The following is a 57,671-nucleotide window of genomic DNA, read 5'->3' as shown; positions in this document are numbered from 1 at the left end:
GCCGGTAGCGGTATGCACGTGCATATCAGCATGCTGGATGGCAACGGTAACAACGTGTTCGCACAAGCGGACGGCGAAGACTCTGCATTACTGCACCGTGCGCTGGCCGGCATGATTACCTTAATGCCGGCGTCAATGGCACTATTGGCGCCCAATGTTAATGCTTTCCGTCGTTTCCAGCCGGGTATGTATGTACCCACTCAAGCCTCTTGGGGACACAATAATCGCACCGTCGCGTTGCGTATTCCCTGTGGTGAACCAGAGAATCATCGCGTGGAATACCGTGTCGCGGGCGCGGATGCAAACCCCTATCTGGTGGTTGCCGCGATCCTCGCCGGGATCTTGTACGGGTTGGACAATGAACTGCCGTTGCCTGAACCGGTGACCGGTAACGGGCTCGAACAAGAAGGGCTGCCGTTCCCGATCCGCCAAAGCGATGCGCTATACGAGTTTGAGCACCAGCATGAGCTGACGCAGTATCTGGGAGAACGTTTTGCCCATGTTTATCATGCCTGCAAGATGGACGAATTGATGCAGTTTGAACGCTTAGTGACGGAAACAGAGATCGACTGGATGTTGAAAAATGCCTGAGGGAGCGTAAACTAAGCAGTATTAGCTGAGTAAGCGATGCTGAGGATAGCGGATTAATTCACCCGTAAGGGCGGTTTTCCGAACGATCGCGAAAAGAATTTGTTTAAGAGGCCTTCCTGATCTTGTCATCAGGAGGGTTTTTGGTGCAAAATATCCCTAATGCAGATAGCCGACGTTTTAACGCGTCGGTTATTTTTTTTGCATTTATGTACTACAAACTGTGCGTTTCATACACCAAGCGAGGCCGGACACCGATCCGGATAGATAAATAGTTTCGTGCGCGATCAAACAAAACTTTATGGTCGTGACTCATGAGGATAAGAAAGATGGGGCAATTTTTCACTTTAGCACCGGTGCCCGCCGGTTTCCGCTGCGGTCGCAGCGATTATGGAGCAGCCAAGGCCGCCTTGACTCGTTATCCAGCTTCCAATCCCCTTCTTTTTGAATTCAGTCGCTCGTTGCGAAGTTTCCCCGCAACCTTAAGTCTTGGCGTGTCTACGCTCCGCAAGGCAGAAGGTAAGGGGGGGCTGCGTCATGTCCGATAACATCATCAGTGCCGCTCCGGCTCAACGCGCACAACTACGTAAAACCCTGACTTTAGTTCCGGTAGTGATGATGGGGCTGGCTTACCTGCAGCCAATGACCATCTTCGATACCTTTGGCATCGTATCCGGCCTGACCGATGGTCACGTCGCCACTGCGTACGCCTTTGCTCTGCTGGCGGTGCTGTTTACCGCATTGAGCTACGGCAAACTGGTACGGAAATTCCCGTCCGCCGGTTCTGCCTATACTTACGCCCAGAAGGCCATTAGCCCGCACGTTGGCTTTATGGTGGGCTGGTCATCGCTGCTGGACTATCTGTTCATGCCGATGATCAACATCCTGTTGGCCAAAATTTACCTGGAAGCTATCTTCCCGGGCGTGCCTTCGTGGATCTTCGTGGCAGCGCTGGTCGCGTTGATGACGATTTTCAACTTGCGCGGCATTAAGCTGGTGGCGAACCTGAACTCCATTATCGTGGTGGTGCAGGTGGCGATCATGGTCGTGTTCCTGTTCCTGGTAGTGAACGGCATTTCGCATGGTGAAGGTGCCGGCACGCTGATCAGCAGCCGTCCGTTCTGGTCTGAGGGTGCGCATGTGGTGCCGATGATTACCGGTGCGACCATTCTGTGCTTCTCGTTCCTCGGTTTTGACGGTATCAGCTCACTGTCTGAAGAAACCAAAGACGCGGAAAACGTGATCCCAAAAGCCATCTTCCTGACGGCGTTGATTGGTGGTGTCATCTTTATTGTGGTGTCCTACTTTGTACAGTTGTACTTCCCGGACATCTCGCGCTTCAAAGATCCTGACGCGTCCCAACCGGAAATCATGCTGTACGTAGCCGGCAAGTTCTTCCAGTCGGTGATCCTGGTGTTCTCTTGCGTAACCGTACTGGCTTCAGGCATGGCGTCGCACGCCGGTGTTTCACGCCTGATGTACGTGATGGGCCGTGACGGCGTATTCCCGGAGCGTTTCTTCGGTTACGTACACCCGAAATGGCGTACCCCGGCATTGAACGTGTTGCTGGTCGGCGTGATTGCACTGTCTGCAGTATCGTTTGATCTGGTGACTGCGACGGCACTGATTAACTTCGGTGCGCTGGTGGCGTTCACCTTTGTGAACCTGTCGGTCATTTCGCAGTTCTATATCCGCGACAAGCTGAACCGTACCGTTAAAGACACCTTTAATTACCTGATTCTGCCTGTTCTGGGTGCACTGACCGTAGGCGCGCTGTGGCTGAACCTGGAAGCCAGCTCAATGACATTGGGTCTGGTGTGGGCAGCGATTGGTCTGATTTATCTGGCCTTCGTCACCCGCAGCTTCCGCCTGCCAGTTCCACAGGCTAGCGAAGACGTTGCATAAGTCTTAACGGCGTTGTGCATTAAAAAAGGGCGCTTCGGCGCCCTTTTTTGTTTTTGTCAGCCGACCAATTCTTTACCGTACTCAAACAGCGCTTTCAACAGCGCGGTCTTTTCTTGATCACCTTCGTACAAGTTATATAGCGACTCCAGTTGCAGTACGTAGCTCTGTACCCGTTCGGCGCTCAGTACTTCCTGACGATGCTGCAACCAACGACGTTGCTCACTGTCATCCAACGTGTTGGGGTAGTTGCGGGCCCGGAAGCGGAACAGCAGTTCCTTCATGCGGCCATCACTGAAGGTCAGATCCAGCGCCGGCAAGTTTTGCGGTTTAGTTTGCTGGATAATCTTCATTGCCGCTTTGTCAGCATCACTGAAGAAGCCGTCGTAAAGCCGGGAGTCGACGTCATCAGAGCCCTTAAACGGTTCGGCTTCAGCGAATAACGCCACCACTTTTTCGCGTACTTGTGGGTGTTGGCGCAGCAATTGCAGATTTTGCAGACAAGCTTGGCGATCGATCCCCAAGCGTTCCGCGTTTTCTGGTAATAGGGTCTTGGCGGGTGCCAGTACCGGGCATTTGTTGATATGCACCAGTTTGATCGGTACCGGGGATTGGCCTGGTGCCAGGTCGTCTCTGCGGGTATACAGCCGTTCGCGCAATTCATCAGCGCTTAACGTCAACAATGGCGTCATATCACCGGCTAAATCACACATGATGACCGCATTTTTGTTATCCGGATGCCAGGCCAACGGCGAGACCCAACTGGTATTGCCACGCGCTGCGCCGAACATGCCGGAAACGTGTACCAACGGAGCCATTTCTGCGATATCTATCAAGGCATTCAGCTTATGCTTGTTACGATGTTGCAGCAGGAAGTCAAATAGCCGCGGTTGCGCTTGTTTGACCAGCTTGGCCATGGCGATGGTGGCGTAAACATCCGACATGGCGTCATGGGCATGCTCATGTTCAACGCCGTTAGCACGGGTCAGGTGTTCCAGACGGAAGCTGGGGAAGCCATCTTCGTTTTCCGGCCAGACGATACCGTCCGGACGCAATGCATAGCAAGCACGCATCACATCGAGCAGATCCCAGCGGGAATTACCGTTTTGCCAACTGTAAGCATAGGGGTCATAGAAGCTGCGGTAGAAGATATTGCGGCTGACTTCGTCATCGAAACGAATATTGTTGTAACCCAGAATACAGGTGCCAGGCACACTGAATGCCTGATGAATTTGGCGCGCAAACTCGGCTTCGTTGACACCTTTTGCCAGTGCCAATTGCGGCGTAATACCGGTGATCATCACCGCTTCAGGATCAGGCAAGTAGTCGTCGGCCGGGGTGCAATAGATGACCAGTGGTTCTTCGATGATATTGAAATCCATATCGGTACGCACACCGGCAAACTGCGCCGGGCGGTCCATTGATGGGCTTTTACCGAAGGTTTCGTAGTCGTGAATGTAGAATGTGGCCGGTGCCTTGCTGCTCAAAATCGCATCTCTCACGTGGCGTTGGGAATATTTTCCTATTGTAACGGCGAGATGTACGAGTCGTTAGCGTTAATCACCGAAATGCGCGGTATTACGCATTGCGATAGTAGCTTAGGCGCAGATGAAAGTAGGAACGCAAATAATCGGGCACCTGTTTTTCGGCATGGGCAGTATTGGCGGCAATGCCATAGCGTTCGTTATAAATGACGCTGAGAGCGAGTAAGTCGGTTTCAATTTTCTCACGCTCGGCTTGCGGTAAGCGATCCAGCTTTCGATCCATATTATTCTCCCTATGAACTAAAGGGCATCATAAGATCGTTAGACATGCTTGTCCCTACCCATTCAGGGGGGCATATCAGGATGTTGGCGTTCGCGCCTGGAGGCCGTGGTTCGGTGTTGCAGTGCCATGATAATGCTGAGAGTATCGCGTTGTGAAATCCTGCTGACTTTGCAGGCTTGTGCGCTCGTAGGCTTCATGGATCGAGAAAATACCGCCGATCACCGCCAGCCAGAAGACACTGCACAGGACCAGGATGCCCAACCAAACTTTTTGGTTATAGCTCATAAATACTCCTGATGAAAAAAGGGAATAACATTTACCAGGAAATTAAATCAGAGTTTGTATCAATGGTCCGTAAACGGCCGCATTTATTATGGGTGTTTTTTTATTAATGTGTTACCAAATACCTCAGTGATGTTTCAGGATATTCCTTAAGATAATATTAAGAAAAGATAAATAGGTGCCACTGAGTTCCATTTAATATTTGTTTAAATATCCCCGCATACAATCAGCAGCATTCAATGCCAATGTGGGTGCATATTATGAAAACTCTGCTGTTGACCGGCGCTACTGGCTTTCTCGGTGGTGCAGTGCTCGAAAAATTACTGAATGAAAATCAGGAAATTAACTATCTTCTGTTAGTGCGAGCTGAAAATGCGCAGCAGGGGCTGGAGCGTATTCGGATTAATATGGAGAAGTTTAATATTGAATCCGATTTATTCTCTAAAATCACGATAGAAAATATATTGTTGGGTGATTTAAGTGAGCCTGCTAATTTTTTAGCGGACACACGTATTAACAATGTAACGCACGTTATCAATTGTGCCGCTGTCGCTTCATTTGGCAATAACCCGCTTATTTGGAAGGTTAACGTTGAAGGTACATTGGCCTTTGCCGAAAGAATGGCGCAGGTACCGGGATTAAAACGTTTTCTGCATGTTGGTACCGCAATGTCTTGTGCACCGGAACCGGGTTCATTGGTTGCGGAAAGTGGTGAGTTTGAAGAAACGGCTGAGCATCTGGTGGAATACACCCGCTCTAAATCCACGATTGAACAGTTAATGCGTCAACACTGCCCGCAACTGCCGCTGGTGATTGCTCGTCCTTCTATCGTTGTTGGGCACACCCGTTTAGGGTGCCAGCCATCCAGCAGTATTTTCTGGGTGTTCAGCATGGCACTGATGCTGCGTAAATTCATGTGCTCGCTGCAGGACAACATCGACGTGATCCCGGTCGATTACTGTGCTGATGCGATGGTGATGTTGCTGAACAGCGAAACGCTGGATAATGACGTTTACCATATTTCCGCTGGCGAAGAGAGCAGTGTCAGCTTCGCAGATATTGATCGCGCTATTGCTGCCGCGTTGGAAAAACCACCGCTTGGCGACCATTACGCACAGGTCAGTTACGAAGCACTGCTGAACATGCGCAAGCAACTGAAAGATATTTTCGGGCCGTGCAACGAAAGACTGATGCTGAAAGCGATGCGTTTGTATGGATCTTTCGCCATGCTTAACGTGCGTTTCAGCAACGACAAAATTCTTAAGCTGGGCATGCCGAAACCGCCGCGTTTTACCGACTACATCGCCCGTTGCGTGCAGTCTACCCGCGGTTTGTCTATCCAGCAGCAGATGGTCGTGGATTTCAAATAACAGGATGGCGCCGCTAAGCGGCGCCTGATTGTATCCCGCCCATTACCAGGATGAAGACGACCAGAAAACGCGGCCCAGCACCACCAGTTGGTCTTTACGCTGCGGATAACTCAGGTGTTCGTCCTGGTATTCTTCCCGGTTCAGGGAGCGAATAGTGACACCGCCGTCAGGCTGTTCGATCAGCACTTTGACCCGCAGTAAATTACCATGACGAATCGCGTAGGTTTTGCCTTCGCGGATGCGTGTGTCATCGGTATTGATGCCCACCACGTCGCCATCTTGTAGCCGTGGCTCCATGCTGGAGCCGGAAATACGGATGATACGCGCCGCATTGACCGCCACCCCCATCTTGTGCAGATAGTAGCGACGAAAGATCAGTGAAAACTCTTCACGATCAACGATTTCATAACAGCCATCGCCGGCAGAAAAATTGATATCCAGTAGGGGGATTTCCACAAACTCTTCCTTGTCCTGTTCGGTATCTTCCCACACTACCGGTTTCAGGCGGGCAGGTTGAAAATCCGACTCTGCCGCCACGTTATCGAACGGGTGCACCAACTGTTTTTCATGGAAAACGTCGAACCAGCCTTTGGGCAGATCCAGTTTGGCCTCGATCCGCCTGGCAAGGTTATCGCCAAGGTTGCGGGAGGATTTTTCACCGGTAATTTGGCTCAGCGTTGGCGAAGAGGATTCAACCAGCACCGCGAAATCGTTCTGGTTGATGCCCTGCCGGGCATAGCTGGCCATCAGCTCGCGCAAATTATTGCGTCTTATTTCTTTGGTTTCCATCATCGGATGATCGCATTCTTTAGCAAAAAGGTAAATATCGTTTTTGCTAAATTTATCTTGCTTTAAATTTAGCAATTAGCTAAATATTAATGAGTGGACAGGGTCCACGAAGGCATTGTAGGGTCGTAGCATGTTGGGACTGGTTGACCCGGGATGAATATATTCGTCTCCTACAGTGACTGAGGCACGCGAGTTTAACTAACAAGGAATCTACGATGTTCAGTATTGATTACAATAGCTACCGTTCGGTAGCCGGCTTTGGCCACCGGGTGCGCTTTTTGGTGCTGCATTACACGGCGCAGAATTTTGCCGATTCCGTGCAGTCACTGACCGGCAAATCGGTCAGCGCCCATTACCTGGTGCCGGATCCGGAAGATCAAACCTATCAGGCAGCCGGTTTCAGTGGTGTACGCATCTTTAATTTGGTGGATGAAGATGAACGGGCCTGGCATGCCGGTGCAAGCCAATGGGGCAATCGCTCTAATCTCAACGATACGGCGATTGGCATTGAGATCGTCAATCTGGCGAGTGGCGATGGTGAAGACATTACTTTCCCACCGTTTAACCCGCAGCAAATTGCGGCGGTAACTCAACTGGCGCAAAATATCCTGCAACGTTATCCGGATATCACCCCCATTAACGTGGTGGCGCATTCTGATATCGCGCCGGGCCGCAAGAGCGATCCGGGTCCGCAGTTCCCGTGGCATCAGCTGTATCAAGCCGGGGTTGGCGCCTGGTATGAGGATGCGGTGAAACAACGACACCAGCATGAATATCAATGCCATGGCGTGCCCGCACAAGCTGATTTATTGGCGCTGTTCGCCAAATATGGCTATGACACCTCGGCAGCGGTTGACGCTGAAGGTTATCGCCAACTGGTGCGTGCCTTCCAACTGCATTTCCGTCAACGCCAGTATGATGGGGTGATGGATGTGGAAACCGCCGCCATTTTACAGGCGCTGGTGGATAAATATGCTGCTTAAGGACTGACTGCGGGTGAGGGACGCCTTATCCGCCTTTTCTCTACCCCTCTTCCTCCGCTAAACTAATGTACTTTCTCGCCCCTCATAACGGGATGCATTGTGCGCCTCGACAGAAAAATATCGTCGTTTGAACGTCTGACTTATCGCCATTACCGCATTGTGCATGGTGTGCGCATTGGGCTGGCGTTTATCCTGACCTTCCTGCTGATTCGTTTGCTCGCGGTGCCGGAAGGGACCTGGCCATTGATTACTTTAGTGGTGGTGATGGGGCCGATTTCGTTCTGGGGGAATGTGTTGCAACGTGCACTGCAACGTATCGCCGGTACGGTGTTTGGTGCAGCCTCGGGCCTGATTGCTCTGTATCTCGAACTCTACTCGCTACCGCTGATGCTGGCGTGGTGCGGGGTGGTGATGTTTTTCTGCGGCTATCTGACACTCGGTAAGCGGCCCTATATGGCACTGTTGGTGGGGATTACACTGGCGGTGGTTTGTGGCGCGGGGGCAGGTGACATGCATACCGCGTTGTGGCGCAGTGGTGACGTAATTTTTGGTTCGTTGCTGGCGTTGTTGTTCACCAGCATTTACCCTCAGCGCGCCTACATTCTGTGGCGTATGCAGATGGCGGATTGCTTGCAAAGCGCGAGTAAAATCTACGGTGCTTATTTGTCACCGAACATGATAGAGCGGCCGCGGTTGGAACCGCAGTTGAAAGATCTCTTGAATCAGGTGGTCAAATTGCGCGGCCTGATTGTTCCCAGCAGTAAAGAAACCCATATTCCTCCGGCTGTATTTGAAGCGGTACAAACGTTGAGCCGCAATCTGGTCTGTACTCTGGAGCTGTTGGCGGACGCTTATTGGGCCTCGCGTGAAACCCATTTCATTATGCTGAATGCGAAAACCCTGCGCAGTGCGCAATTGCTGACGCTGCGGTCGCTTGAATCATTGGCGGACACGATGCGTAATGGCCCACAAGCGCAACAATCTGTCGTGGCAGGCGAGCTAAGCGAAATCGCCGCTGAACTGAAAACGCTGATGCAGGAAGCCAGTGTCAGTCAGCACGGCGAAGCGCCAATTTACGGTTATGTCTGGCTGAGCATGGAGCTGACACAACAACTGGAAGAACTGGGCGACCTGCTCAAGGTCTGTACTGCTACCGGGCGCGAATAGGGGGTCAGATCATGAAGCAGGCGCTTCGGGTTTTTGTCCGGACAGCAAAGTGAGTAAGATAGGGCGATGAGTGTTGTGCCTGACCGCCACAAACCTGTATCTTGGTATCATTGTGGCCGTAAGCAAATGAATCTGTGTATTACTAAAGCAAGGGTATGAAGATGGATAATGCAAATAAGCCGAGTTTCCAGGACGTTCTGGAGTTTGTGCGTATGTTCCGCCGTAAAAATAAGCTGCAACGCGAAATTATCGACAACGAAAAGAAAGTTCGTGATAACCAAAAGCGTGTGCTGCTACTCGACAACCTGAGTGAGTACATCAAGCCAGGCATGAGCATTGAAGACGTTCAGGGCATCATTGGCAACATGCGCAGCGACTATGAAGATCGCGTTGATGACTACATCATCAAAAATGCCGATCTGTCTAAAGAACGTCGCGAACTGTCCAAAAAGCTGAAAGCTATGGGCGAAGTGAAGTAACCGTTTTTATCGGGCCGGGCATTTGCCTGGCCCTTTTATTTTTTGTTTCCCGCCAATCCGCCGTTATTGCCCTGAACCATACACGTCAAAATCAAAGTATTTATCGTTCACTTTCTTATAAGTGCCGTTGGCGATGATCGCTTTCAGCGCGGCATTAAATGCATTGAGCAATGCCGTATCCTCTTTACGCAACCCAATACCGTCGCCGATACCGAAATATTTGCTGTCATTGAGCTCAGCACCGGTAAAGGCAAAATCCTTCCCGGCAGGCGTATGGAAAAACTCACTGGCGCTGACACTGGCCAACAGTGACGCATCCAACCGTCCATTGACCAAATCTTCATTGGCTTCCTGCTGGCTTTGGTAGGACACCACATTGACCCCAGCTGGTCGCCATAGCGCGTTGGCGTAAGCTTCCTGGCTGGATCCCTGTTGTACGCCAACGGATTTGCCTTTCAGCGAAGCCGCGGTAGGTTGCAGATCGCTGCCTTTACGGGCTACCAACCGTGCCGGGGCATTGGACACTTTATCCGAGAAGGCTATTTGCGCCTGACGCTGCGGCGTAATGGTCATGGACGAGGCAATGGCGTCAAACTTTTTTGCCTGCAACCCCGGGATCATCCCATCCCAACTGCTTTCGACCCAAATGCATTTGGCCTGCATTTGATCGCACATTGCCTGCGCAATATCGACACCGAATCCGGTCAGCGCACCCTGTGGAGTCTTGTATTCCAACGGCGGATAGGTGGGGTCGACGCCCAGCTTAATGACTTTGCCGCTGAACTCTCCACCAAAGGCCGCGAAACTTAACGCCAGTGGCAGCAATAAAACCAGGCTACTTTTTGTTTTCATTTCATTTTCCTCAGTGTTGTGGTGTTCAAAAGGCCATTAAGCCAAAAAGCGTTCAACCAACTTGACCCAGTACGTTGCGCCAATCGGCAGGCATGCGTCGTTGAAATCGTAACCGGCGTTATGCAGTGAATTGCCGGGCGTGCTTTCACCATTGCCAATTGAGATATAGCTGCCGGGGCATTTCTCCAGCATAAAGGCGAAATCCTCACTGGCGGTAAATGGCCGTAGTGATGGAATTAGCTGTTGTTCGCCCGCCCAGTCCAGCGCCACTTCACGCGCCAGTTCGGTTTCCGCTGCGTGGTTCACCAGCACCGGATAACCATGCTGGTAATCAATTTCTGCCCGGGCACCAAAACTGACGGCTTGCGCTTCAACCAGTGCGGTAATGCGGTTTTCCAGCCGTTGACGTACATCGGCATTCAGTGCGCGCACGCTCAGTGTCATGGTGGCAGTCGCAGGGATCACATTGCTGGCAAGACCGGCCTGGATCGCCCCCACGGTGATGATCGCCGTTTCCTGTGGATCAATATTTCTGGACACGATAGTTTGCAGGCTCATCACGATGGCTGCGCAGACCACCACCGGATCGACCGTGTGTTGCGGGACCGCACCGTGGCCGCCGTGGCCGTGCAGGGTGATGTTGACCGTATCGGCTGAACACATGAAGGGGCCGCTGGCAAAGCCCAGTTGGCCAATAGGGAAGCCGGGCACGTTATGCATGGCGAACACCGCGTCACAAGGGAAGCGTTCAAACAGCCCATCTTCGATCATCACTCTGGCACCACCGCCACCTTCTTCTGCCGGCTGGAAAATCAGATGCAGAGTGCCGGTAAAGTCAGAGTGCAGTGCCAGATAGCGCGCTGCCGCCAGCAGCATTGTGGTGTGGCCATCATGGCCGCAGGCGTGCATCACGCCGCTATGGGTGCTGGCATAAGGCAGTCCGCTGGTTTCTTCAATCGGCAACGCATCCATATCGGCCCGCAAGCCAAGCGATTTCCCCACGCCGCGTTGCAGGGTGGCGACAACCCCGGTTTGTCCTATGTGACGCGTGACCTGATAACCCCACTCGGTCAGCAGCTTTGCAACCAAATCGCTGGTAGCAAACTCATTGAATCCCAGCTCTGGATGCGCATGAATATGGTGGCGAATGGCGACCATTTCGTGATGAACAGCGGCTATTTCAGGTAAAACAAGCAAATTTCCCATTGCGGCATCCCGATTGAATGTTCACTCCCCGACGCGAAAGATAACCGGGAACAAGGTACTTCGGAGACTAACAAACAACCTTTTGCCCGGGGAGCCGTCGTTCGGTTATGCTGACAACTTATGATTGTCAGGGGGCGTGATGAAACTACATCAGTTACAGGCTTTGGTCGCCAGTGCCGACGGTGGTAGCATCCGCGCCGCCGCACGACAATTGGGGCTTTCACAGGCGGCGGTCACGCGGGCCTTGCGAGAGCTGGAACAGCAACAGGAATTGCCGTTGCTGATCCGCACACCCGCCGGGTTGGGGTTCACGCCTTATGGAAAAACGTTGTTGGCGCACGCGCGGCTGGTGTTGAACCAACTGGAACAGGCCAACAATGAGATGGCGGGCCTGCGTGGGCTGGCGCAAGAGCAGGTGAAAGTGGCGATCACGCCGTGGCTGATGTTGACGGTGTTACCGGCGGCGGTGGTGGCCTTTCGCAAAAAGATGCCGAGGGTAAAACTGGAGCTGTTTGAAAGTCTGATGGCCAACGCCCAATCCCAGCTGCGAGAGGGCACGATGGATTTTGCCATCACGCCGCTTCCGGCTTCGATGGCACCGCAGGAGTTTCATTGTGAGCCGTTGCTGGATTATGAAACGGCGGTGATGGTGCGCCACGGCCATCCGTTGGCCCAAAGCACCTCAGTCCACCAATTGCTGGAGCAGGATTGGGTACTGAACTACACCCCGGAAAATTATGATGATTTAATCCAGCAACTGTTCAGCCGACACGGCGCTCAACTCGATCCGAACCGCATTATTCATGCGCATTCCCTCGGCATGTTGCAGGCAATGGTGGAGTCGGCAGACATGTGTACCTGGAGCCCGGTACCGTTGATAGGTTTACCGCAGTTTGCCGGACGGCTGCAACCGCTGGCGCTACAGGAAGGCTGCGACCTGGCGCGGCTGAACATTGTCACCAGGCGCAACAGCATCCTCAGCACCGCTGCCCACGCGTTGATTGATAACCTGATCCGCACCCTGCGCCAGCATGCTCGCTCCGCGCGGCTCGAGGACCGACTGATTTATGATCGGGTGAAGTTGTTGATTTAGGGTGGAGCACGGAGTTGTTGGGACTAGGTGTGATTTCGATACTCTGGAAGCAATCTGACCGTCAGCTTTGTGCCAATAGCGGACCTTTAAAAAATTGTTTGAAGTTATCAATAGGGAGTTAGTGACCACGTAATGGCGACCACGTCATTACCATTACGAGTAGTTGAAAATGCGCCAGTAATGACGGAACAATATCTCAGTGTGTATGAAGAAATTAATCGAATGAGGGAGCAAGGAGTGAGAGCGAATCGAATGGCAATTAAAATGTCTATGCTGGCATTTATGGCCAGTCTGGCAATGGGTTGCGCACCATTACAACCTTCAGGATGCCATAAAGCCACTGCACTGGGTAATTGCGGTTCTGGCAACTGGGATGATCGGGATGAGTGGGGCTCGCAAGCGCGGGCGATCAGAGCAGCGATAAATGCAAAACTTGCTGAGCCACAAAACTGGAAAGGGAAGAAGTGTCGGTTGCATATCGAGTTTGCGCAGAATGGCACGGCTTTAAACATATCAACCAGTGACGGTAATAAAGCATATTGCGAAGCGGTAAAATCAGCAGCCCAGAAAGCCACATTTCCGGCCTTCACTAATGAGGCGGTGTACCGCGATTTTCAAAAATCTCGCTTTGATTTGCGCGGCTAGTCATACCATGAACATGAGCAGGTCCGCTTCTCGCTCGAAGCGGATTGTCATTTTTGCTTAAAAAACAGGCTTAACGTGGGATATCTTCCGTTTTCCAAGCGGACCCCATTATGCGTATACGGAGTTTGAGCAAGAAAATATTTACGAGAGGGTGGGAAATAAAATGTTAACAAACAAGAAATATTTATGTAAAAAAATGAAGTTACGCTGGGAGTTGGATGGATTATAGATAGAAGGGATGCATGGAAAACTACGTTTTAAATGGCAATGTCATCAAACTACAACCGATCGCATATCCTGATGTAAATCATCTTCATAAGGATAGTCTTGTGTTGCTGGATAGAACTCAGCGGTTGTTACAGAGAACAAATATTGGGTATGAAAAACTGGTCAGCAATGCTAATGAGGTAATAAACACAGACAAGATAAAATTATTGCAACATCGCCTCAGTAATCATGTCGATCCCAAAATATTCCCCAGTGAGAACGCGACCAGTTTTAAAGAATTTTCTTTCTATCAGAATACGGGGCCTACTTTCATAGACAAACTATTCAGTGATGACTCGTTCATTGAATTTATCAGTGAAGCTGGACGTAAAATAAAAGATGAGTCTAACATTATTAGGCCGGGAAATATAAGGACTGTCCCTGATGAAGACGGTGGGTACACCGAGTTTATTGATATATCAATGCTTAGAACGACGCTACTTTCCCTACGTGAATATGCACTAAAAAATAATGGTGAGCATAGTTTGTTTGTGTCTATTGCTTTTTCCGTTATGTTTGTACACGCTCATCCACTTTTAGACGGAAACGGTCGCACATCCAGGCTTTTTTTTAATATGATGCTAAGAAATACCTTATCCGATTACATCCCGCTCACCGAGTTGTGTTACGCAGCACGTAGTGGGTATGTACTCAGTATACGTGAGGCATTTTTGTTCTCAGAGTGGGATAACATCATCAGATTTTACTGTAAGTGTATTCATCTTCTCTATGACTCATCATTAAGTGATCTAAATAGCATACAGTGAAAAATGTATGCTATTTAGCTAATTTATCGACAAAGGAGCATTTATGTTAACTGAAAAAGATTTGCTTTTGATCAAGACAACAACTATGACGGATACGCAAGTCGGTAAGGGTGACATTTGGACTACCTCTAAGACTTAATTGAAGTTGTATGTTAGGTAATACTTTATCTGACCGTTGATTACAAAGTATGGTGGGGCCCCGCCATACTATAAAAAATAAAAGGCTCCAATATGGAAAAACTTTTGTTTTTGTTTCAGTACTTCAGAGCTTCATCAAATAAAACGGTAAAGCGGCAGTTTGTCTATGTCGTGTTAATTTCCGTTATCACCACGCTGCTTTTTTCAGTGCAACCCGTCATTATGTCATATCTGGTCAATGCCATCGAGATAAAAGAGTACAATTTATCCGTTGCGGTTATTGGTCTTGCCATTAGTTATATTGCGCTGATGAGCATAAAAAAACTATCCTCGGCAGTGAGCTTTATTTTGATAACGTCGTTGCGTAACAACGTTGTCATTAGTCTGACAGATAGTTATTTTAAAAGTTTGTTTACCTCCAATAAAATGACGAAAAATGAGAATACCGGTGATATCACACAGAGGTTGAATCAGGCGGTTGACGAACTGACAACGTTACTGAGAAACATCTCGCACAACTTGCTACCCCCACTCCTGCAATTATTGTTTAGCATTTCAATAATATTGATGTCTGGAGATGTGGTTGTTGCATTGCTCTTCGTGCTTTACTTTATTATTTATCTTTGGACGAAAAGAAAATTTAACCCGCGCATTGTTAATCTGTATTCTGATTTTTATTCTTCCTCAGTGAAAAAATACAGCGTAATCACAGACAGTGTTAAGAATATAGATGCAGTTAGAGTTTGCAACTCTTATGATTTTTTGTTCGGTAGATATAAAAACTTACTCAATTCAATAGAAGCGAAACATGAAGCCTTGCTTAAGGCCGACTTCCGGTTTCTGTTGGTTGAGTCTATTTTAAGCGTTCTATTTTTTGGTGCCTCTTTCTTACTCTCCTTTTATCGTGTCATGAGTCAAGATATCACTCTAGGTCACTTTGTTATGGTATCTTCCTACATTATGCTATTGGCTGCTCCCCTTGAGAATATCGGCTCCATGTATACCGCAATGCAAAAATCCATGGTATCGCTTTATAAGTTTGTTACTGATATGGGCACGCCCCCCCGAAATGATCATCCGGTGATGAACAAGGCCCAAGGTAAAAATATCTCTGTGACGCTCTCAAAGGTCCTGTTTTCGTATGAAAAAAATGGAACGAACGCAATAAACAACATGGATTTAACGTTCTCAAATCCAGGTTTCTATACCTTGACCGGCCCAAGCGGAGCCGGGAAAAGTACCCTGGCTAAACTGATTGCTGGTGAGCTCACACCTGACTCAGGCCATATTTATATTAATGAAACACCAATAAATGAAATGTCGGATAAGACACGAGCGGAGTTAATGTTTCATGTATCACAAAATGACTATATCTTCATGGATACTCTTCGCTTTAATTTACAAATTGCGAGCCCGCATGCATCGGATGAAAAACTACTCACGGCATTGCAATTGGCTCAATTTAATGATATTCCCTGCGACAGCCCCGCTGAATTGTTAGATTTGCCAATAGGAGATAATGGTATGACCTTGTCAGGTGGGCAACGACAACGCCTGTCATTGGCCAGATTGTTTCTCCGGCAGCCACAAATCATTATTCTCGACGAAGTCACCTCGTCACTGGATATTGTAAATGAAAGAGCAGTGCTGAAAAACATAAAATCGGCCTACCCTTTAGCTATCGTCATCAATATCAGTCACCGGCGTTCAACATTTGATTACTCAGATGAGATAATAGTATTGGATCAGGATGGAATTGTTGAACGAGGTAATTTTGCATCACTTGCTGGAAAAAATGCTTATATTCAATCCATCTTGGAAAAAGGCAACTTGGACATTGCGGGTTAATACCCCGTCCTCACCCCCCGCCGGCCACGGAGACCGCAGGGGGAAATGATGACACTGTTCAGCCGTATCAAGGGCAGGAAAGGCCGCGTTACGGGCACGGTACAACACGCTGCCGATGTGATACCGCCCCGCCCGAACGAGCCCGGCGTGACGGTATGCTGGCGCAAAATAGCCCGCGGGGCAGGGGATGTCGTCCTGACGGCCGTGATCAGTGCAGCGCTGACCTGCCTGGTACTTCTGGTGGGAGGCCTGCTGTTTGGCCTGACAGAGACCGGCAGCGCCGCCGACTGGCTGGCCGTGGTGACCAACAGTATCGTGGCGGCCGGTGCGGTCGGAGCCTTCGCCTCGGATTCAACCGCTGCCCTGACAGAGCTGTGTGAACAACTGACTGCAGTTGAAGGGTACCTGAGACAGAATGAGGCGCTGCGCCACGGGAAACATCAACGTTATCCACAAATTTAGTGGATAACGTGTGTGCAATCGTCGGTAAAAATCAGCGTTTCCGGCAAGCTAAATCATTCGGATAATTATTGAGTTACTTCTTGCCCTGTCAGCATCGCGGTTGCGGGGCTTGCAGGTCTATCTGTTTCGCTTATGATTACTGTGTATTTATACAGCAAAGATATAGAAACGATGACCATTACCAAGCTGTTCAGATTTTCACCAGAAATCACGTTTAAGCTGCCATTTTTCGGTGCGCAATGCCCTGCTGGGTTCCCAAGCCCAGCCGACGATTATATTGAACAATCACTTGATTTAAATGATTTTATTCGTCATCCGGCAGCAACATACTTTATCCGTGCAACGGGGGAATCAATGGTCGATGGCGGGATATTGTCGGGTGACCTGCTGATCGTTGACCGCGCAGAAAAACCTGAACATGACAGCATAGTGATTGCCGCAGTCGACGGGGAATTTACCGTGAAACGTCTGCTACTCACTCTTTGCAGACTTCATACTCCATCATCCTCGTCGCCGGATGCCTGAAAAGCTAGCTTCAATGTGATAATCAAAGGCGGGCAGGCCAATTAGAAAAGATAGGGTAGCTTTAAAAGCTAAAAATGAATCAGGTATAACTAATGTTTCACATTTCTGATGTTGATAAGGGTGACCTTGAGTTAGGGTACCTAATCCAACGAACGCAGAGCGGGCCGCTATTCAAACGAAGGAAGTAAGATGCTTTTGCCAGATGCACGCTATACAAAAACCCTATATCAATCGTCATTTCAAGAATGAGTCGTCAACTGTTTGTTTCTCTGGATGGGCCTAAAGGAGCCGGTAAAACCACACTGTTGGAGGCCATTACGAAAGTACTAAGGGCAGACAACAAGAAGGTGGTCCGACTTTGCGAGAAAAAAAGCGATCCTTACAGAGGGGAAACAATGGCCCTCGTTAATAAGCTCGCCAGAAATCCCAGCCTGGATTTGGAATTGGAGGTTTGTAAGCGCCTTGCTGATAGCCGTGCCTGGATTTCCCAGCAAGTGCTGACTAAACAGCCCCCGGACAGCATTATCCTGATGGATCGTTGGTACCCGTCGGATGCCGCGTTTCGCCGGATGGTTCCATTTTCAGAGATTTTACAACTTAACATTGAGCGAAACGTGCGCACACCAGACCTGCATGTTGGGGTTGTTACTGCGCCTGATATTTCATGGGCGAGGGCCGCGGCCCGACCGCGTGGGCTAAGTAGCACGGTGATTTATAAGCTGGAAGAGCATGTCGCTTGTACCAAGGCGTTCGAGCAAGAAATTGCAAATCACGGCTGGGTTTTATGCCGTAATGAAGGAATGATTGAAGACGCAACGATGCAGGTGATTTCCGAGATCTACAGAGTGCTTGGATGATGCCCCACGTTCTTGCCATAGGCAGTTTTGTGCCAATAGAGGAAGTTGCTAATCCCCTGGCACGCTATTAAACAGTTTGCAGTGCAGCTTATTTATATTCCTCATGTAAAAAGGGCACTAACTGAAAGATATCACTCCGCCTTCCCATGCTATATCTCCATCAACACATACTCATTGATAAAAGGATGCATGAAGATGCTGAGAGGTAAAAGAGCTGTTATTACCGGTGGAGGCGGAGGATTTGGTCAGGCGCTGTGCGTGTGGTTGGCGCGAGAAGGCGTCGAAGTGGATTTTTGCGCGCGGCGGGCTGATGATATTCAAAAAACCTGCAGCATCATCACTGCTGAAGGCGGCATTGCAAAAGGATATATCTGTGATTTAACCCAGCCTGAATCCCTTTCTCAGTTTTCTTCACAGCTGTTAACTTCAGACAAGCCCATAGACATTTTAATCCTCAATGCTGCTCAGTGGTTGTCAGGAACGCTAGACGATCAACCTGACACAGAAATTATCAATACCATCAGTTCAGGCCTGACAGGTTCGATCCTACTGACTCAGGCATTGTTGCCTGAGTTAAGACGTTCAGACAGCGCTGATATCGTCTCAATTATATCTGCATGTGGGATTCCGAATTTTACGGATTCAATTGCGCATCCTGCTTTTTTCGCCAGCAAACATGGGCTTAGCGGGTTTACAACTAAACTGTCCCAGCAGTTGTCCGAAGAAAACATACGTGTTACTGGGTTGTACCCACCGGATTTCGAACTTAGTGGGTTAGATACATTTGTCGATAATCAATCCAGAATGGGGGAGCGTCTGATGAATGGGCGATCGATCTGGGAAACGATTCGTTTTGTGCTGGCTCAACCTCGCAGTTGCCATATAAGTAGCATCTACTTTCAAGGTCCAACGCGCGAAGACCTGAAGGTTAGGGGCTGAATTTGGTGACGTTGAACAGAATAGTCAACGTCCATTTTCGCTCACAGCTGAACAAGGTTCGATCATTTGATGCTGTTCTTCCTTTAAGGAAGGTGACTCACTCACTCTGCCTCGTAAGGGGCATGAATAACTTCGTGATAATTGTCTATGTTTCTATCCGCCGTTCCGCGAGAGCATGTCTTGCTGCGTTTGATGCCCATTCATCGGATTGGTCCAGGTGTTCAATCTCTGACTCTGCTATCGGCGTTACACGGATCAGCGGAACTGAACCGAAAGGCAAATTATCAATCCTACGACCATCACGGCTGAGAATGATCCGGGTCATTGGGTTATAATCGCCTGTAAGAGTGCAAAACAGGATTGCTCCATATTTTTCAACATCGGCAGCGATCTCATGCCCATCGGCAACGAGATCTCCTAAGCTAATTAATAGATGAGCCCAGTCATCAATCTGATGGCTGGTAATATCCGAAGCATCTAATTCCATGAAAAGTTCGCATCCTACGCCATTTTCCGGGTCTGCAATGCCGGCCCAGGGCGTCGAGAGGCCATCAGTGGCCAGCGTTAATTTGGTGTTACTCTTAGTGTTGATCACCCGGCGATGGGGCCCGAACCATTTCGTCTGGTTGTGTACATTTACGTCACCTCGTTCAGCAGCAAAGCCATCTGAGACGCCGCCATACATTTCCCAAAAAGCTCGCCTTGCTACAGCGGCTGCCTCATAAATCGGGTTTTGAGGACCGCGCGGTACAATTGCCTCGTCGAATATTGTGTCAACCGTAACGCGCCCCCGTACTAACGGTATTTTAGACCTTGTCCAGCGAACAATAACCTTATTAAAGGGCTGTATCCGTGATGCTTCGAGTTTCTCGACAACCTCCTGGATCTTCTGAAAGGAGTGGTTACCCTCTGCAACGTGACTCCCGTCTGCATACATGTAGCCTCCGGACCGTGAGGAGACTCCAGCCTGCTCGGTGATAAAGAACCATTCTCCGTTCACAGCGCCTGCGGGCGCCTTGTCTAAGGCCGGGCGTAAGTCCCTTGCCGCATCAGAGTTTGAATATGCTGTCATGTCTGTCCTTTAACTTCATGTTTATGCATCTTACTTATTTTAAGCTTTTAAAAATTATAGTATTACTTACCTTTCGGCCCGACAAACCGAAAAACGTCTGCCGGGATCAGCTACCTTCAGCCTGCCGACGAGACCAGTCCACTCCACTCAATTTTCTCTAATGAAGCAGCACCTTACGTACACATTCCCGGTTTTGTGCGCCAAAGTATTGCGCAGGGGACGGGAACATGGCTGAGTTGCGACTGTTTATGTAGACACTCTTGTGGGAGCAAAAGTGCCTACTTCCGCTTCTCGCTAAAGTGGACCTCTGTGGCTCACCACTAGGTAAAGGATGAAGTACCATTAATCCACTCGCTATCAGGATAGTATTTACTCTGGAGCTTTCAGCCGAAAGCGTTGCTTAGGAACAAAACGGGGGCTGCGGGAGCAATGACATTGTTATTGGGAGATGGGAAGGAACAGAGATCCAATAATTAGGCTAATGTCGGTGCGGCTGTTTTCTGCCACAGACTGAATTTGCTACCATTATCACCGTAAATGGACGTCATGCGCTTTCAGTGAGGCAGTTCGTAACGAAAAATAGGGATATATCGCTAAAGCTATGTCTGAAACCACCACCAAAAACTTTCCAGCGCGCCATGGAGCTCCGTGGGGTAAAGAAGAATTTCAGCAACTGATCTTAGCAATAGAGCAGGGTCTCACGCTAAGTGAGCTTGCCGAACGTCATCAGCGTACGTTTGGAGGTATATATGGCGCGATTAAGCGTTTGCTCCCCTCTGAATTTTGCCAGAACAACAATATTGCTTCAGTGTGTGATCTGGCGCGCTATTTCAACGAAACACGAAGTCAAGAACGGGCATGTCTTATCAATGCCCTGCGTCTGTCTGCTGCAACAGAAAAAGCCCCGGAAAAAAAACAAGAAATAGGGATACCACAGAGGGTTGGTGAGCAAGCTGTTTCGTCATGTGCAGCGATGCCGGGAGCGAGCGGTAAAACGCCAGACGAAAAGCAAATAACAGATTTCGTCCCCAACACGGAATTTCTGGATTATGTAGCCAGTGAATCCGATGTCATCATGCTGGTTAGTGCGGCTGTGGAGAGTTTATCTAAGGAGCGCGATCGTGATGTTCTTCTGATGCGTTTCGGCATAGATGAGTATCCCCATACACTCGCTGAGATCGCCATCAAATGGGGCGTTTCCCGTGAGAGAGTCAGACAAATTCAGGAGCGGGCCTTCAGGCGGCTAGCGGCTAAGTCTCGCTTTGAGGGAACCCCCGGCGCCGCTCTTAAAAAGCTTATTATCGCAGTCAGTGATTCCTCGTATGAAATAGCGATATGGGCGCATCGTATCGCTCACCGTGATTTTATGACGTCGCCTGAACTGGCCGCGAAGTTCATTCTCTGCACTGCCGGTATTCTGAAGGTTAAGAGAGTGGAAATTGTGGGATTCTTCTCCACTATTTCACGACTACAAAAGACAAAGTTGCGCGAGCTGGACCGGAGTCGAGCCGCGAAAGAGAGAATTGAATCTGTGCTCAGCGGCTGGTTAAATAATACAGACTGGCCCTCAGTCATCGCTCCGCCACCACCGGCAGCGCAGCTCTCTTCTCAGCGAGTAGTCAATGATTCGGATATCGCCGGTCATTTTTACTCACAGAAGCTCGAACGCGTCGTCCAGTACGAGTCCGGACTTGAGCTAGATATCATGACGCTGTTGGAGCGCAGCGACCAGGTTTCCTTTTATCAGGAACAACCCGTTGCTATTCCGTACAGTTTTAAAGGCAAACTCCGAAAGTATTACCCGGATCTGCTCGTTGCGACCCTTGATGGCCGGTGCCTGCTTGTCGAAGTTAAACCAACAGACAGCATGGCCTTAAGCATCAACTGTGCAAAAGCCATTGCGGGTCGGGCATGGGCGCACGCGCGAGGGTGGGGATGGCTGGTTGTCAGCGATCGACATACGTTACGGCAACTGGAAGAACATGTCATCCCTGCGGCTAAATGGACGCTGATAGAAAACGAACTGAACGCATCTGGGGTTCTGACCTGGCGCGACATGATGGGGTTATGCACGCGGCATGAACTTACACGGTTCGATCTGACGGCGTATATCATTCAGTCAGGTGCTGAGGTAGACAGATCCTACCGCATTACTGCGCGAAATGCCCATGACACCGTGCTGGCTATACTGGACTGAGCCCGTGAGCTTTCTAAAATGGGTCTATTTACAGAAACATTATCCGTTAAATACGGGTGTAGACAGCTCTGTAAATACCTGGCTTGGTCAGCATGACGAACGCTCATTCACCGGACATTAAGTGGTGCTACTGGAGCAATAGTGAGGATACATGCCCGCTTTGTGCCAGAGGCGGATGTTATGCTAATCAATGATGAGATGGTCAGGCTGGATAGTCCGTTTGGCCAGTTTCTTCTGAAGTATTATGACCATTACAGGAAATCCAGCTGCGGCTAATGCACTTACAGCTAACAGTCTGTTTAGATTTTGCGTTGTTATTCCCTGGTCAGGTAGTAATAAGGAAGACAAAAAGAATGCGAGAGTTGTTATCAGGGACATAATTGCTGCCTGTAGTGAAGAAAAACTGGCTCGTTGTTCATTCTCAGGATACTGGACAGCAACCGACGAAGCGGAAACAAGTCGGCTATATGAGGCTCCAAGAAATAAGGTTATAAATAGAAATGCATTATGATAGTCCATCGCAGGAATCAGCAAACTTGCTACAAAGAACAGCGTTGAAATTGTTGCCAACATCAGAGCAGATAAACGCGATGTTAGAACACCGGTTATTTTTGTAGACAGATAACCTGCAATCCCTCCACTTAAGAACAATAAGGGTAATAGGTTTTGTTGTGCTCCCATATACTGCGTCATTAATGGCGTCAAAATCGGAATAATTAGCATTGGGCTAAATTGTACTATTGCAGCACAAGAGGCGAAAAGTAAGGTTTGGGTATCAATAGATAGATTAACCTTCACGCTTGATGGAACCGTATCCTTGGGGATAATAAATACTATCAACGGTAAAGACAGTAGGCAAAGTGAGCTGATTAACCACAGCGCAGTATGCCAACCATAGTGCGTGCACAAAAATAATATAGCTGGCATGCCGACGATACTCACCATCGAGAATGATGCAATCACCGTTGCCAGCATTTTTCCACGTAAGTTCGCTGGGGCATAGTTTATCAAAATGCTCGTACCCACCCCCATTGTCGTACCACCAACCAATCCTGCGCAAAATCGTAGTACGAGTAGAGTGTCAAAATGAGTCGTGAGTGTGGACAAAAATGTTAATGCACACAGCAGCACCATATTATTGACCAAGAATTGTTTTTTATTAAACCGGTCGATCATATAAAAAGCAATAATTCCAGAAAGGACAGCACCCAGTGTGTACATACCAGAAACATAGCCAGAAAATGATACAGGAACCGAAAATCCATCGGCCATAAAAGCAAAAACAGGCGTCAACGCCATGTATTCCAGCGCATTAGTGAACTGGATAAAAGCCATTACAATGGCTATCCGCATGAGAGTTTTATGGTTAAACGTCTGTGTGGCCAGTGGCATAGCAAGCAACCTATGGATAAAAGATACCCTGAGTTTAACCGCTATCAATGGTATGTATTATATGGTAGAAATGGCATTCATTATTATCAAATATGGGATAGTTGATGCGTTCGGCTCTTGATTTTAATACCCTAAAAGTATTCATTGCTGTGGTTGAAAGAGAAAGTTTTGTCGGGGCATCGAAAGTCCTTGAAATGCCGACATCAAATGTTAGTCGTTGTATTTCTCAGTTAGAAGAAAAACTGAATCTTCAGCTTATTGAGCGCAGCACCCGACACATGAAACTCACCCAGGCGGGGCACCTACTCTATACCCGAGCGAAGCCATTACTGGAGGCACTTGAGCAAACTGAGACAGAATTAACGTTGCGGCAAATGCAACTCAAGGGCCCATTACGCATCTGTATTCCCAATGAAATAGGCCCTGCATTGCTGGGTTCTGTTGTTGCCGATTTCGCCTGTCTGTACCCGGATCTGGAGATCAGCTGTGTCACAAATTTGTCGGGCCTCGAATCCCTGCGAGATGATTTGGATTTAGCTATCATTATTACCCGGGGTCAGATGGATGACAGTGACTACATAGCTCGTCATCTGATGACTATCCCTTGCACCGTTGTTGCAGCTCCCTCCGTCATTCAGCGTTATGGTACCCCTTCTCATATCCAGCAATTTGAAGAATTACCCTGCATTACAACGGTAAGTGCACTGAAAGGTGCCCCCTGGCAGTTTGTCAATACAAAGGGAGGATTCGAGACAATTAAGGTTAATGGGCATTATCGGGTAAACAGCGGAGAGATGGCAGGACGGGCTGCGGTATCAGGTGTCGGTTTTGCAATTCTATCGAAACAAGCCTGCCAACCCTACATTAGCGATGGACGGTTAATCGAGGTTGAGTTTGAACAATCGGCAGCCCCATTGCAATTGTTTGCACTTTATTCAGATCGGCGTTACTTGCCCGCTAAAACAAGAGCGCTTATTGATTTCATGCATCAGAAATTGAGCAATATATCCTTAGCAACATAAGGTGGCATCGTTTCACTGTGAGGCTGGCACTATGCGAAACGGACATTAAACGCGCTTTTATAACACTTGGCCATAGTACCAACGTTCGCCTGTAAACCATTCATCGGGATCGTCACCGCCATAGTATTCAAGCGAGGTCCCCAACTCCTGTACATTCTCTGGCAGAGTTAATCCCCATTCTTCAGCAAGGCTACGCCCCGTAATGATCGATGAAGCCACATTTTCAGAAGTGCTTTCGCATATGAAACCCTGATAGTACTCTTCAGAATGGTAAAGACAGACTTCGCTGGTAAACATATCCGGGAGGCAGATAACAGAAGTAATTCGCGGGCTGTAGCTCGAGCCGGCTGTTGCAAGTATTAAATTAGAACATGCGTCAATTAACGCTTGCGCGCAGGCTGCTTTGGTTTTCTGGACACTGTGTTTTCCCTCAACAAGATTGACATCTACAGGAATTTTGTAGTTCCAGTAGCGTTGGTCTTCTGGAAAATCTGCGAGGATTGGATCATGGAAGGTTTCCGCCCAACGGTTAAGCGCTTTTAAGCGGCGGGGAATATTTCTTATTTTAGTACGGTAATCTCTGTTTAGACGCCTACTCATCTATTTTAAGCTTCCCTATCTGTTCAAACAGTCCTGACTAAAATCATAATTTAGAACTGTGCTGTCCCTCTTCGATAGCTTAAATATTACCAGTAATACCTGTGTTGTCACTTGGCAACCGTCACAGATTGGAACGCTGACATATCCGGCACAGGCTCCTAACCACCGATAAAAAAACAAAAGCAAAAATCCCGCTCAGGTTTCCCTGAGCGGGCTTCTCTAAATATGGCTCCTCTGACTGGACTCGAACCAGTGACATACGGATTAACAGTCCGCCGTTCTACCGACTGAACTACAGAGGAATCGTGTGAACGGGGCGAATAATAGCGGGGTGGTGCGGCTTTGTCAAAGCACTAAACTACGAAAAAAGTGTGTTTGCTGTCGTAATGAGCATGTTGCGTTGTTTTTCGGCACTCATCTTGTTTATCCACGCTGTTTTTCACCCAAAAATCCCCGGCGTTGGGTTTGCACCGGCCATTGCACGCTTCTGGTGCGCAGGGCGATATCGCCGTAGATGAACGGATAATACCGCAGAAAAATATTGCGACGAGTTAGCCAGCAGATCCCCTCACAGAGCCTCCTGACGGCGCTGAAACCTCGCATTTTCTCTCTGATATGTAGGATGAATGGACAGAAAATATGTATTGGCCGTCACAATGGCTAGATTTTTGCTTGTTTAAATGCGGGGAATGCGACTGCGCTCTCGCGCAAATTATTTTCGCCGTCTACACATAAAGTGATTGCTCCACGCCTCTGGGCGTTCCGCTATACCTGTGATACTTGAAGCCGTATCGGTGTTCTCGCCGCTTTGATACAGCGCCAATTATTTGGGATCTAAAAACAGTGCTGAGGAATACAACAATGTCATCGAAATTGATTAAAAGTCCGCTCGCTGCTCTGCTTATCGGTTGTTTAGGTTCTGCTTTTTATGCTCAGGCCGATATCGTTATCGGCGTCGCCGGGCCGTTCTCTGGGCCGAATGCGACCTATGGCGATCAGTATTGGCGTGGTGCTTCGCAGGCGGCAGCGGATATTAACGCTGCAGGCGGGATTAAAGGGGAAAAAATCAAACTGGTTCAAGGGGATGACGCCTGCGAACCTAAACAAGCGGTCGCCGTTGCCAACCGTTTGGTGGATCAGGACAAGGTCGCGGCGGTGGTGGGGCACTTCTGCTCCTCCTCCACCATGCCAGCCTCCGAGGTGTATGACGAGGCCGGCATTATCGCCATCACCCCCGGCTCAACCAACCCGCAGATCACCGAGCGCAACATGGCCAACATGTTCCGCATGTGCGGTCGTGATGACCAGCAAGGGGTGATCGCCACCAACTACATGCTCAATACTCTGAAAGCCAAACGCATCGCGGTGATCCACGACAAAGACACCTACGGTCAGGGGTTGGCAGATGCCGCCAGAGCAGAGATGAACAAGCGCGGCGTGAAGGAAGTGCTGTATGAAGGGCTGTCACGCGGTGAAAAAGACTTCAACGCACTGGTGACCAAGATCGCCTCGGTTAAACCTGACGTGGTCTATTTCGGTGGCTGCCATCCAGAGGCTGGGCCATTGGTGCGCCAGATGCGTGAGCAGGGCGTGACCGCCAAGTTCTTCTCCGGTGACTGCATCGTGACCGAAGAGCTGGTGACTGCTGCCGGTGGGCCACAGTATACCAACGGCGTGCTGATGACCTTCGGTAACGATCCGCGCCAGATTCCGGAAGGTAAAGCAGTGATCGCCAAGTTCCGTGCCAGCGGTTTTGAACCAGAAGGTTACACCCTCTACTCCTACGCCTCTATTCAGGCGATCGCCGCGGCGTTCAACGCGACCGGTGGCAAAGACAGCGCCAAGGCCAGCGAATGGCTGAAATCGCATGATGTGGATACCGTAATGGGCAAAAAGGCCTGGGATAAGAAGGGCGACCTGAAGGTATCGGATTACGTGGTCTACCAATGGGACGATAAAGGCAAATATCACCAACTCTAAAATCCTCGGCGTCTTTCAAGCCACAGCGTTGTTGGCTGCATACGTTCCCCCAGTCACTTAGTGAACCTAAGCTTCTGGGGACTCCCGTACTTGCCGCCTAACTGTCACTTGAAATTCATAGAGGATTAACCCATAAGCGGATCCGCGTGTTTGGCGGGTCCGCGCCGATACTTCCCTTGGGCCGCGTCTGCACCAGCTTGCGGTCCCACCAGGCGAGACTGCTCATTATGGATGTTTTCTTTCTGCAACAGTTGATCAACGGCCTGACGCTCGGCGCGGTTTACGGCCTGATCGCCATCGGCTACACCATGGTTTACGGCATTATCGGCATGATTAACTTCGCCCACGGCGAGGTATACATGATTTCCGCCTACCTTTGCGCCATTGGGTTGGCACTGCTGTCGTTCTTCGGCCTGCAATCCTTCCCGCTGCTGATCCTCGGCACGCTGGTATTTACCATCGTCGTTACTGGCGTGTATGGCTGGGTGATCGAGCGTATCGCCTACAAACCCTTGCGCAACTCTACTCGTCTGGCACCGCTGATCTCCGCCATCGGCATGTCGCTGATTTTGCAAAACTACGCGCAAATCAGCCAGGGGCCGCGCCAGCAAGGGATCCCGACGCTGCTGGACGGCGTGTTCCGCCTCAACTTTGACGGCGGGGTGATCCAAATCACTTACACCAAGGTGTTTATCCTGGTCGCCTCACTGCTGGGCATGGCTATCCTCACTTACATCATTCAGCACACCCGCCTGGGGCGTATCTGCCGCGCGACCCAACAAGATCGCAAGATGGCGTCCATTCTGGGTATCAACACAGACAGGGTGATCTCCCTGGTGTTCGTGATTGGTGCCGCCATGGCTGGTTTGGCCGGGGTGCTGATTACCATGAACTACGGCACCTTTGATTTCTACGTCGGCTTTATCATCGGCATTAAAGCCTTCACCGCTGCGGTGCTGGGCGGTATAGGTTCGTTGCCCGGTGCAATGCTCGGTGGCCTGCTGCTGGGTGTCGCGGAGGCGCAGTTTGCCGGTATGGTTAACTCGGATTACAAAGATGTATTTTCCTTCGGCTTGCTGGTGGTGATCCTGATTTTCCGCCCTCAGGGCCTGCTCGGACGACCAATGGTCGCTAAGGTTTGAGGGGAAAACTATGTCGCAATCTCTGGTTCACCAAGGGCTGAACATTAAACGCAGCCTGCTGGACGCCGTATTGGCTGGGCTGATCGCCCTGATCGTGTTTGGGCCGATCGTCGGTATTGTTCTCAACGGATACAGCTTTAATTTTGAGCCGCGCCGTCTGGTGTGGATTATCGCGGCGGTGATGGCTGGGCGACTGCTGCTAAGCCTGTTTTTGCAGACCGCACCGGGCCGCAAGCTGTTAACGCGCTTTGACGGCGGTAACGACGGCGTCTATGTCCGGCCGATTGGGGCCAAAACCAGTCTGCGTTGGGGAGTTCCGTTAATGGCAGTTATCGCGCTGTTGTTCCCGTTTATTGCCACCAAGTACCTACTGACAGTAGCAATACTGGGGTTAATTTACGTATTGCTTGGGCTGGGGTTGAACATCGTTGTGGGCCTGGCTGGGCTGCTTGATCTGGGCTATGTGGCGTTCTACGCCATTGGTGCTTATGGGTTGGCGCTGGGTTACCAGTATCTTGGGCTGGGGTTCTGGGCGATGTTGCCGCTGGGGGCATTGATGGCCGCGCTGGCCGGTGCGCTGCTGGGGTTCCCCGTGTTGCGTATGCACGGCGACTATCTGGCGATCGTCACGCTGGGCTTCGGGGAAATTATCCGTCTGGTGCTGAATAACTGGATGTCGCTGACCGGTGGCCCCAACGGTGTCTCTGTACCGGCCCCAACGATTTTTGGCCTGGAGTTTGGCCGGCGAGCGAAGGACGGCGGCGTACCGATCCACGAATTCCTCGGGATTGCTTATAACCCTAATCTGAAGTTTATTTTTATCTATGCCGTGCTGTTTCTGGTGGTGCTGCTGGTGCTGTATATCAAGCACCGGTTGACGCGTATGCCAATCGGCCGCGCCTGGGAGGCACTGCGCGAAGATGAAATCGCCTGTCGTTCTCTCGGGCTGAACCACGTTCTGGTGAAGCTGTCGGCCTTTATGATGGGCGCCTCCACCGCCGGGCTGGCCGGGGTGTTTTTCGCCACTTATCAGGGCTTCGTCAATCCCACCTCATTCACCTTCTTTGAGTCGGCGTTGATCCTGGCGATCGTGGTACTGGGCGGCATGGGGTCGACCATCGGCGTGGTGCTGGCGGCGTTTGTGCTCACGGTGGCGCCTGAGCTGTTGCGCAGCTTCGCCGAGTACCGGGTGCTGCTGTTCGGCGTGTTGATGGTGGCGATGATGATCTGGCGGCCACGTGGGCTGGTGCGCATCAGTCGTTCCAGCTTTGCTCCGCGCAAGGGGGTAGAGCCATGAACGACGCTATCCTTAAGGTTGAGCATCTGATGATGCATTTCGGCGGCATCAAGGCACTCAATGACGTCAATCTGGCTGTAGAGCGCGGTTCCATCACCGCGCTGATTGGCCCCAACGGTGCCGGGAAAACCACGGTATTCAACTGTCTGACCGGTTTTTATCGCGCCACCGGCGGCGCGATCCTGCTCAACACCCATAAGCGGCCGACCGACGTGATCCAGGTGTTGGGGCAGAAATTCCGCGCCGGTGACTGGGTTAACCCGAAACGCCTGGGCTCGCGCGTTTACTACAAAATGTTTGGCGGCACCCACCTGGTCAATCGTGCCGGGCTGGCGCGCACCTTCCAGAACATCCGTTTGTTCCGCGAAATGTCGGTGGTGGAGAACCTGCTGGTGGCGCAGCACATGCTGAGCAACCGCAATCTGATCGCCGGCGTGCTCAATACGCCGGGTTACCGCCGGGCAGAAAGCCAGGCGCTGGATCGTGCCTTTTACTGGCTGGAAGTGGTGGAACTGGTGGACTGTGCAAACCGACTGGCGGGGGAAATGTCCTACGGCCAGCAGCGACGGCTGGAGATCGCGCGAGCAATGTGCACCACGCCGGAGATGATCTGTCTCGACGAACCTGCCGCCGGACTGAACCCGGTGGAGACGGCGACCCTGAGCCGTATTATCCGTTTTCTGCGCCAGCATCACGGCATCACGGTGCTGTTGATCGAACACGATATGGGTATGGTAATGGAGATCTCCGATCGGGTGATCGTGCTTGATCACGGCGATGTGATCGCCGAAGGCACGCCGAAAGAAATCCAGCATAACGATTCGGTGATCGCCGCTTACCTTGGCGCAGATGAAGAGGAACTGGCGGGATGAGCAATGTGATGTTGGAGTTTCGCAGCGTGGACGTGTTTTACGGTCCGATCCAGGCGTTGCAGCAGGTCTCGTTGCAGGTGAATGAAGGGGAAACGGTGGCGCTGATTGGCGCCAACGGTGCGGGTAAGTCGACGTTACTGATGTCGATTTTCGGTCAGCCGCGTATCAGCGGCGGGCAGATCCTGTTTCGCGGTGAGGACATCAGCCAGCGTTCTACCCATTATGTCGCCAGCAGCGGCATCGCTCAGGCCCCCGAAGGGCGGCGTATTTTTCCGGACATGAGCGTGGAGGAAAACCTGCTGATGGGCACCATTACCATTGGCAATCGCTATGTAGATGAGGATTTGTTGCGCATGTTCGATCTGTTCCCACGTCTAAAGGAGCGGCGTAACCAGCGCGCGATGACCATGTCCGGCGGTGAGCAACAAATGTTAGCGATTGCCCGGGCACTGATGAGTCGACCAAAACTGCTGTTGCTGGACGAGCCGAGCCTGGGATTGGCACCGATCATCGTCAAACAGATCTTCAGCATATTGCAGGAGTTAACCCGTGGGGGCATGACGTTGTTTCTGGTGGAACAGAATGCCAACCATGCGCTGAAGCTGTCCGATCGCGGCTATGTCATGGTCAACGGCCAAATCCGTCTGACCGGTAGCGGCGCAGAGCTGCTAAACGATCCGGAGGTGAGGAAAGCTTATCTGGGCGGCGCCTAGAACTGGCGCTGGATCCAGCGTACGTTCAGCCGCACCAGTGCGATGATGCCACTGGACAGGATCCGCAGCCCGGAGGGTAAATCGCGGCGGCGGATATCCAGCAGCAACACGGTGCGCACCTCAGCGCTGTCATTCCAGACTTCGTGTTCGAAGGTATCGTCCCACAGCATAAATTCTCCGTCGTTCAGGCGGTATTCTTGCCCGTCAACTTTCAACACGGCGGCAGGCAGACCATCGGCACGTTTAGGCATCGATAACACCAGATAGCCACGCAGAATGCCGCGGAACGGGCCACGGTGTGCCGGCACTTGTTTCCCGGGTGCCAGGAAGGACAGCGAAGCGGAAAGGACGTCGGGGGATGAGGCAATCAGCCCAGCCAATGTTGGGCAGCGTGCCAGATTACGCGCAATCGGCTGGCCATAGGCTTTCATGATAAACATACGCCAGTCGCGCGCATCATTGTCGGAGATCGACGCCTGTTCGATCATAATCTCGTGAAATCGCGGAATATTACGCAGATCTTCCGCTACGGTCAGCGCCTCTTCACGTATCTGTTGCCACTGGCCGGTAAAGCGCTGGGCATCAGGGAACAGGTGTGCACTGTCGAGCACGGGTGTACCGCTAATGCGACGATCGTAAATACGGCGTAATGCCAACACGGACCAATCATAGATAGCTGACATAATGACCTCAATAGAGTAACCAGATTTCTCGCCGTCTCTTGATATTATTATTGTTTAATATGCGACTGTCGGATGATTAATTCTCCGGTATACAACGTTTGTCCGCCGGGTTCGAAAGCCTGTGTCAGACAATGAATGCCTTCGGCAATCAGCGACTGCATGGGTTGGCGGTAGGTGGTTAACTGGTAGCTGGGGGAGGCGGCCAGCTCAATGTCGTCAAAGCCCACCACGGCAATGGGTGCGCAGTCCGGCAGGGCACGCATGGCGTCGATCACGCCTACCGCCAGAATATCGTTTTCACAAAAAATCGCCTCAACCCGCTGTTCCGGCGGGGTGGCGGCCAGGTAGGCCGTAAACGCCTCCATGCCGCAGAGGCGTTGATAATGCGGAGCCTGTAGCACCACGCTGATGTCACGTTGTTTCTCCGCCAATGCTGCACGAAAACCGTCAAGACGGCGTAACTGGGTGGATTCACTCACTGGCCCTGCCAGATACCCCATGCGTTGATGACCCTGCGCGAGTAACAATTCTCCGATTTCTTGCCCGGCCTGATAGCCATTGGTCGCCAATACCTGGATATACGGGCTTTCGCTGTAGCGATAAAGCACCACCAGCGGAATATGGTGAATATCCTGCGCCAGCGTAATTAGCCGGTCATTGAGCAGGGTGCCAAGAAACAGCAGGCCGTCCACCTGCATTTGATCGGCCAGCGTCAGCACCGATTCATAGTCGTTTTCCGAGGTGATGTTCAGCAGCAATGCCATATAGCCGCGGCTTTGCAAGTGCCGGGTGACTTCGTCCAGCAGCGTAAAGATATGCGGGTTTTTCAGTTCGTCCGCCACCAGCCCGATAATGCGGGTGCTTTTTTTCGACAGGCTCCGCGCCAGCAGATTAGGGCGATAACCCAATTCGCGTGCTGCGGTTTGAACGCGCAGCATCGCCTGCGGCGAGATCGATGCGCCGTCCGTAAAGGCGCGCGATACCGTCCATTTAGACACGCCGGCGCGGGCTGCCACATCACTGGCCGTCGCTTTACGTGCAGTCGGTGCCGGGATAGAACCGGGTTTTTTCGCCATCATTTTTCGCTCGTGAAGAAAAAACGGTATGGGTTCAACAGATTAGCACAGCGCTGTCAGATGCGGGAGTGACCGCCGCACGCGGTGGAATCTATGGGGCAAACCGGGCAAGGCTCAGGATCCTTTTATCGGCAATGTGTGATCCTAAGCAGCAGATTTCTCATAGCGTATTTGACTTATTTTTAACCATCTCCAATAGTCCATCGCAAGTGGCATTTGTTTTGCGGTCAAGTTGCCACCTGATTTTGCACCCGGGTGCATTCAAATTTGCACCCGGGTGCAATGCGGCAGAATTATTGGCAACGTTAGACTTCGGGAGCAACTATGTTGAATGGCGAAAGAAGAACGGCACGTCCTCTGCGTTGGGCAATGGTCGGTGGTGGGCGGCTGGGGCAGGTGGGTTACAAGCACCGCTGTGGCGCATTACGGGATAACACGGCTTTTGTGCTGGTGGCGGGGGCATTTGATATTGTGCCGGAGCGTGGCCGTGAGTTTGGCGTAAATCTGGGGGTTGACGCTGACCGTTGCTACGCGGATTACCGCACGCTGTTTGCTCAAGAGGCGCAGAGAGAAGACGGGATCGAAGTGGTATCCGTGGCCACGCCTAATGGCACTCACTATGAAATCACCCGTGCAGCGCTGTTGGCTGGGCTGCACGTCATCTGTGAAAAACCGTTGTTTTTTACCCGTCAGGAGGCCTATGAAATCAAGGCGTTGGCGGCGGAAAAAAACCGTATCGTTGGCGTAACCTACGGTTTTTCCGGCCATCCGTTGTTGCTGCAAATGCGTGCCATGATTGCCAGTGGGCAGATCGGTGAAGTGCGCATGGTAGACCTGCAATACACCCACGGTTTTAATGCCACGGACGAAGTTGATCGTCTCAGCGAAGCGCAAAAATGGCGTATCGACCCCAACATCTCCGGCCCCAGTTTTGTACTGGGCGACATTTCCACCCACACCTATTACCTGTCTCAATTGGTTATGCCGCAAATGCAGATCCGTGAACTGCTGTGCGATCGGCAAAGCTTTATTCCTTCGCGCGCGCCGCTGGAAGACAACGCACTGGTGATGATGCGCTACGCCAATGGCGCGGTGGGGCGGATGTGGGCCTCGTCGGTCAATGCCGGTGCAATGAGTAGCCAGCGCATGCGTATCGTCGGATCCAAAGCCAGTCTGGAGTGGAGTGATGTCAATCCCAGCGAGCTGCGCTATGAGGTGCAGGGGCAACCGAACCAGACACTGTATCGCGGCATGCCATATCTGGACGAGACCTGCAACGCCTGGGAGCGGTTGGGGGCGCTGCATACCGAAGGGCTGACCGAGTCCTGGGCCAACATCTACCTGAAATTTGCTCTGGCGATTGATGCCTGCAACCGGGGCGATCGGCAGGCGCTGGCGCAATTGGTGTATCCGGATATCGACGCCGGGATCGACGGTGTGCGCTGGATTGAAAACTGCGTACGTTCCGCCAACGAGGGTGCCCGCTGGGTGGCCTTCGAATAAACCTTTCTTTGCGGAGACATAACATGAAGCTTTCTTTCTGTACCGATAGTCTGGGCCACCTGCCGTTTGAAGCCATGTTGGATCGATTGGGTGAACTGGGCGTTTTTGGCGTGGAAATGACCACCGGCGGTTGGTCTTCAGCACCGCATCTGGATACCGTTACCTTATTACAGGACGCCGGCAAACGTCGGCGGTTGCTGGCAGCATTAGAAAGCCGCGGCATGAAAATTGCCGCGCTGAACGTTTCTGGCAACCCACTGGATCCGGGTGTATTGGGGGAAAAACATCGCCATGATACCGACAATACCTTGGCGCTGGCCGCTAGCCTGGGGGTAAAAAAAATCGTCATGATGAGCGGATTACCACCCGCATCGCCCGGTGACAGCATCCCTAACTGGATCACCTATACCGTCAGTTGGCCACCGACGCTGAAAAACTGCCTCGATTATCAATGGAACGAAGTGGCGATCCCCTATTGGCAGCGGCTGGTGGATAAAGCGCAGGCGTTCGGTATCGAAAAGTTTGCGCTGGAAAACTTCAGTTCCATGCTGGTGTGGAACCCGGACACATTGTTCAGGTTGCGTGACGCGGTAGGGCCGATGGTGGGGCTAAACCTTGATCCCAGCCATCTGATTTGGATGGGTGCTGACCCTATTGCGGTTGCCCGGCGCTTAGGCGACGCGATTCATCACGTGCACGGCAAGGACGTGCGCTTGGAAAGTGGCATGATGGCGGTCAACGGGCTATTGGAAACCCGGCCAGTGGAACAGGTTGCGGAGCGTGCCTGGAACTATGTCGCGGTTGGCTGCGGCCAGGATTTGCAGTGGTGGAAGGCATTTTTCTCGGTAGTCCGCATGATGGGCTACAACGACTGGGTATCGTTAGAGATGGAAGATCTGACGATGTCCGTCGATGCCGGCATTACGACTTCGGTTGATGCATTAAAACACTGTATTAGTCAGTAAACCGCGTTCTGATCCGCTAATGGCTTGCCAACGAGCAGACCATTAGCGGAAAAAACTGTAGAAAAAAACACCCCAATAAAAGTGTGACGCATATCGCATTTGTCCCACCGATTGGTTAAAATATCGCTACTTCCCGCACCTGCCCGGATCCCGTTTAACATGGAACACACTCAGGTCTCTCGCTCAACTGCCTGGTTGCGCGTGGTCATTCTTGCTGTCTCGGCATTTATCTTCAATACCACGGAGTTTATTCCGGTGGGTTTGCTGAGTGATATCGCCCAAAGCTTCTCGATGCAGACCGAGCAGGTGGGTTTAATCATCACTATTTATGCCTGGATCGTCGCCTCGGCCTCATTAGTGTGCATGTTGCTGACCAGCAAGATCGAGCGGCGTAAGCTGCTGATCGGGGTATTTATTCTGTTTATCGCCAGTCATGTGTTGACCGCCGTGGCGTGGAACTTCACCACGCTGGTGATCTCCCGCGCAGGTGTTGCGCTAGCCCACGCCGTATTCTGGTCTATCACCGCCTCACTGGCGATCCGTGTCGCACCCGCAGGCAAAAAAGCACAGGCACTGAGCTTGCTGGCGGGCGGTACTGCGCTGGCGATGGTACTTGGCTTGCCGCTGGGGCGTATCGTTGGACAGATCCTGGGTTGGCGTATGACCTTTATCGGTATCGCCGTCTGTGCCACGCTGGCGTTGGTGCTGCTGTGGCGTTTGCTGCCGGTGCTGAAAAGCGAACATTCCGGTTCATTGGCCAGCGTACCCATGCTGTTTAAGCGCCCGGCACTGGTCAGCCTGTATATGCTGACCATTATTGTGGTGACAGCAAACTTCACCGCTTACAGTTATATCGAGCCCTTTATTCAGACCGTGGCAGGGCTGTCGGAAAACTTCACGACGCTGATGCTGCTGCTGTTCGGTGCTGCCGGTATCATCGGGAGCCTGCTGTTTAGCCGCTATAGCGAACGTTTCCCTTCTGGCTTTTTCATCGGTGCCATCGCGTTGCTGATGTTGAGCCTGCTGTTGCTGTTACCGGCCTCCGGCAATGAAAACCATCTGACGTTATTGTTTGCCGTGTGGGGCATGGCAATCATGGCGATTGGCTTATCCATGCAGGCCAAGGTATTGAATCTGGCACCGGATGCGACCGATGTCGCCATGTCGATTTACTCCGGGTTATACAACTTCGGCATCGGCGCTGGTGCACTGCTGGGCAATCAGGTTAGCCAGTATCTGGGCATGGGTAACATAGGTTTTGTCGCTGCTCCGCTGGCGTTGATCGCCCTTGGCTGGTGCCTGCTGAACTTTTACCGCAGTGAACGGTTCCAACACCACCACATCCGCTAACCGCCTTCTTACTGATAGTGCGCCTTGAGCTCACTATCAGGTTTCCTCCCCCCGATTAAACTTTCTCTCAGCAAAACAGATTGCTGCAGTTTTTTATGCTTAATTATTTTTCATAGTCTGCTAATTAAATATTTAACTCCGACACCGAGCCTATAGCATAGAAAATTATTGATTGTGTTATGGGATGGTTAATGGTGAGTGGCTATTTGGTTACTGAAAACAATGGAGTGGCCCAATCGCCTATCCATGAACAGGATCTGTCAGCGAGAATTGATGCATTACCGACCTCAGCTGGCCTGTGGCGGTTTATCGCCTTGCTGGCGTTAGGGGGCTTTTTTGAACTCTACGACCTGTTTCAAACCGGTTATATCAGCACCGGTTTAATCGCAGAAGGTATATTCCATACGGGGACGCAAGGTGTGTTCGGCGTCTCTGATCAAGCAGCGTTTGCCTCCGCGACCTTTCTTGGCCTGTTTATCGGTGCCAGCCTGCTCAGCCCCTATGCCGATCGCTTTGGCCGACGCACGACCTTTATGTTTGCGCTGGCCTGGTATGGCGTGTTTTCTTTGTTTCTGGCTTTTCAGCACCAGGCAGAGTGGGTGATCTTCCTGCGTTTTCTGGTCGGTGTCGGACTGGGGATTGAGTTGGTGACGATCGATACCTATCTGACCGAATGGGTGCCCGCACATCTGCGCACCCGGGCGTTTGCTTTTTCTTTTTTCATTCAGTTTCTGTCGGTCCCGACGGTGGCGCTGATGTCCTGGTGGTTGGTTCCACAAACCATTCTGGGCTTGAGTGGCTGGCGTTATGTGGTGATCGCCGGTGCGGTGGCGTCACTGGTGATTTGGCTGGTGCGTAAAGGGTTACCGGAATCGCCACGCTGGTTGGCGCAACAGCGACGTTACGCAGAGGTCCGGCAAGTGATGTTGGCTATGGAGCGCCGTTGCGGTGTTGTCCAAACAACAGAGTTCCCATTGCGCGATACCGGGATACAAAACGAGATACCGGCGCAGGGCAGCTTTAAAGATATCTGGGCGCCGCGATACCGTGGACGCACCTTGATGCTGGTGGTGATGAATTTCTTCCAGGCAATAGGTTTCTTTGGTTTTGGTAACTGGTTACCCGCCTTGTTGGCTGGAAAGGGCGCGTCGATCACCCACAGTCTGCTGTATGCCTTCTTTATTACTCTGGCTTATCCGTTGGGGTCGCTGCTGTGCAGTCGCTATGCCGACAAGATGGAAAACAAATGGCAAATAGTCCTTTCTTGTCTGGTCACGGTTGTTTTCGGTTCGCTTTTTGCTATGCAGAACAACCCGCTGTGGCTAATTCTGTGCGGGTTTTTCATCACCTGGTCTAATGCTTGGCTGACCTACAGTTATCATTCCTACCAGTCAGAGGTATTTCCGACCTACATCCGCGCCCGTGCTGTCGGGTTCTGCTATTCTTTTAGTCGGTTGTCGACGGTATTCAGCAGCCTGATTATTGGCATGATCCTGCAATACAGTGGCTCGGTGGGTGTCATTGTGTTTATCGTTGCCAGCATGCTGATTGTGATGGTGGTCATTGGGGTATTCGGTCCCAAAACACGCGGCATCGATCTGGAAAATATCTAACGGACTCAACCGGCGTTGCGCACTGAGGCAAGGCCGGTATCTTCAGCAAAAAAACTCGCGATCATCCGAAAATAATTCCGTTATCACCGTTTCCTCTCCTGCCTTACTGTTAACCCGGAAAACCTACCCTTATCACCACCGGGAGACACCCTATGAGCATCCTGACCACCCAAGATGGCACCCGTATTTTCTATAAGGATTGGGGCCGTGGGCAACCCATCCTGTTTTCTCACGGTTGGCCGTTATCCGCCGACGCCTGGGATAACCAAATGCTCTTCTTCGGCCAAAGCGGTTACCGCGTTATCGCGCACGATCGCCGCAGCCATGGGCGTTCCGACCAGACCTGGGACGGCAACAGCATGGACCGCTATGCAGACGACCTGGCGGAGTTGATCGAAGCGTTGGATCTGCGGGATCTGATCCTGGTGGGGCATTCAACCGGTGGTGGTGAAGTGGCGCACTATATTGGCCGTCACGGCAGCGCAAGGGTGGCGAAGGTGGTGCTGGTGGGCGCGGTGCCGCCGCTGATGCTCCAGAGTCCGGCCAATCCAGAGGGCTTGCCGATGTCCGCTTTTGACGGCATTCGCAGCGGAACGGCAGAAAACCGCTCGCAGTTCTTCAAGGATTTGGCGGTATCTTTTTACGGCTTCAACCGCAAGGGGGCCGAGGTCAATAGCGGGCTGACGGACAGCTTCTGGCTGATGGGCATGCAGGGCGGGGTGAAGGGGTTGTATGACTGCGTGCGTGAGTTTTCCGAAGTCGATTACACCGCAGACCTGCTGGCCATCGACAAACCGACGCTGCTGGTGCACGGCGATGACGACCAGATTGTGCCGATTGCCGCATCGGCTTTGAAAGCCGCTAAGCTTGTCAGGCAGGCTGAATTGAAAGTCTATCCCGGTGCTTCACACGGGTTGGCACAAACCGACCCTGAACAGTTTAATGCCGATCTGTTGGCGTTTATCCAGTCTTGACCCTTACCCCCGGACGGGGGTTTTGCCTGTGGAACCGGAGCCGACCATGAGCGCTGCCGCTTTTATTTCTCGAGTCAGACATGCTGTTGATACTCCCTTGCTTCGTTGGCTGATGTTGCCGGCGATTTGCGCCGCCTACATACAGGGCGGTTTGGTCAAAGTGCTGGATTTTAATGGGGCTATGGCGGAGATGACCCATTTTGGTCTACAGCCGGCAGCGTTGTTTGCCAGCCTGGTGATTGTGCTTGAACTGGGGGCTTCGGCACTGATCCTGACGGGTTTTTACCGCTGGCTGGGCGCGATGGCGCTGGCCGGATTTACCCTGGCCGCCACGCTGATGGCTAACCGTTTTTGGGAAATGAGCCCGCCGGAGCGCTTTACCGGTATGAACGGATTTTTTGAACATATTGGGCTGGCGGGTGCGTTGCTGCTGGTCGCGCTTTACGATCTCAAGGAGCATAACGATGGCTGAATCGGCACAGAGCAAAGCAGCACCCGGCGGTTTCGCGCCGTTGAAGATCCCGGTATTTGCGGTGCTGTGGGGGGCCACGGTATTGGGCAACGTTGGTAGCTTTATGCGCGACGTCGCCAGTTCCTGGCTGGTGACGGATTTATCCTCTAATCCATCGGCAGTGGCATTGATGCAGACAGCGGCCACACTGCCAGTGTTCCTGCTGGCAATCCCGGCGGGGGTATTGTCAGACATTCTTGACCGCCGTCGTTTCCTTATTTTTGTCCAGATTCTGCTGGCCTGCGTCAGCGGCACCTTATTGTTACTGTCGCAAAGTGGCGCGCTGACCGTTGAGTATTTACTGGTCTTGACCTTTATCGGCGGCATCGGTGGGGCATTGATGGGGCCAACCTGGCAATCTATCGTACCCGAGCTGGTACCGCGTGCCGATCTCAGAAATGCAGTTGCGCTGAACTCGCTGGGGATCAACATCGCCCGCGCCATTGGCCCGGCGGCGGGAGGCTTGTTGTTGGCGAGCTTTGGCGCTGGCGCAGCCTACGGCGCTGACATACTTAGCTACGTATTCGTCGTTTCAGCTCTACTGTGGTGGCGCAGACCCAAGGTGGAGGATAACGGCCTTTCCGAGCATTTCTTTGGCGCTTTCCGCGCCGGAATTCGCTATGCCCGCGCCAGCCGTGAACTGCACGTCGTGTTGTTACGGGCGGCGGTCTTCTTCGTATTCTCCAGTTCGGTTTGGGCGTTATTGCCATTAGTGGCGCGGCAGATGTTGGGTGGTACCGCAGGTTTCTACGGCATCCTGTTGGGCGCCGTGGGGGCGGGAGCGATAGGCGGTGCGGTGCTGTTGCCGCGGTTACGCCAGCGGCTAAACGCTGATGGTTTGGTGCTGTTGGCGGCAGTGATTACCGCCGTGGTGATGGCACTGTTATCGTTGGCCCCGCCGCAGTGGTTGGCGGTATTACTGCTGTTGGCGCTGGGTGCCGGCTGGATCATCGCGCTGACATCGCTGAATGGGGCAGCACAAGGGGTATTGCCAAACTGGGTGCGTGGGCGCGGACTGGCGATTTATTTGATGGTGTTCAATGGTGCTATGGCTGCCGGTAGCTTGTTGTGGGGGTTGATTGCCCAAGAGATCGGCGTGGCAGCCACGCTGCTGACGGGCGGCATTGGGTTGTTAGTGATTTCCCTGGCGTTTCATCGTATTCGTTTGCCGGAAGGGGAAGCCGATCTGCAGCCGTCCAATCACTGGCCGGAACCCTTGCTCAACACACCGGTAGAGAACGATCGTGGACCAGTGATGATCCAGGTCGAATACCGCGTGCGGCTGGAAGATCGTCCGCAGTTCCTGCGGACGTTGCATCAGCTTTCACGTGTGCGGCGTCGCGACGGTGCCTATGCCTGGGGCCTGACTGAGCATACTGCCGATCCACAGTGCGTGATGGAGTGGTTCATGGTGGAATCCTGGGCAGAACATTTGCGCCAGCATCAACGTGTTTCACATGCTGATGCCGATCTGCAACAGGCCGCGCTGCAGTTCCATATTGGTCCGGAAAAACCGCAGGTGCATCACTTCCTGTCGCTTGATCTGCGGCATTTAGGAAGAGAAAAACCAGGGGAATAAAACAGCCGCGGCGGGCAATCATGTTTGCTCCGCCGCGCTGTTGTGGGAATGTAACCGCCCCAACAGCATTGGCGCTATCAATCCGTTGCCGTTATTTGCCGCCAATGCATGACCCAGCCAGGCCAGTCCGACAGCGACCAGCACCAGCCCAATATCGGAAAAGAGGGCTCTGCAACACGGTGAACTGCAAAAGGTATTGGAAGGCTTCGTTGAGCATCAGGGTTCTTTCCGGATTATCTGGCCCTCCAGCAAATATTTGGCCCCAAAACTGCGTGTGTTTATCGATTTTCTTGGTGAGCGGCTATTCCCGGTTAACGGAGAATAAAAAGCCCGCCTAAGTTTCCTTAAGCGGGCGACGTTACTGTGGTTCTCACTTAGGCGAGGTCGAAACGATCGAGGTTCATCACCTTATTCCAGGCGGCAACAAAGTCCCGCACAAAACTCGCCTGCGCATCGGCACTGCCATAGACTTCCGCCAGTGCCCGCAGTTGAGAGTGTGAACCAAAGATCAGATCAGCACGTGTTGCCGTCCACTTCAGCGCACCAGTTTTGCTGTCGCGGCCTTCAAACACGCCATCATCGCCCACCGGTTTCCAGGTGGTGCCCATATCAAGCAGGTTGACGAAGAAGTCGTTGCTCAGTGCCTGCGGCCGTTGGGTTAATACGCCGTGCTGTCTTTGACCCACGTTGGCGTTTAACACCCGCAACCCGCCGACCAGTACCGTCATTTCCGGTGCCGTCAGCGTCAGCAACTGCGCTTTGTCGACCAGTAGGGCTTCGGCCGGAATGTTGAACTGGCGCTTCAGGTAGTTACGGAAACCATCGGCAACCGGCTCCATCGCTTCAAAGGAGTCGACATCGGTCTGCTCTTGTGTCGCATCCATACGGCCCGGCGTGAAGGGCACGCTGACAGGATGACCTGCGTTGATCGCTGCCTGCTCGACGCCTGCTACACCGGCCAGTACGATCAGATCTGCCAGCGAAACGCGTTTGTTACCCGACTGGGCATTGTTGAACGCCTGCTGGATCCCTTCCAGCGTGGCCAGTGTTTGCGCCAGTTGAGCCGGTTGGTTGATTGCCCAGTCTTTCTGCGGTGCCAGACGAATGCGCGCACCGTTGGCACCGCCACGCTTATCGGAACCGCGGAAAGTAGACGCTGAAGCCCAGGCGGTGGATACCAGTACTGAGATCGGCAAACCGGAAGCCAGAATTTGGGTTTTTAGCGCAGCGATATCCTGATCGTTGACCAACTGATGATCGACTTCTGGGATCGGATCCTGCCAAATCAGCTCTTCTGCCGGTACTTCTGGACCGAGATAACGAGCGCGTGGCCCCATATCGCGGTGGGTCAACTTGTACCAGGCGCGAGCGAAAGCATCAGCAAGCTGGTCAGGATGTTCATAGAAGCGGCGTGAGATCTTTTCGTACGCTGGATCGAAGCGCAGCGACAGATCGGTTGTCAGCATGGTGGGGCGCTGTTTTTTCGCCGGATCAAATGCATCTGGAATGGTATCTCCGACGTCTTTGGCTACCCATTGATGTGCGCCAGCCGGGCTTTGCGTCAACTCCCACTCGTATTCAAACAGGTGCCTAAAGAAGTCGTGGTTCCACTGGGTGGGGGTGGTCGTCCAGGTCACTTCCAAACCGCTGGTGATCGCGTCTTTCCCCTTACCGGTACCGAAACTACTCTGCCAGCCAAGGCCTTGCAGCTCCAGGCCCGCAGATTCTGGATCGTCACCGACGTGCGATGCTGGACCTGCACCGTGAGTTTTACCGAAGGTGTGACCACCGGCTATCAGCGCCACGGTCTCTTCGTCGTTCATTGCCATGCGGGCGAAGGTTTCGCGAATATCACGTGCCGCTGCGACCGGGTCAGGGTTACCGTCCGGGCCTTCTGGGTTGACGTAAATCAGCCCCATTTGCACGGCTGCCAGTGGGTTTTCGAGGTCACGATCGCCAGAATAACGGCTGTTCGCACCGCCGCTCAGTTCCAACCAGATCTTTTCCGATCCCCAGTAAACGTCATCCGGTTCCCAGGTGTCGGCGCGACCCCCCGCGTAGCCAAAGGTTTTAAAGCCCATGGATTCGAGCGCCACGTTGCCGGTCAGGATAATCAGATCGGCCCAGGAGATTTTGCGACCGTATTTCTGTTTGATCGGCCACAGTAAGCGACGGGCTTTATCGAGGCTCACGTTGTCAGGCCAACTGTTGAGTGGTGCAAAACGTTGCTGACCTTCACCTGCGCCACCACGACCATCACCGATACGGTAAGTACCGGCGCTGTGCCAAGCCATACGGATGAACAGACCACCATAGTGACCAAAGTCTGCCGGCCACCAATCCTGTGAGTCGGTCATCAGGGCGTGCAGATCTTGTTTAACGGCGGCCAGGTCAAGGCTCTTGAAGGCTTTGGCGTAATCGAAGTCAGGGTCCATCGGGTCGGAAAGGGAAGAGTGTTGGTGCAGCGGCTTCAGGCTAAGTTGGTTTGGCCACCAGTCCTGATTTGAAGGGCCGCGGCGCGGTGTATTTGGCTTACCGCTGCCGGAAAACGGGCATTTACTTTCAGTTGTCATGGTGCGCTCTCTGCTTCTGTAGGTTCGCTCGTCAGGCCCTGTCTGTCCTGTACCTGAGGAGCTGTTAACGTGACATCGCGGGCCAATGCTCGCGTCGGGTGTTGCGCTAAAAACATAACCTCTTTGAATACTATAGATTTTTATCTTCTGAGCCGGTAAAGAGCGAAGGAACACTCATGGATAAGCTTAGTCAGCGCCTGCGGATAGATAAAATAGGTATAGTTGAATGTTGTGATAGTTCCTGACTATTTATGACCCGAAAATTGATAGCTATAACGTGAGGGAAACAGGATGCTACCCGCAAGCTCCTGTTCTTCACTTACCAGTGATAACTTATACCCACTTCGAGTTTGTCAGACGCATCGACGTTGGGGTTGTTTTTACTCATGTTATTGAACTCATAATTGAAAAATGCTTGCATGTTTTTATTAAACAACCAGCTGAAACCAACTTCTTCGTAATTCAATAAACTCTCGCTTTTTCCCGAGTAGGTTTGCATAAGGCGCGTGTAGCCAATGTTGGGCTGGAGCTTATCCGTCAGCAGGTATTTAGCGAGGATTTCATAACTGGAAGATGAACCACAATTATCGGTTTTTTGCGGTTTTATGGCACTATTGCTTTGCGTAAACACTGCAGCGAGATAGGTTCTTTTATTGGCATATCTCACCCCTTCAGCCAGAGTGTTTATTTTTTTTCCGTAACCGGCATTATTTCCCTGTTGTTGAGTGGATAAAGATGATGATGCGGAGAAAATAGTGGTAATCGTAGGCGTCAGCGCGTAAATGAAAGAAGCACCGATACCATTACCATTCTGCTTACTTACCGTTTTTTCATCACTATTACTTTTGAATTGATACTGGAGCGCGATAGCGGCGTTACTCTGTAATAATTTTATTTTTTTACGATAAGTCAGTAGGTTGAGTGCTCGGCCGCGCATGAAATTATCGATATAGTTGTAAGACATTTCTCTAAATAATGGAGAACGATCGGTTAGGGATGTTACGTCATATAAGACGCCCCAATTTCTACCAATATCGATACTGCCTAATGCTGGATTCTGCATGCCTATGTAGGCCAGTCTTGTGCTGTTCCTGCTGGCATCGGCAAAGCTGACGGTATATTCCCAGTGTGCATAGGCTCTCCAGTACTGGCTGAGCTTTCTTTTTCCTAACAAACCAAAGTAGATATAACTGCGGTCACCGTCATTGCGAACATTACTGCTGGAATAACGTCTGGCGATGATGGTGCCATAAAAATCCAACCGATCCTGACCATTGTCTTTGAGTGAAATCGCAAAGGTGCTGGAACAAAAAAATATCGATAGCGCACAAAGGCACTCTACTAACCGGTGAGGATAAATACGTATTAACATCAGCGAGAAAATCCTTTTATTTTCAGAGTCTCAGTGAGAAATTTGAGTGAATAGTACTTTCGCTAACGAAAGCGAGCGTTCAATTCCCTCTCTTATTTGTTTGCTCAGCATGATGCTTCTGAAAGTAAAAGTATTTCAGTAATATTTTTATTATTATATTTTATCAAACATTTTTCATATGATTAAAATAACTCAAGATACCATGGGTAATCGCCGTGGCTATTTTATGCCTAAACATTGGAGTTCCAAGCAGTTTTTCCTCTTGCGGATTGGTAATGAAAGAGGTTTCAACGAGAACTGAGGGAATATAGGGCGATTTCAATACCACAAATGCTGCTTGTTCCGTGTTTTTGGAATGAAGGTGATGCATTGGCGCAATATGTTTAATGATGTGAGAGCCGAGGAAAAGACTTTCTTTTACTGTTTCAGTCTGTTCCAAATCGAAAAGTATTTTTTGCAAATAACGATCTTTTTTTATGACTGAGGGACTGGCGAAATCGTCGGCCGCATTTTCACTGTTCGATAAGTATTTTGCCATTGCGCTGCTGGCGCCTTTATTGGATAAGGCGAAAACAGAAGCACCGCAGGCGGAAGGGCAGGTGAAACCATCCGCATGGATAGACATAAAAAGATCGGCATTATGTTGATGGGCGATCTTCACCCGATCATAAAGCGGAATAAAAACATCGTCAGTACGCGTCAGGTGAGCATTAATGCCATGCTGAATGAGCAAGGCGCGGACGTTTTTTGCGATATCTAACACCACATGTTTTTCCAGTGAACCCGCGTGGCCAATAGCACCTGAATCAATACCGCCATGGCCCGGATCAAGCACGACCAGGTATTTCTTGTGTGGTCTTTTACCGTTTGGAGCCATCGGCATTTGCCTTTTGCGTTGCGGATTTTGCGCATGGGCTTGTGAAATATTGATATTTGAAGCCAGTGCAGCCAGTCCGGCCAAAATAATCGTACGTCTGGATGCTCTAATTTGTAGTGGGTCTTTCTTATTCATTGGGGCCACCGTAGGGGGTATGAATTTGTATTATGTTATAACATAACAACAATGATCGCTCGACTCGTTGACTGTTAACAGGCGTTAATTTCTATTTCATTTCATGAATTTTTGAGGTTTATGATTCCATTTATTCTGTTGTTTTGGTGTTATTTGTTGTGTTTTTTATGTTTTTAAATTGTTAATTTCAAATTTGAAACATTATGCAATCAATTATTTCAAATGATAATTAATATCATTTGAGATTGTTATGTTATAACGTTTTCATTAAAGCGAATCCTCCGTAAGGAGCACCGGTTGCCTTCGGCATAAATGCAGATTCTCGTCCAGGGGCGGTAAGATGAATAAAAAACCCTATGAAAAAGATAAATTGAATGTTTTGGCTGTGCTTGCCGTATCCCTCAGCACCGTCATCGCAATACTCGATAGCACTATCGCAAATGTGGCGTTACCCATTATCGCGAAAGATTTTGCCGTTTCGGAAGCTGCTTCAATATTGATCATTAATGCATATCAATTTGCGGTCATAGCTTCTCTGTTGCCGTTTGCCGCATTGGGGAGAACTATTGGCAATAAAAATATTTTCATTGCCGGCGTTATTCTGTTTGCGTTTTCTTCTTTGGGATGTGCGCTGTCAGAAACGCTAGATACCTTGACGCTGTTTAGAGTTGTGCAAGGCTTTGGTGCAGCCGCTATTCTCAGTGTCAATGCAGCGCTGATTAAGGAGATCTATCCGGATAGGTTATTGGGGCGTGGGCTGGGGATTAACGTTATGGTGGTTTCTGTATCCGCAGCGGCAGGGCCATCAATTGCCTCAACAATACTTTCTCTGGCCAATTGGAATTGGTTATTTACCATTAATGTTCCTATTGCTTGCCTGTCGCTGTTGTTGAGTATTATCTCCTTAGCTCCTAAGTCACGCCGTACTGTAAAATTTGATGCAGGAGGTGCTTTTTTAGTTTTTGCTCTGTTTATTTTTTTCTCATCATTTACGTTGAGCATGACGAAGAGTTCTTTCTTATCGGCAGCAGTAAACGTTGTAATTTTCGCTGCATTGGCAGTTCTGCTTTACCGGAATCAACGGAGAAAAAAAACTGACGCGATGATTCCGGTGACGATATTTCGTAACCCTACATTGACGCTATCACTATTGATGTCGATGCTTTCTTATAGCACACAGTTGCTGGCTTACGTGTCGCTGCCTTTTTATTTTCATAATATATTGCAAAGAAACGTGGTGGAGATCGGTTTATTGCTTACCGCATGGCCATTAGCGACGATGGTGACATCTCTGATTTCTGGCGATCTCATCAAAAAATATGATCCTAACATTATTGCGGTAACAGGATTATTTTTCTTGCTTATGGGCATGCTGTTGATGGTTTATCTTCCAGATACTCCATCAAATACGGCGATTGTTTGGCGTGTAGCGATTTGTGGTATAGGTTTTGGGCTATTTCAGTCACCCAATAATTTCTTGATCATGACAGCGGTATCACACGAAAATAGCAGTATTGCCAGCGGATTACTCGGGAGTTCGCGGTTGGTTGGGCAAATTGTCGGCTCAGCCCTGGTCGCAATATTTTTTAATTTTTACGGTTCTCAGGCAACTGACATAAGTTTGGTTGCGGGCGCTATTTTTTCATTCCTGTCCTTAATTGTTAGCTATATGCGATTTAAATCTGGACGTGTTTTAACCATGTATAAATAAGTTTGAGGTTTTCAATGAAATTGGCAAGATTGGTTCCATTTATCATCGGGTTGGTGATGTTTTCGCTTTGCGGTTGTACTACATACAACCCTGTGTCACTGCAGCAAAAGGATATCGGGCAGGATGGGCATTATTACCATCTACAGCCCCAGGTTTATATTGGTGATCACCTGAAGTATGGATTAAAGGATGGCAGTGGTGGTGAGATTAGTGTGGCGAAAATCGAACCTAACGCCATTATTGCCGATACGGGGAAAATTATCCCCTTTACCCAGATCTCTTTCCTAGAGCGGCAGGATATTTCCAAAGGCAAGACGGCTGCGTTGGTTGGCGGTGGTGCTGTTGCCACGACCGCAATTGTTATTGTAGCCGGATTAACCATTGTGGCAGCAGGAATCGCTGCTTCGGTAGCCTAGTGACGCTGAATAAGTGGAAATAAGAAAAGCATGCATCAGTAAGATAGCACCAGGGGGAATTATGACCATTAAAATTAAGTTGTTCGCTACCATTTTGTTGGCGGCGTTCTCATTACCGACGACCACCAGCGCAAACGGTACTATTACGGTAAAAAATACTGGAAAAGATACCGAAATACTGCAGCCGCTTCCTGGTAAATATAATCGAATTATTATTACCGGTAATTGTCCATTTGGCGTGATCTTGGCCAACGATGCAGCATATAAACATGTCATAGGTGTTGGCCCTTGGGCTTTTTCGCATTCCGATATGAATGTGATGAAGGATATGAAGCCGGATATCGGCAGGATCACTACGGCTTTCATCAATAAGGATTATACGGTCAATATGGAATCTTTGATTAGTCTCAAGCCGGACATTATTTATTACTATGGCAAAAGTCAGGATGACCACCTGGAGCGGGCAGGGGTGCCAGTCATTAATCTCGACGCTGGTGGTGAGACAAAGTATGAACCTATGGTAACCCAAGTTTATTGGGAGAATAAGTTTGCGGAAACGCTTGGATTACCCCATACGCATAAATTTAAAAGCGCTTGGGAAGACACACTGAAGATGATCAGTCCTTACGCCGCCAATATCAGGCAGCAACATGTCAGAGCATTGTATCTTGAAGAAAGTGATGGCAAACAGCTCAAGGTAAGTGGCCCTCATACGTATGGCGATACCTACCTGAAAATGGCAGGGATGGAAAATGTTGCTGATGGTTTGCAGGTTAGCGGCGATGCCGCACGTTATATAAATGTCTCGATGGAACAGATAATGCAGTGGGATCCCGACGTGATTTTTGTTGTTTTCGGCAGTGCCAACGCTCTGTTGAAAGACAAAATCCCAGGTGAGGACTGGAAAGATCTCCGAGCGGTAAAAAACGGTAAGGTATACTCAACACCGGTGGGGATACATAACTGGGGAGGACTCTCTGCTGAAACATCGCTGTTGCCATTATTTATGATCAGCAAATACAACCCAGAATATATTAGTGATGAGAAACTGAGGAATATAACACGAGATTATTATAAAAAGATGTTCTCATACGCCATACCGGAAAATTTACTGAATGAGGTTCTGGCTCAAAGGTAACGTACGTAAATAACTTCATAGTGATAAATATAATAATTAAAATTTTTTGATGGGGATGGTGGTTATGCCGGATAGGAAAAAATATACTGTAATAATGACTGGGCTATTTTTGACTTTATGTCTTGTTGCCGTCGCCTCCCTATTTTTGGGCCGATACTCGTTGTCGGTTAGCGACGTAATTAAGGTTTTATTCCATACAAAATGGTTTGCAAAGGATGAAGCCAGTTACTCTGTTATTTTTAGTTTGCGCGTGCCAAGAATCATCGCGGTGATGATGGTCGGTGGTGGTTTGTCTGTTGCCGGTGCCACTTTTCAAGCCGTGTTGAAAAACTCATTGGCCAGTCCGGATGTGTTGGGGACTTCTTCTGCCTCTGCTTTTGGTGCCGCTCTTGGAATATTGTTCAGTTTTCCTTTTGCACTGAGCTCGTTATGTTCATTATTTTTTGGTATTCTGAGTTTATTGTTTGTTTTTGGTATTTGCTACTTCAAGAAGCGGCAAGATGAACTAACTACTATTCTGTCAGGAATTATCATTGCTTCGGTGTTTATTTCTTTTATATCGATAATAAAGTATGTGGCTGATCCACAGGATACGTTGCCAGCCATCGTTTTTTGGTTAATGGGAAGTTTTGCTTCAGTGCTCAAAGAGCAGGTGTACTGGCTTATTCCGCTGTATGCGATATGCTACTTTGCAATCTATAAATTAAGATGGAGCATGAATATTATCTCGCTAGGGGATGACGAAGCTAAAATTTCCGGTCTTAATCCACAACGATTAAAAATAGCATTACTTCTTTTATCGTCAGTGTTGGTCTCTGCTTCAGTTACTATTGCTGGCGTTGTAGGTTGGGTTGGACTAGTTATCCCTCATCTGATCCGAAGCGTGCTCGGTTGTAACCACGGTAGGTTGATTCCTGCATCAGCGCTTGCTGGGGCATTATTTTTGTTGATTATTGACAATATTGCCAGAAGCGCCACTTATGCAGAGATTCCTATCGGAATTTTGACTTCACTGATTGGGGCTCCGTTATTTGCACTGCTTTTCATTATGAGTCGTAGATATGATAACAGTTGAAAAGTTGACCTTTAGTTTTAAAGGTTCAGGAAAGATTATAAACAATATTAGCTTTCACCTCGAAAAAGGAGACATTCTTTCAGTGATGGGACCAAATGGCGCAGGGAAAACGACTCTGTTGAAGAGCCTGTCGGGTATCTATCAGCCTGCGTCTGGCACTTGCATGATTGACGATGTTGATAACAGAAAAGCGCGAATCGCTTATGTTCCTCAGGCGAAAAAATTACATTTTTCTTACAGTGTTCTTGACTTTGTTTCTTTTGGTTGCTCACAACGTAATGGTTTTTTTTCGAAGCCAGGTAAAGAGGATTTCGATAAGTCCGCTGACATTCTAAATAGACTTGATATTGGGCGGCTTAGAGGCAAGTCCATTAATCAGATCAGTGGCGGTGAATTGCAGATGTGTTATTTTGCCAAAGCATTAGTCGCGGAACCAGATGTGATTATTCTTGATGAGCCAGAGTCTAATTTGGACTTCAAAAATCAAGCTAAGGTAATTAATATGCTGTGGAAACTATCAAGGGAAAGTAAGGTTACTATCATTTTCAACACACACTTTATCAACTACGCGAAGTGTATCTCTGACAAGTGCTTGCTAATGGATAAAAAACACTATGTTTTTGGTGATAAAAATGACCTTCTTCAAGAAAATTATCTGGAAGAATATTTCCAGGTACCCGTGAGGAAATATCGATATGAAGGTGAAGAGGGGGCTGATGAAGCGTTTGTCATCATGCCACGTAAGTTGAGCTGACATGTTATATTAAGGCCAAAAAGCTTTATTAAGGGATATCCCTCATTGCGGTTCTGGTATCTCTTACTTAAGCTGAAACAGCAGTACAAACCGTAACTCAAATAAGGAGATAATCATGACTGATTTACTATCCGCAGATCGTAACCCTACTCCTGATATCGCGGAAGAAAATGCTTTCTTCCCATCACCTTACTCACTGTCGCAGTACACTTCGTCCAAAACCGATTTTGACGGCGTCAGTTACCCCAACGCGTATCGGGGGGGGAAATGGAAGGTATTGATGATCGCCTCACAGGAGCGTTATCTGATGATGCAAAACGGCAAATTCTTTTCTACCGGCAACCACCCAGTCGAAATGCTGTTGCCGATGTACCACATGGATCTTGCCGGTTTTGAGATAGATATCGCCACGCCGTCGGGCGATCCGGTCAAGCTGGAAATGTGGGCCTTCCCTGGCGAGGATGAGGCGGTCAAAGCCACTTATGAAAAATACCGCAGCCAGCTCAAGCAACCGAAAAAACTCTCTGATGTGGTAAATGATTTGGACGCTGGCAACTATATTGCCGTCTTTATTCCGGGTGGTCACGGGGTGCTTAACGATATCCCCACCAGTGAAGACGTTAAGAAGACGCTGTTCTGGGCGCACGACAATGATCGTTACGTTATTTCGCTTTGCCACGGCCCTGCCGGTTTACTGGCCGCTGGACTTGGAGAGGACAAAGACGACTTCTTGTATCGCGGGTACGAAATCTGTGTGTTCCCAGATGCACTCGATACCGGCGCTAATATTGATATCGGCTATATCCCCGGTCCGATGCCTTGGCTGGTTGGCGAGCGGTTGCGTGAGTTGGGGGTTGTAATCCTCAATACAGATATCACCGGCAAGGTGCATAAAGATCGGCGGCTGCTGACCGGCGACAGTCCACTGGCTTCCAACAATCTTGGCAAGCTGGCTGCACAGACGCTGTTGGCCGATGTCGCTAGGCGGTGAGCGTGGATATTGCTCAAGAGGCCTTTCTCGCCGCACTGGCTATTGAGCGTGCTGATACCCTTTCTGGCATTCAGGAAAGGATTCGTACATTCGCAGCTCCGAAGGGGTTTGATCGCTTCGTGTTATTTTCTACTGCCACTTCGGAGGATGAGGTAGTTGATCGCATCTATTGGGTCGAAGGCAATTGGTTCGGCGACGGCGAAACTGTAGATGCCGTAACCTATCTTCGGCACTGTCCGGTAACCCGACATATGCTGCAGGCAACAGAGCCTTTTTTCTGGAGCAAAGTGAGGGCAGAAAAGGGGGCCTGCTATCAGATTGTTCGCACGCCTCGTGGCCGAGGCGTTCATGGGGTGCAGGTCCCGATATTTGGCCCGTCCGGATTGGAAGGTGCGGTCAGTTTGGGTGGTGAGTGTATTGAAAGCTCTCCGTCAATTCGATTGGCTATGTTAATGGTGGGCTCTGCGGCTTTTGTCTCTGCGCGTAGGTTGCTTGAATTGCCAGCAGCGACCACGATCGGCAGGCTGTCAGAGCGTGAGCGGGAAGTATTGGCCTGGACCGCTGCCGGGCGGCGCCAGGCTGACATCGCTGCCACTCTGGGGCTATCGGAGCGAACGGTGGAAAACCATCTTCGCCGAATACGCCGACGGCTTGGCGCGACCACTACCGCTCAGGCGATCGGCGTGGCGATCCGCAACGGCGAGATTAAAATTTGATACCAGGTCAAAAGCCTGTTCAGCTTTAACCTGGTGGGTATTTCTGCGCACTAAATACGCGTTTATACTTGTAAGGCGGTAGCGTATTAACTATTGCAGGTTTTCCTTGGCAGACATCTGAAGGATAAAAGAGCGTCTCTTGGGTGTGACGCTGTTGAGAGGTGATGTATGCACATTTATAAGCATGCGTTGTTGTTGGTCCAAAATGAGACAGATGGTCAGCTCATGTTGGCGCATGCCGAACGCCTTGCGAAAGAAATGGGCACCTGTATCACGCTGGGGCATATCAGCGAAGACTACAGAGAGTTGGATTACACCAGCGATGCCTTAACCAAGGATCGTCAGTCACATGAAGTGATCGAGGCTAAGGCGATGCTAAGCCGTTTGATTGGATCTGCGCATTTTGACGTCAAAGTAAAATCGATCGTCAGTATCCATAGATTTAAAGACGTCCAAGCAGTGATCGATAAGGAAGAAATAGATCTGGTCATGCTTGGCCATGAAAATCGTTTTATGGGGGTTTACACGTCTTTCTCTTTTGAGTTCATCAACCAGTTAACTATTGATGTGTTGATTGTTCATGTTCCCTCCGTCCCGATAATCTCAGTGCCTTGAGGGAGAGCAGGTGGGCATGTTGGGATTGTCAGTATGTGATAATAAGCGACAGGTTTTTGCTACAGTGTTTTCAGATAATCTTCAAATAACTTTCCGCTTTCTGGCCGGAAACGTTCTCCAGTGTTTGTCACAGACACAATATTATCAACTCGTAGGTTGCGGAAATCTGAGCGTGTTCCACACCAGATCGTGAGTAACCATACTTCATCGAATAGAGTTAAACCAAGCGGACGGGCTATCCGGTTGCTTTCTCGTCCCTGGAGATCGACATAAGCAATGCTCAATAGAGATTTTTTACGAATCGCCTCTCGAAGAAACGTCAGATGCTTATTGGCATTCACTTTTTCTTTGGTGTGTCGTGATACCGCCCTGAGAGGCAATCGCTTATAAGCATCGGTATGTTTAACATCTATCACGGCACCAATTTTAGCTGAGACACGGCCAGCTGCGGCTGAAAGAGAATCATCACCCCGTGCGGCCATCATTCGCATGCCGAGCATAATCACCTCCAGCTCGTCATGATCGAAATTGAGCGGCGGTAGAAAGTGTCCCTTTTCGAGCAAGTAGCCTAAACCTGACTCACCGCGGATAGGTGCGCCCATTGCCTGCAGGGTCACCATGTCTCTGTAGATTGTTCTGACAGACACATTCAGAGTGTGTGCCAACACTTCAGCTGAGACCGGATGTATGCGACTGCGAAGATGATCTAATAAAGTGAATAACCGTATGGTTTTCATTAAATGTGGTGAACCACCCTGACAAAACCTGTCAGGGGAGTGTAATACGATTCAGGCTTCATTTCATGACGATAATGGAGTTCAGATGACCCCTCTATGCTACGAAATAGTGACCTACCAGGTGAAAGACTCGCAAGTGGCAGACACCGCCAGAGACATTGCACAACGTGAACTGAAACGGTTTCCCGGTTACATCGACTGGATCGCCTTCTCAGGTATGGATGTCCCTTGCGAACGTGTTGATCTGGTCGTGTGGCGAAGCCATGAGGAAGCACAGGTTGCGGCAAAAGCGGTTGCGAGTTTGCCAGAATTCTTGAGTTTTAGATCTTCCGTAAGCCACTTGGACAGTATGGGGCACTATGTGGCACCGCGTGTTCAAACCTCGGTGGTCAGAAAAGGATACGGCATTGAAATAGGACGATTTCGTCTAAAACCGGGTGTTAACGAAAGCACGATGCATGCGGCCTATAACGCCATGATAGAACGTCATCTCGCGCATCAAACTGGCTGGAAAAACCAATATTTGGTCAGTTTGGGTAATGGCGTCTTTATTGATATGGCTTTTGCGGATGATCAACTCTGTGCTGAGGCAATTTGCGCATCCTGGCAGGGAGAAACGGTATGCGAAGTCTTTTTGGCGATGATTGACCCCATGAGTATGGAGTTTGGTTCGCTCTGCTAACCGCAACGTAAGGATTGCCGTTACGTGATTACAGGATAAAAAGCAAAAAGCCCGATTAAGTTTCCTTAAGCGGGCCTTTCTAAATATGGCTCATCTGACTGGGATCGCCTTTGCCATAAATGGCTGAATAACAAGCAAAACCTGAATTCGAGTCTTGTCAAGACCACCAGAATGAGCATCAATAGTTGCTTGTTACTTAAAGCGGGTTTAAACACTTCGCTACATGTATTGATCGTTCTACGATGTTATCTGCAAAGGAAGGGTAGCCAGAACAAGCATCAAAAAGTCGGCTCAAAGCGAGATTGTGTCCAAAGAGCTCTAGCAGTCTGCTCTGTGCCAATAGCGGACTTTTTTTAACTAAAAGTTAATGAATTCCTCTCGGAATATATTACGAGGTTTATTTTCAGCCTAACATAGAATTTACTAACCTTGAATATTCTTCGGCGATAGTAGGATCTATCGGCTCTTTTCTACTAGTGGCGCCCTGTGCTTCATCAAAAGTATTTGCTTGTATTTTATCCAACTCAAAGTATTTTTTTGCATAACTCCCTTTAGAACTATCCCGAACGACATGATAATAAACTATCTTTCTCCTATTGACTTGAACTACAGTGTAAATAAGATTTTCATCCCAACTATCAAGATTAGGATGAATAAATTTATAGCTACCAGATAGATAGTAATCACCAGTTTCTTTAAAATGCTGAAATTCATCATTAATGAATGATACATCTTCTCCTTTAATTCTCATATTACATCTTTTACAAGATACGGCTAGATTCATCATTTCAAACATTTCAGATGTAATCTTTGATTTTGGAATGACATGTTCGATATCAAGCACCATGTTAAATTCATCATCGATATTTCGTGAGCAATAACAACAGCATTCTCCTTGTTTTTCACGTAAATAATCTTTAATTTTTCTTTTAAGAGCACTTAGAGTTTCATCCCTCCAGAAAGTATGGCCTTCCGCTATTGCGTGGTTCATTAAATCTTGCTCTTCAGCAAGGAATGAAATATTACTCATGAGCCTTCCATTTTTTAAAATTGACTGTTGTAATCAATGAATTTACGCCTGAAAGAAATTCTTTTTGGGCGGAATTATTTGCCATTTCCCCAAACTTTGACAAACGGTCCCTCGCAGTTTGTAATGAAATTTCCCCAACAGTAAATTGGTCTATAATATCCACGCATCTGTTAGATAATGCTCTATTTTTAGGCGTTAGTGTGTCAAAGTAATCAATATATAATTCTTCATTGTTTTCATCGTAAGAATTTACTTTTTCAAATCCATTAACTCCACGTTTGTAAATTGAAACTTGATTGCCCTCTGACATTGAAGTAATAATTAGAGGTGAATGAGTCGCTACAACAACCATACATTTATTATAACCTATCGATCCTCTTAAAAGCTCTAGGTATTCATTTTGCCATTTGGGGTGTAAACTATTTTCAGGCTCATCAATAAATATAAAAGAACGATCGTTTACACAAAACGAAATATGAACAAGTAAAGCGATAAACGATAATTCACCTGAACTTGCTTGACTTAGGGGGAATGCATGATCGTCTTTACTTAAAAAGACATCTATATTAGATATTATTTTTGATTTTTTTAAAATCCGCTCAAACTTTAATAAGCACAAATAAGAATCGAAATTACCCTCATAAAATACATTATCATTACTGGTCAGCCATGCCAATATACTATAACCATGTTTTATCTGATGAATAGCTTTATCAATTGCCATTTTAAGTTCATCAGGGATTTCTTGGTCGCTGCTGTCGAAAAAAATTGGATAATAATCACCAGATGCATTTCTAGAATATTTAATTGCGTCTTTGAATTTTTTCCTAAACTTTATCTTGATACCAATTTTTTGTTCATAGCCGATGTGATTTAAAACTGAAAAAATGCGACTTACTTTTTTTTGGCTTTCAGTTGAAAGAGTGTTCTTTATAGCTTGAGCAGGGAAGTTTCTACCTAACTTACTTCCAATATAGTTATAATTAAGGCTTCTGGGATGAACTTCAAATTTATCAAATAGAGTATTTGATACCGTGATGGTGCTGTAGCCTGAATTATGTAAACTCTCTGCTAGATCATGCAGCAGCCTGCTTTTACCACTCCCATTTTTTCCTACTAGAATAAAATAATCTTTTTGAGAAATTAAAAGTTTGTTAGCATTAAGCATTTCATTATCGCTCATCTGATCGTAAGATAACAAATCTTACATTGTGACCTCATAACATAGCAATTCATAAAATTGTAGTTGTCATCTATCTACTTTGATCACCGCCAGTAAGTGTTTTAAATACATCGCATGTCCGCTTTTCGCTCATAACCGTCGGTCAAAAACGCCAAAAGCAAAAAGCCCGCTCAGGTTTCCCTGAGCGGGCTTTTCTAAA

Annotated in this window: 54 protein-coding genes and 1 tRNA gene (1 of these 55 running past the window's edge); 37 read left to right on the top strand and 18 right to left on the bottom strand. The window is 49.7% G+C overall.

Going from position 1 to position 57,671, the window contains the following annotated elements:
- On the top strand, positions 1-591 hold the 3' portion of the coding sequence (locus SGR01S_RS04795; protein ID WP_037425512.1) for a glutamine synthetase family protein. Its footprint begins 828 nt before the window's first position; only the last 591 of its 1,419 coding nucleotides appear in the window; its start codon lies beyond the left edge, outside the window; it ends in the stop codon at positions 589-591.
- A 534-nt stretch (positions 592-1,125) separates the two neighbouring features.
- Positions 1,126-2,493: an APC family permease gene (locus SGR01S_RS04790; RefSeq protein ID WP_037425509.1), complete on the top strand. Its 1,368-nt coding sequence runs from the start codon at positions 1,126-1,128 to the stop codon at positions 2,491-2,493.
- A 56-nt stretch (positions 2,494-2,549) separates the two neighbouring features.
- Here SGR01S_RS04790 and sbcB read toward each other — a convergent pair whose 3' ends face one another.
- From sbcB to SGR01S_RS04775, 3 genes are all read right to left on the bottom strand, one after another.
- Complete coding sequence (gene sbcB / locus SGR01S_RS04785) at positions 2,550-3,977, bottom strand: exodeoxyribonuclease I (RefSeq protein ID WP_061806717.1); 1,428 nt, start codon at positions 3,975-3,977, stop codon at positions 2,550-2,552.
- A gap of 91 nt (positions 3,978-4,068) precedes the next feature.
- Positions 4,069-4,257 (bottom strand): DNA polymerase III subunit theta, encoded by a 189-nt coding sequence (locus tag SGR01S_RS04780; RefSeq protein WP_037425503.1) that lies wholly within the window; start codon positions 4,255-4,257, stop codon positions 4,069-4,071.
- Positions 4,258-4,332: 75 nt separating this feature from the next.
- Complete coding sequence (locus SGR01S_RS04775; RefSeq protein WP_061806716.1) at positions 4,333-4,542, bottom strand: hypothetical protein; 210 nt, start codon at positions 4,540-4,542, stop codon at positions 4,333-4,335.
- A 257-nt stretch (positions 4,543-4,799) separates the two neighbouring features.
- Here SGR01S_RS04775 and SGR01S_RS04770 point away from each other — a divergent pair, with 257 nt between their 5' ends.
- Entirely contained in the window at positions 4,800-5,909 is a 1,110-nt protein-coding gene (locus SGR01S_RS04770) for an SDR family oxidoreductase (RefSeq protein WP_061806723.1), read from the top strand.
- Between the two features lie 42 nt (positions 5,910-5,951).
- Here SGR01S_RS04770 and SGR01S_RS04765 read toward each other — a convergent pair whose 3' ends face one another.
- Positions 5,952-6,698: a LexA family transcriptional regulator gene (locus tag SGR01S_RS04765; RefSeq protein WP_037425549.1), complete on the bottom strand. Its 747-nt coding sequence runs from the start codon at positions 6,696-6,698 to the stop codon at positions 5,952-5,954.
- 215 nt (positions 6,699-6,913) lie between these two features.
- Here SGR01S_RS04765 and SGR01S_RS04760 point away from each other — a divergent pair, with 215 nt between their 5' ends.
- The 3 genes from SGR01S_RS04760 to tmaR all read left to right on the top strand — a co-directional run bounded on the left by SGR01S_RS04760 (position 6,914) and on the right by tmaR (position 9,327).
- Positions 6,914-7,681, top strand: coding sequence for an N-acetylmuramoyl-L-alanine amidase (locus SGR01S_RS04760; RefSeq protein WP_061806715.1), 768 nt, complete (start codon positions 6,914-6,916; stop codon positions 7,679-7,681).
- 99 nt (positions 7,682-7,780) lie between these two features.
- Positions 7,781-8,848 (top strand): FUSC family protein, encoded by a 1,068-nt coding sequence (locus SGR01S_RS04755; protein ID WP_061806714.1) that lies wholly within the window; start codon positions 7,781-7,783, stop codon positions 8,846-8,848.
- A gap of 161 nt (positions 8,849-9,009) precedes the next feature.
- Complete coding sequence (gene tmaR, locus SGR01S_RS04750) at positions 9,010-9,327, top strand: PTS system regulator TmaR (RefSeq protein ID WP_037425492.1); 318 nt, start codon at positions 9,010-9,012, stop codon at positions 9,325-9,327.
- Positions 9,328-9,390: 63 nt separating this feature from the next.
- Here tmaR and SGR01S_RS04745 read toward each other — a convergent pair whose 3' ends face one another.
- Both SGR01S_RS04745 and SGR01S_RS04740 read right to left on the bottom strand, forming a co-directional pair.
- Positions 9,391-10,179, bottom strand: a complete 789-nt coding sequence (locus SGR01S_RS04745; protein WP_037425489.1) for an ABC transporter substrate-binding protein — start codon at positions 10,177-10,179, stop codon at positions 9,391-9,393.
- Positions 10,180-10,215: 36 nt separating this feature from the next.
- Positions 10,216-11,385, bottom strand: a complete 1,170-nt coding sequence (locus SGR01S_RS04740; protein WP_061806713.1) for a M20 aminoacylase family protein — start codon at positions 11,383-11,385, stop codon at positions 10,216-10,218.
- Between the two features lie 139 nt (positions 11,386-11,524).
- On the opposite strand from SGR01S_RS04740, the gene SGR01S_RS04735 reads away from it, so the two are divergent.
- The 8 genes from SGR01S_RS04735 to SGR01S_RS04700 all read left to right on the top strand — a co-directional run bounded on the left by SGR01S_RS04735 (position 11,525) and on the right by SGR01S_RS04700 (position 18,926).
- Positions 11,525-12,478, top strand: a complete 954-nt coding sequence (locus tag SGR01S_RS04735) for a LysR family transcriptional regulator (RefSeq protein WP_061806712.1) — start codon at positions 11,525-11,527, stop codon at positions 12,476-12,478.
- A 252-nt stretch (positions 12,479-12,730) separates the two neighbouring features.
- Positions 12,731-13,123 (top strand): cell envelope integrity TolA C-terminal domain-containing protein, encoded by a 393-nt coding sequence (locus tag SGR01S_RS04730; RefSeq protein WP_037416964.1) that lies wholly within the window; start codon positions 12,731-12,733, stop codon positions 13,121-13,123.
- Positions 13,124-13,365: 242 nt separating this feature from the next.
- Positions 13,366-14,157: a Fic family protein gene (locus SGR01S_RS04725; protein WP_061806711.1), complete on the top strand. Its 792-nt coding sequence runs from the start codon at positions 13,366-13,368 to the stop codon at positions 14,155-14,157.
- 231 nt (positions 14,158-14,388) lie between these two features.
- Positions 14,389-16,143 (top strand): ATP-binding cassette domain-containing protein, encoded by a 1,755-nt coding sequence (locus SGR01S_RS04720; protein ID WP_061806710.1) that lies wholly within the window; start codon positions 14,389-14,391, stop codon positions 16,141-16,143.
- A gap of 147 nt (positions 16,144-16,290) precedes the next feature.
- Positions 16,291-16,605: a hypothetical protein gene (locus SGR01S_RS04715; RefSeq protein WP_147284274.1), complete on the top strand. Its 315-nt coding sequence runs from the start codon at positions 16,291-16,293 to the stop codon at positions 16,603-16,605.
- A gap of 171 nt (positions 16,606-16,776) precedes the next feature.
- Positions 16,777-17,130, top strand: a complete 354-nt coding sequence (gene umuD / locus SGR01S_RS04710) for a translesion error-prone DNA polymerase V autoproteolytic subunit (protein ID WP_061806708.1) — start codon at positions 16,777-16,779, stop codon at positions 17,128-17,130.
- Between the two features lie 245 nt (positions 17,131-17,375).
- The gene (locus SGR01S_RS04705) at positions 17,376-17,987 is read left to right on the top strand and encodes a dTMP kinase (protein ID WP_061806707.1); all 612 of its coding nucleotides are present in this window, start codon (positions 17,376-17,378) and stop codon (positions 17,985-17,987) included.
- 195 nt (positions 17,988-18,182) lie between these two features.
- Positions 18,183-18,926, top strand: a complete 744-nt coding sequence (locus tag SGR01S_RS04700; protein WP_061806706.1) for an SDR family oxidoreductase — start codon at positions 18,183-18,185, stop codon at positions 18,924-18,926.
- 145 nt (positions 18,927-19,071) lie between these two features.
- Here SGR01S_RS04700 and SGR01S_RS04695 read toward each other — a convergent pair whose 3' ends face one another.
- The gene (locus SGR01S_RS04695) at positions 19,072-19,998 is read right to left on the bottom strand and encodes a hypothetical protein (RefSeq protein ID WP_061806705.1); all 927 of its coding nucleotides are present in this window, start codon (positions 19,996-19,998) and stop codon (positions 19,072-19,074) included.
- 601 nt (positions 19,999-20,599) lie between these two features.
- Between SGR01S_RS04695 and SGR01S_RS04690 the strand changes: the two genes are divergently transcribed.
- Positions 20,600-22,195: a sigma factor-like helix-turn-helix DNA-binding protein gene (locus SGR01S_RS04690; protein WP_061806704.1), complete on the top strand. Its 1,596-nt coding sequence runs from the start codon at positions 20,600-20,602 to the stop codon at positions 22,193-22,195.
- A gap of 183 nt (positions 22,196-22,378) precedes the next feature.
- On the opposite strand, the gene SGR01S_RS04685 is transcribed toward SGR01S_RS04690, so the two are convergent.
- Positions 22,379-23,587 carry an MFS transporter gene (locus tag SGR01S_RS04685; RefSeq protein ID WP_061806703.1) on the bottom strand — a complete coding sequence of 403 codons (1,209 nt, stop codon included), beginning with the start codon at positions 23,585-23,587 and terminating at the stop codon, positions 22,379-22,381.
- A 104-nt stretch (positions 23,588-23,691) separates the two neighbouring features.
- Between SGR01S_RS04685 and SGR01S_RS04680 the strand changes: the two genes are divergently transcribed.
- Positions 23,692-24,609: a LysR family transcriptional regulator gene (locus SGR01S_RS04680; protein WP_061806702.1), complete on the top strand. Its 918-nt coding sequence runs from the start codon at positions 23,692-23,694 to the stop codon at positions 24,607-24,609.
- A 57-nt stretch (positions 24,610-24,666) separates the two neighbouring features.
- Here SGR01S_RS04680 and SGR01S_RS04675 read toward each other — a convergent pair whose 3' ends face one another.
- Together SGR01S_RS04675 and SGR01S_RS04670 are read right to left on the bottom strand one after the other, a co-directional pair.
- Positions 24,667-25,209 carry a DUF3916 domain-containing protein gene (locus tag SGR01S_RS04675; RefSeq protein WP_061806701.1) on the bottom strand — a complete coding sequence of 181 codons (543 nt, stop codon included), beginning with the start codon at positions 25,207-25,209 and terminating at the stop codon, positions 24,667-24,669.
- 226 nt (positions 25,210-25,435) lie between these two features.
- A tRNA-Asn gene (locus tag SGR01S_RS04670) sits at positions 25,436-25,511 on the bottom strand.
- Positions 25,512-26,070: 559 nt separating this feature from the next.
- On the opposite strand from SGR01S_RS04670, the gene SGR01S_RS04665 reads away from it, so the two are divergent.
- From SGR01S_RS04665 to SGR01S_RS04645, 5 genes are all read left to right on the top strand, one after another.
- A complete protein-coding gene (locus tag SGR01S_RS04665; RefSeq protein ID WP_037416975.1) occupies positions 26,071-27,189 on the top strand; it encodes a branched-chain amino acid ABC transporter substrate-binding protein in 1,119 nt (372 codons plus the stop codon).
- A gap of 227 nt (positions 27,190-27,416) precedes the next feature.
- Entirely contained in the window at positions 27,417-28,331 is a 915-nt protein-coding gene (locus SGR01S_RS04660; protein WP_017893418.1) for an ABC transporter permease subunit, read from the top strand.
- 10 nt (positions 28,332-28,341) lie between these two features.
- Complete coding sequence (gene livM / locus SGR01S_RS04655; RefSeq protein WP_061806700.1) at positions 28,342-29,628, top strand: high-affinity branched-chain amino acid ABC transporter permease LivM; 1,287 nt, start codon at positions 28,342-28,344, stop codon at positions 29,626-29,628.
- A complete protein-coding gene (locus tag SGR01S_RS04650) occupies positions 29,625-30,500 on the top strand; it encodes an ABC transporter ATP-binding protein (RefSeq protein ID WP_061806699.1) in 876 nt (291 codons plus the stop codon). The genes livM and SGR01S_RS04650 overlap by 4 nt, the downstream gene beginning before the upstream one ends.
- Positions 30,497-31,213, top strand: coding sequence for an ABC transporter ATP-binding protein (locus SGR01S_RS04645; protein WP_037416984.1), 717 nt, complete (start codon positions 30,497-30,499; stop codon positions 31,211-31,213). Before SGR01S_RS04650 ends, SGR01S_RS04645 begins: the two co-directional genes overlap by 4 nt.
- Here the strand turns inward: SGR01S_RS04645 and SGR01S_RS04640 are convergent.
- Positions 31,210-31,896, bottom strand: coding sequence for an aspartyl/asparaginyl beta-hydroxylase domain-containing protein (locus tag SGR01S_RS04640; protein ID WP_061806698.1), 687 nt, complete (start codon positions 31,894-31,896; stop codon positions 31,210-31,212). The genes SGR01S_RS04645 and SGR01S_RS04640 overlap by 4 nt on opposite strands.
- Before the next feature lie 47 nt (positions 31,897-31,943).
- A complete protein-coding gene (locus SGR01S_RS04635) occupies positions 31,944-32,975 on the bottom strand; it encodes a LacI family DNA-binding transcriptional regulator (RefSeq protein WP_061806697.1) in 1,032 nt (343 codons plus the stop codon).
- Between the two features lie 321 nt (positions 32,976-33,296).
- On the opposite strand from SGR01S_RS04635, the gene SGR01S_RS04630 reads away from it, so the two are divergent.
- The 7 genes from SGR01S_RS04630 (at position 33,297) to SGR01S_RS04600 (ending at position 41,467) form a co-directional block, all read left to right on the top strand.
- Positions 33,297-34,475 carry a Gfo/Idh/MocA family protein gene (locus SGR01S_RS04630; protein WP_061806696.1) on the top strand — a complete coding sequence of 393 codons (1,179 nt, stop codon included), beginning with the start codon at positions 33,297-33,299 and terminating at the stop codon, positions 34,473-34,475.
- A 23-nt stretch (positions 34,476-34,498) separates the two neighbouring features.
- Positions 34,499-35,440 (top strand): sugar phosphate isomerase/epimerase family protein, encoded by a 942-nt coding sequence (locus tag SGR01S_RS04625; protein WP_061806695.1) that lies wholly within the window; start codon positions 34,499-34,501, stop codon positions 35,438-35,440.
- A gap of 159 nt (positions 35,441-35,599) precedes the next feature.
- Positions 35,600-36,790, top strand: coding sequence for a sugar transporter (locus SGR01S_RS04620; RefSeq protein WP_061806694.1), 1,191 nt, complete (start codon positions 35,600-35,602; stop codon positions 36,788-36,790).
- A 179-nt stretch (positions 36,791-36,969) separates the two neighbouring features.
- Positions 36,970-38,403: an MFS transporter gene (locus tag SGR01S_RS04615; protein ID WP_238320978.1), complete on the top strand. Its 1,434-nt coding sequence runs from the start codon at positions 36,970-36,972 to the stop codon at positions 38,401-38,403.
- A 152-nt stretch (positions 38,404-38,555) separates the two neighbouring features.
- Complete coding sequence (locus tag SGR01S_RS04610; RefSeq protein ID WP_061806692.1) at positions 38,556-39,377, top strand: alpha/beta fold hydrolase; 822 nt, start codon at positions 38,556-38,558, stop codon at positions 39,375-39,377.
- 46 nt (positions 39,378-39,423) lie between these two features.
- Complete coding sequence (locus SGR01S_RS04605; protein WP_061806691.1) at positions 39,424-39,849, top strand: DoxX family protein; 426 nt, start codon at positions 39,424-39,426, stop codon at positions 39,847-39,849.
- The gene (locus SGR01S_RS04600) at positions 39,842-41,467 is read left to right on the top strand and encodes an MFS transporter (RefSeq protein WP_061806690.1); all 1,626 of its coding nucleotides are present in this window, start codon (positions 39,842-39,844) and stop codon (positions 41,465-41,467) included. Before SGR01S_RS04605 ends, SGR01S_RS04600 begins: the two co-directional genes overlap by 8 nt.
- 374 nt (positions 41,468-41,841) lie before the next feature.
- Here SGR01S_RS04600 and katG read toward each other — a convergent pair whose 3' ends face one another.
- From katG to amiA, 3 genes are all read right to left on the bottom strand, one after another.
- Positions 41,842-44,040: a catalase/peroxidase HPI gene (gene katG / locus SGR01S_RS04595; RefSeq protein WP_061806689.1), complete on the bottom strand. Its 2,199-nt coding sequence runs from the start codon at positions 44,038-44,040 to the stop codon at positions 41,842-41,844.
- Positions 44,041-44,359: 319 nt separating this feature from the next.
- A complete protein-coding gene (locus tag SGR01S_RS04590) occupies positions 44,360-45,412 on the bottom strand; it encodes a porin (RefSeq protein WP_061806688.1) in 1,053 nt (350 codons plus the stop codon).
- Positions 45,413-45,575: 163 nt separating this feature from the next.
- Complete coding sequence (gene amiA / locus SGR01S_RS04585) at positions 45,576-46,424, bottom strand: N-acetylmuramoyl-L-alanine amidase AmiA (RefSeq protein ID WP_061806687.1); 849 nt, start codon at positions 46,422-46,424, stop codon at positions 45,576-45,578.
- 340 nt (positions 46,425-46,764) lie between these two features.
- On the opposite strand from amiA, the gene SGR01S_RS04580 reads away from it, so the two are divergent.
- From SGR01S_RS04580 to SGR01S_RS04545, 8 genes are all read left to right on the top strand, one after another.
- On the top strand, positions 46,765-48,135 hold the full coding sequence (locus SGR01S_RS04580; protein ID WP_061806686.1) for an MFS transporter: 1,371 nt from the start codon (positions 46,765-46,767) through the stop codon (positions 48,133-48,135).
- Between the two features lie 14 nt (positions 48,136-48,149).
- A complete protein-coding gene (locus SGR01S_RS04575) occupies positions 48,150-48,551 on the top strand; it encodes a hypothetical protein (protein WP_061806685.1) in 402 nt (133 codons plus the stop codon).
- Positions 48,552-48,612: 61 nt separating this feature from the next.
- Positions 48,613-49,689 carry an ABC transporter substrate-binding protein gene (locus tag SGR01S_RS04570; RefSeq protein ID WP_255212216.1) on the top strand — a complete coding sequence of 359 codons (1,077 nt, stop codon included), beginning with the start codon at positions 48,613-48,615 and terminating at the stop codon, positions 49,687-49,689.
- A 64-nt stretch (positions 49,690-49,753) separates the two neighbouring features.
- Positions 49,754-50,764: a FecCD family ABC transporter permease gene (locus SGR01S_RS04565; protein ID WP_061806684.1), complete on the top strand. Its 1,011-nt coding sequence runs from the start codon at positions 49,754-49,756 to the stop codon at positions 50,762-50,764.
- Positions 50,751-51,518, top strand: a complete 768-nt coding sequence (locus SGR01S_RS04560; RefSeq protein ID WP_061806683.1) for an ABC transporter ATP-binding protein — start codon at positions 50,751-50,753, stop codon at positions 51,516-51,518. The genes SGR01S_RS04565 and SGR01S_RS04560 overlap by 14 nt, the downstream gene beginning before the upstream one ends.
- Positions 51,519-51,633: 115 nt before the next feature.
- Positions 51,634-52,509 (top strand): glyoxalase III HchA, encoded by an 876-nt coding sequence (gene hchA / locus SGR01S_RS04555; RefSeq protein ID WP_061806682.1) that lies wholly within the window; start codon positions 51,634-51,636, stop codon positions 52,507-52,509.
- Positions 52,506-53,225 carry a PA1136 family autoinducer-binding transcriptional regulator gene (locus tag SGR01S_RS04550; protein WP_061806681.1) on the top strand — a complete coding sequence of 240 codons (720 nt, stop codon included), beginning with the start codon at positions 52,506-52,508 and terminating at the stop codon, positions 53,223-53,225. Before hchA ends, SGR01S_RS04550 begins: the two co-directional genes overlap by 4 nt.
- A gap of 168 nt (positions 53,226-53,393) precedes the next feature.
- The gene (locus SGR01S_RS04545) at positions 53,394-53,840 is read left to right on the top strand and encodes a universal stress protein (RefSeq protein WP_061806680.1); all 447 of its coding nucleotides are present in this window, start codon (positions 53,394-53,396) and stop codon (positions 53,838-53,840) included.
- A gap of 59 nt (positions 53,841-53,899) precedes the next feature.
- Here SGR01S_RS04545 and SGR01S_RS04540 read toward each other — a convergent pair whose 3' ends face one another.
- Positions 53,900-54,577, bottom strand: coding sequence for a helix-turn-helix transcriptional regulator (locus tag SGR01S_RS04540; protein ID WP_061806679.1), 678 nt, complete (start codon positions 54,575-54,577; stop codon positions 53,900-53,902).
- Between the two features lie 85 nt (positions 54,578-54,662).
- On the opposite strand from SGR01S_RS04540, the gene SGR01S_RS04535 reads away from it, so the two are divergent.
- Positions 54,663-55,259: a hypothetical protein gene (locus tag SGR01S_RS04535; protein WP_037417008.1), complete on the top strand. Its 597-nt coding sequence runs from the start codon at positions 54,663-54,665 to the stop codon at positions 55,257-55,259.
- A gap of 403 nt (positions 55,260-55,662) precedes the next feature.
- Here the strand turns inward: SGR01S_RS04535 and SGR01S_RS04530 are convergent, their stop codons facing one another.
- Complete coding sequence (locus tag SGR01S_RS04530; RefSeq protein WP_061806678.1) at positions 55,663-56,289, bottom strand: HNH endonuclease; 627 nt, start codon at positions 56,287-56,289, stop codon at positions 55,663-55,665.
- The gene (locus tag SGR01S_RS04525) at positions 56,282-57,472 is read right to left on the bottom strand and encodes an AAA family ATPase (protein ID WP_082797602.1); all 1,191 of its coding nucleotides are present in this window, start codon (positions 57,470-57,472) and stop codon (positions 56,282-56,284) included. The genes SGR01S_RS04530 and SGR01S_RS04525 overlap by 8 nt, the downstream gene beginning before the upstream one ends.
- Positions 57,473-57,671 lie beyond the last annotated feature (199 nt).

Source organism: Serratia grimesii NBRC 13537, assembly GCF_001590905.1.
GTDB lineage: Bacteria > Pseudomonadota > Gammaproteobacteria > Enterobacterales > Enterobacteriaceae > Serratia > Serratia grimesii.
Note: the sequence above shows the minus strand (reverse complement) of the source record. Positions and strands in the feature narration are given on the sequence as shown.

Bases quoted from the DNA above. Each gene is read 5' to 3' on its own strand.
- SGR01S_RS04540 (WP_061806679.1), bottom strand. From the start codon at position 54,577: ATGAAAACCATACGGTTATTCACTTTATTAGATCATCTTCGCAGTCGC.
- SGR01S_RS04535 (WP_037417008.1), top strand. From the start codon at position 54,663: ATGACCCCTCTATGCTACGAAATAGTGACCTACCAGGTGAAAGACTCG.
- SGR01S_RS04600 (WP_061806690.1), top strand. From the start codon at position 39,842: ATGGCTGAATCGGCACAGAGCAAAGCAGCACCCGGCGGTTTCGCGCCG.
- SGR01S_RS04770 (WP_061806723.1), top strand. From the start codon at position 4,800: ATGAAAACTCTGCTGTTGACCGGCGCTACTGGCTTTCTCGGTGGTGCA.
- SGR01S_RS04660 (WP_017893418.1), top strand. From the start codon at position 27,417: ATGGATGTTTTCTTTCTGCAACAGTTGATCAACGGCCTGACGCTCGGC.
- SGR01S_RS04680 (WP_061806702.1), top strand. From the start codon at position 23,692: ATGCGTTCGGCTCTTGATTTTAATACCCTAAAAGTATTCATTGCTGTG.
- SGR01S_RS04610 (WP_061806692.1), top strand. From the start codon at position 38,556: ATGAGCATCCTGACCACCCAAGATGGCACCCGTATTTTCTATAAGGAT.
- SGR01S_RS04635 (WP_061806697.1), bottom strand. From the start codon at position 32,975: ATGATGGCGAAAAAACCCGGTTCTATCCCGGCACCGACTGCACGTAAA.
- SGR01S_RS04705 (WP_061806707.1), top strand. From the start codon at position 17,376: ATGAGTCGTCAACTGTTTGTTTCTCTGGATGGGCCTAAAGGAGCCGGT.
- SGR01S_RS04580 (WP_061806686.1), top strand. From the start codon at position 46,765: ATGAATAAAAAACCCTATGAAAAAGATAAATTGAATGTTTTGGCTGTG.
- katG (WP_061806689.1), bottom strand. From the start codon at position 44,040: ATGACAACTGAAAGTAAATGCCCGTTTTCCGGCAGCGGTAAGCCAAAT.
- umuD (WP_061806708.1), top strand. From the start codon at position 16,777: ATGACCATTACCAAGCTGTTCAGATTTTCACCAGAAATCACGTTTAAG.
- SGR01S_RS04745 (WP_037425489.1), bottom strand. From the start codon at position 10,179: ATGAAAACAAAAAGTAGCCTGGTTTTATTGCTGCCACTGGCGTTAAGT.
- amiA (WP_061806687.1), bottom strand. From the start codon at position 46,424: ATGAATAAGAAAGACCCACTACAAATTAGAGCATCCAGACGTACGATT.
- SGR01S_RS04690 (WP_061806704.1), top strand. From the start codon at position 20,600: ATGTCTGAAACCACCACCAAAAACTTTCCAGCGCGCCATGGAGCTCCG.
- SGR01S_RS04630 (WP_061806696.1), top strand. From the start codon at position 33,297: ATGTTGAATGGCGAAAGAAGAACGGCACGTCCTCTGCGTTGGGCAATG.
- SGR01S_RS04775 (WP_061806716.1), bottom strand. From the start codon at position 4,542: ATGAGCTATAACCAAAAAGTTTGGTTGGGCATCCTGGTCCTGTGCAGT.
- SGR01S_RS04700 (WP_061806706.1), top strand. From the start codon at position 18,183: ATGCTGAGAGGTAAAAGAGCTGTTATTACCGGTGGAGGCGGAGGATTT.
- SGR01S_RS04790 (WP_037425509.1), top strand. From the start codon at position 1,126: ATGTCCGATAACATCATCAGTGCCGCTCCGGCTCAACGCGCACAACTA.
- SGR01S_RS04695 (WP_061806705.1), bottom strand. From the start codon at position 19,998: ATGACAGCATATTCAAACTCTGATGCGGCAAGGGACTTACGCCCGGCC.
- SGR01S_RS04625 (WP_061806695.1), top strand. From the start codon at position 34,499: ATGAAGCTTTCTTTCTGTACCGATAGTCTGGGCCACCTGCCGTTTGAA.
- hchA (WP_061806682.1), top strand. From the start codon at position 51,634: ATGACTGATTTACTATCCGCAGATCGTAACCCTACTCCTGATATCGCG.
- SGR01S_RS04570 (WP_255212216.1), top strand. From the start codon at position 48,613: ATGACCATTAAAATTAAGTTGTTCGCTACCATTTTGTTGGCGGCGTTC.
- SGR01S_RS04530 (WP_061806678.1), bottom strand. From the start codon at position 56,289: ATGAGTAATATTTCATTCCTTGCTGAAGAGCAAGATTTAATGAACCAC.
- SGR01S_RS04640 (WP_061806698.1), bottom strand. From the start codon at position 31,896: ATGTCAGCTATCTATGATTGGTCCGTGTTGGCATTACGCCGTATTTAC.
- SGR01S_RS04525 (WP_082797602.1), bottom strand. From the start codon at position 57,472: ATGAGCGATAATGAAATGCTTAATGCTAACAAACTTTTAATTTCTCAA.
- SGR01S_RS04780 (WP_037425503.1), bottom strand. From the start codon at position 4,257: ATGGATCGAAAGCTGGATCGCTTACCGCAAGCCGAGCGTGAGAAAATT.
- SGR01S_RS04615 (WP_238320978.1), top strand. From the start codon at position 36,970: ATGGGATGGTTAATGGTGAGTGGCTATTTGGTTACTGAAAACAATGGA.
- SGR01S_RS04565 (WP_061806684.1), top strand. From the start codon at position 49,754: ATGCCGGATAGGAAAAAATATACTGTAATAATGACTGGGCTATTTTTG.
- SGR01S_RS04765 (WP_037425549.1), bottom strand. From the start codon at position 6,698: ATGGAAACCAAAGAAATAAGACGCAATAATTTGCGCGAGCTGATGGCC.
- SGR01S_RS04665 (WP_037416975.1), top strand. From the start codon at position 26,071: ATGTCATCGAAATTGATTAAAAGTCCGCTCGCTGCTCTGCTTATCGGT.
- livM (WP_061806700.1), top strand. From the start codon at position 28,342: ATGTCGCAATCTCTGGTTCACCAAGGGCTGAACATTAAACGCAGCCTG.
- SGR01S_RS04720 (WP_061806710.1), top strand. From the start codon at position 14,389: ATGGAAAAACTTTTGTTTTTGTTTCAGTACTTCAGAGCTTCATCAAAT.
- SGR01S_RS04620 (WP_061806694.1), top strand. From the start codon at position 35,600: ATGGAACACACTCAGGTCTCTCGCTCAACTGCCTGGTTGCGCGTGGTC.
- SGR01S_RS04560 (WP_061806683.1), top strand. From the start codon at position 50,751: ATGATAACAGTTGAAAAGTTGACCTTTAGTTTTAAAGGTTCAGGAAAG.
- tmaR (WP_037425492.1), top strand. From the start codon at position 9,010: ATGGATAATGCAAATAAGCCGAGTTTCCAGGACGTTCTGGAGTTTGTG.
- SGR01S_RS04545 (WP_061806680.1), top strand. From the start codon at position 53,394: ATGCACATTTATAAGCATGCGTTGTTGTTGGTCCAAAATGAGACAGAT.
- SGR01S_RS04675 (WP_061806701.1), bottom strand. From the start codon at position 25,209: ATGAGTAGGCGTCTAAACAGAGATTACCGTACTAAAATAAGAAATATT.
- SGR01S_RS04735 (WP_061806712.1), top strand. From the start codon at position 11,525: ATGAAACTACATCAGTTACAGGCTTTGGTCGCCAGTGCCGACGGTGGT.
- SGR01S_RS04650 (WP_061806699.1), top strand. From the start codon at position 29,625: ATGAACGACGCTATCCTTAAGGTTGAGCATCTGATGATGCATTTCGGC.
- SGR01S_RS04575 (WP_061806685.1), top strand. From the start codon at position 48,150: ATGAAATTGGCAAGATTGGTTCCATTTATCATCGGGTTGGTGATGTTT.
- SGR01S_RS04740 (WP_061806713.1), bottom strand. From the start codon at position 11,385: ATGGGAAATTTGCTTGTTTTACCTGAAATAGCCGCTGTTCATCACGAA.
- SGR01S_RS04685 (WP_061806703.1), bottom strand. From the start codon at position 23,587: ATGCCACTGGCCACACAGACGTTTAACCATAAAACTCTCATGCGGATA.
- SGR01S_RS04645 (WP_037416984.1), top strand. From the start codon at position 30,497: ATGAGCAATGTGATGTTGGAGTTTCGCAGCGTGGACGTGTTTTACGGT.
- SGR01S_RS04605 (WP_061806691.1), top strand. From the start codon at position 39,424: ATGAGCGCTGCCGCTTTTATTTCTCGAGTCAGACATGCTGTTGATACT.
- SGR01S_RS04725 (WP_061806711.1), top strand. From the start codon at position 13,366: ATGGAAAACTACGTTTTAAATGGCAATGTCATCAAACTACAACCGATC.
- SGR01S_RS04730 (WP_037416964.1), top strand. From the start codon at position 12,731: ATGGCAATTAAAATGTCTATGCTGGCATTTATGGCCAGTCTGGCAATG.
- SGR01S_RS04590 (WP_061806688.1), bottom strand. From the start codon at position 45,412: ATGTTAATACGTATTTATCCTCACCGGTTAGTAGAGTGCCTTTGTGCG.
- SGR01S_RS04760 (WP_061806715.1), top strand. From the start codon at position 6,914: ATGTTCAGTATTGATTACAATAGCTACCGTTCGGTAGCCGGCTTTGGC.